The 57,671-nt window shown below is 41.5% G+C and carries 53 protein-coding genes and 2 pseudogenes (1 of these 55 running past the window's edge); 33 read left to right on the top strand and 22 right to left on the bottom strand.

The genetic code is table 11. The features are described from left to right. Window positions 1-401 carry the start of an AtzE family amidohydrolase gene (locus CSQ79_RS19555; RefSeq protein ID WP_099702834.1) on the bottom strand. 970 nt of this gene lie to the left of the window's left edge, so only the first 401 of its 1,371 coding nucleotides appear in the window; the start codon lies at window positions 399-401; its stop codon lies beyond the left edge, outside the window. Further along, window positions 398-577 (bottom strand): DUF4089 domain-containing protein, encoded by a 180-nt coding sequence (locus tag CSQ79_RS19550; protein ID WP_099702833.1) that lies wholly within the window; start codon window positions 575-577, stop codon window positions 398-400. The genes CSQ79_RS19555 and CSQ79_RS19550 overlap by 4 nt, the downstream gene beginning before the upstream one ends. Before the next feature lie 132 nt (window positions 578-709). On the opposite strand from CSQ79_RS19550, the gene CSQ79_RS19545 reads away from it, so the two are divergent. The 3 genes from CSQ79_RS19545 to ada are packed head-to-tail and all read left to right on the top strand — an operon-like array spanning window position 710 to window position 3,171. Continuing rightward, complete coding sequence (locus CSQ79_RS19545) at window positions 710-1,594, top strand: DMT family transporter (RefSeq protein ID WP_099702832.1); 885 nt, start codon at window positions 710-712, stop codon at window positions 1,592-1,594. Next, window positions 1,591-2,079: a GNAT family N-acetyltransferase gene (locus CSQ79_RS19540; protein ID WP_099702831.1), complete on the top strand. Its 489-nt coding sequence runs from the start codon at window positions 1,591-1,593 to the stop codon at window positions 2,077-2,079. The genes CSQ79_RS19545 and CSQ79_RS19540 overlap by 4 nt, the downstream gene beginning before the upstream one ends. Window positions 2,080-2,085: 6 nt before the next feature. After that, on the top strand, window positions 2,086-3,171 hold the full coding sequence (gene ada / locus CSQ79_RS19535; protein ID WP_099702830.1) for a bifunctional DNA-binding transcriptional regulator/O6-methylguanine-DNA methyltransferase Ada: 1,086 nt from the start codon (window positions 2,086-2,088) through the stop codon (window positions 3,169-3,171). A 288-nt stretch (window positions 3,172-3,459) separates the two neighbouring features. Here ada and CSQ79_RS19530 read toward each other — a convergent pair whose 3' ends face one another. Together CSQ79_RS19530 and CSQ79_RS19525 are read right to left on the bottom strand one after the other, a co-directional pair. Then, on the bottom strand, window positions 3,460-3,843 hold the full coding sequence (locus CSQ79_RS19530) for a nuclear transport factor 2 family protein (RefSeq protein WP_099702829.1): 384 nt from the start codon (window positions 3,841-3,843) through the stop codon (window positions 3,460-3,462). A 421-nt stretch (window positions 3,844-4,264) separates the two neighbouring features. Then, a complete protein-coding gene (locus CSQ79_RS19525; RefSeq protein WP_099702828.1) occupies window positions 4,265-5,146 on the bottom strand; it encodes an oxidoreductase in 882 nt (293 codons plus the stop codon). A 115-nt stretch (window positions 5,147-5,261) separates the two neighbouring features. Between CSQ79_RS19525 and CSQ79_RS19520 the strand changes: the two genes are divergently transcribed. Together CSQ79_RS19520 and CSQ79_RS19515 are read left to right on the top strand one after the other, a co-directional pair. Then, complete coding sequence (locus CSQ79_RS19520) at window positions 5,262-6,152, top strand: LysR substrate-binding domain-containing protein (protein ID WP_099702827.1); 891 nt, start codon at window positions 5,262-5,264, stop codon at window positions 6,150-6,152. Between the two features lie 457 nt (window positions 6,153-6,609). Next, window positions 6,610-7,485, top strand: a complete 876-nt coding sequence (locus CSQ79_RS19515; protein WP_099702826.1) for a DUF5895 domain-containing protein — start codon at window positions 6,610-6,612, stop codon at window positions 7,483-7,485. A gap of 227 nt (window positions 7,486-7,712) precedes the next feature. Here CSQ79_RS19515 and mltA read toward each other — a convergent pair whose 3' ends face one another. From mltA to CSQ79_RS19500, 3 genes are all read right to left on the bottom strand, one after another. After that, window positions 7,713-8,906 carry a murein transglycosylase A gene (gene mltA, locus CSQ79_RS19510; RefSeq protein WP_099702825.1) on the bottom strand — a complete coding sequence of 398 codons (1,194 nt, stop codon included), beginning with the start codon at window positions 8,904-8,906 and terminating at the stop codon, window positions 7,713-7,715. A 14-nt stretch (window positions 8,907-8,920) separates the two neighbouring features. Next, on the bottom strand, window positions 8,921-9,172 hold the full coding sequence (locus tag CSQ79_RS19505) for a hypothetical protein (protein WP_099702824.1): 252 nt from the start codon (window positions 9,170-9,172) through the stop codon (window positions 8,921-8,923). Window positions 9,173-9,457: 285 nt separating this feature from the next. Then, window positions 9,458-10,228: a hypothetical protein gene (locus CSQ79_RS19500; protein ID WP_099702823.1), complete on the bottom strand. Its 771-nt coding sequence runs from the start codon at window positions 10,226-10,228 to the stop codon at window positions 9,458-9,460. 662 nt (window positions 10,229-10,890) lie between these two features. Between CSQ79_RS19500 and CSQ79_RS19495 the strand changes: the two genes are divergently transcribed. From CSQ79_RS19495 to CSQ79_RS19465, 7 genes are all read left to right on the top strand, one after another. Continuing rightward, on the top strand, window positions 10,891-11,670 hold the full coding sequence (locus CSQ79_RS19495) for an ABC transporter permease (RefSeq protein ID WP_099702822.1): 780 nt from the start codon (window positions 10,891-10,893) through the stop codon (window positions 11,668-11,670). A gap of 53 nt (window positions 11,671-11,723) precedes the next feature. Continuing rightward, window positions 11,724-11,948, top strand: a complete 225-nt coding sequence (locus CSQ79_RS19490) for a DUF433 domain-containing protein (RefSeq protein WP_099702821.1) — start codon at window positions 11,724-11,726, stop codon at window positions 11,946-11,948. After that, window positions 11,932-12,258 (top strand): DUF5615 family PIN-like protein, encoded by a 327-nt coding sequence (locus CSQ79_RS19485; protein ID WP_099702820.1) that lies wholly within the window; start codon window positions 11,932-11,934, stop codon window positions 12,256-12,258. Before CSQ79_RS19490 ends, CSQ79_RS19485 begins: the two co-directional genes overlap by 17 nt. Before the next feature lie 369 nt (window positions 12,259-12,627). Further along, window positions 12,628-16,674 carry an NACHT domain-containing protein gene (locus CSQ79_RS28990; RefSeq protein ID WP_099702819.1) on the top strand — a complete coding sequence of 1,349 codons (4,047 nt, stop codon included), beginning with the start codon at window positions 12,628-12,630 and terminating at the stop codon, window positions 16,672-16,674. 32 nt (window positions 16,675-16,706) lie between these two features. After that, on the top strand, window positions 16,707-16,949 hold the full coding sequence (locus CSQ79_RS19475) for a hypothetical protein (protein WP_099702818.1): 243 nt from the start codon (window positions 16,707-16,709) through the stop codon (window positions 16,947-16,949). Further along, window positions 16,949-17,362 (top strand): type II toxin-antitoxin system VapC family toxin, encoded by a 414-nt coding sequence (locus CSQ79_RS19470; RefSeq protein ID WP_099702817.1) that lies wholly within the window; start codon window positions 16,949-16,951, stop codon window positions 17,360-17,362. The genes CSQ79_RS19475 and CSQ79_RS19470 overlap by 1 nt, the downstream gene beginning before the upstream one ends. After that, entirely contained in the window at window positions 17,352-17,762 is a 411-nt protein-coding gene (locus CSQ79_RS19465; protein WP_099702816.1) for an ACT domain-containing protein, read from the top strand. The genes CSQ79_RS19470 and CSQ79_RS19465 overlap by 11 nt, the downstream gene beginning before the upstream one ends. A 5-nt stretch (window positions 17,763-17,767) precedes the next feature. On the opposite strand, the gene rfbB is transcribed toward CSQ79_RS19465, so the two are convergent. The 4 genes from rfbB to CSQ79_RS19445 all read right to left on the bottom strand — a co-directional run bounded on the left by rfbB (window position 17,768) and on the right by CSQ79_RS19445 (window position 22,764). Beyond that, the gene (rfbB, locus tag CSQ79_RS19460; RefSeq protein ID WP_099702815.1) at window positions 17,768-18,877 is read right to left on the bottom strand and encodes a dTDP-glucose 4,6-dehydratase; all 1,110 of its coding nucleotides are present in this window, start codon (window positions 18,875-18,877) and stop codon (window positions 17,768-17,770) included. A 42-nt stretch (window positions 18,878-18,919) separates the two neighbouring features. Continuing rightward, entirely contained in the window at window positions 18,920-19,939 is a 1,020-nt protein-coding gene (gene rfaE1 / locus CSQ79_RS19455) for a D-glycero-beta-D-manno-heptose-7-phosphate kinase (RefSeq protein WP_099702814.1), read from the bottom strand. A gap of 257 nt (window positions 19,940-20,196) precedes the next feature. Next, the gene (locus CSQ79_RS19450) at window positions 20,197-21,747 is read right to left on the bottom strand and encodes a hypothetical protein (protein ID WP_143755475.1); all 1,551 of its coding nucleotides are present in this window, start codon (window positions 21,745-21,747) and stop codon (window positions 20,197-20,199) included. A gap of 285 nt (window positions 21,748-22,032) precedes the next feature. Then, window positions 22,033-22,764, bottom strand: a complete 732-nt coding sequence (locus CSQ79_RS19445; protein WP_099702812.1) for a precorrin-2 C(20)-methyltransferase — start codon at window positions 22,762-22,764, stop codon at window positions 22,033-22,035. A gap of 87 nt (window positions 22,765-22,851) precedes the next feature. On the opposite strand from CSQ79_RS19445, the gene CSQ79_RS19440 reads away from it, so the two are divergent. Next, on the top strand, window positions 22,852-23,547 hold the full coding sequence (locus CSQ79_RS19440) for an esterase/lipase family protein (protein WP_099702811.1): 696 nt from the start codon (window positions 22,852-22,854) through the stop codon (window positions 23,545-23,547). 104 nt (window positions 23,548-23,651) lie between these two features. Next, window positions 23,652-24,311 (top strand): cytochrome b N-terminal domain-containing protein, encoded by a 660-nt coding sequence (locus CSQ79_RS19435; protein ID WP_099702810.1) that lies wholly within the window; start codon window positions 23,652-23,654, stop codon window positions 24,309-24,311. A gap of 563 nt (window positions 24,312-24,874) precedes the next feature. Here CSQ79_RS19435 and CSQ79_RS28120 read toward each other — a convergent pair. Continuing rightward, a complete protein-coding gene (locus CSQ79_RS28120) occupies window positions 24,875-25,030 on the bottom strand; it encodes a hypothetical protein (RefSeq protein ID WP_289501335.1) in 156 nt (51 codons plus the stop codon). 310 nt (window positions 25,031-25,340) lie between these two features. Then, on the bottom strand, window positions 25,341-25,538 hold the full coding sequence (locus tag CSQ79_RS19430) for a hypothetical protein (protein WP_099702809.1): 198 nt from the start codon (window positions 25,536-25,538) through the stop codon (window positions 25,341-25,343). Between the two features lie 275 nt (window positions 25,539-25,813). On the opposite strand from CSQ79_RS19430, the gene CSQ79_RS19425 reads away from it, so the two are divergent. From CSQ79_RS19425 to CSQ79_RS19410, 4 genes are all read left to right on the top strand, one after another. After that, the gene (locus CSQ79_RS19425; RefSeq protein ID WP_099702808.1) at window positions 25,814-29,395 is read left to right on the top strand and encodes a two-partner secretion domain-containing protein; all 3,582 of its coding nucleotides are present in this window, start codon (window positions 25,814-25,816) and stop codon (window positions 29,393-29,395) included. 222 nt (window positions 29,396-29,617) lie between these two features. After that, window positions 29,618-29,890 carry a hypothetical protein gene (locus CSQ79_RS19420; protein WP_099702807.1) on the top strand — a complete coding sequence of 91 codons (273 nt, stop codon included), beginning with the start codon at window positions 29,618-29,620 and terminating at the stop codon, window positions 29,888-29,890. Window positions 29,891-30,078: 188 nt separating this feature from the next. Continuing rightward, on the top strand, window positions 30,079-32,229 hold the full coding sequence (locus CSQ79_RS19415) for a peptidase domain-containing ABC transporter (RefSeq protein WP_099702806.1): 2,151 nt from the start codon (window positions 30,079-30,081) through the stop codon (window positions 32,227-32,229). Between the two features lie 74 nt (window positions 32,230-32,303). Next, on the top strand, window positions 32,304-33,599 hold the full coding sequence (locus CSQ79_RS19410; protein ID WP_099702805.1) for an HlyD family secretion protein: 1,296 nt from the start codon (window positions 32,304-32,306) through the stop codon (window positions 33,597-33,599). A gap of 19 nt (window positions 33,600-33,618) precedes the next feature. On the opposite strand, the gene CSQ79_RS19405 is transcribed toward CSQ79_RS19410, so the two are convergent. Next, window positions 33,619-35,511: a cation:proton antiporter gene (locus CSQ79_RS19405; protein ID WP_099702804.1), complete on the bottom strand. Its 1,893-nt coding sequence runs from the start codon at window positions 35,509-35,511 to the stop codon at window positions 33,619-33,621. A 770-nt stretch (window positions 35,512-36,281) separates the two neighbouring features. Between CSQ79_RS19405 and CSQ79_RS19400 the strand changes: the two genes are divergently transcribed. Continuing rightward, window positions 36,282-37,049: an FRG domain-containing protein gene (locus tag CSQ79_RS19400; protein WP_099702803.1), complete on the top strand. Its 768-nt coding sequence runs from the start codon at window positions 36,282-36,284 to the stop codon at window positions 37,047-37,049. A gap of 35 nt (window positions 37,050-37,084) precedes the next feature. On the opposite strand, the gene CSQ79_RS19395 is transcribed toward CSQ79_RS19400, so the two are convergent. From CSQ79_RS19395 to CSQ79_RS19365, 7 genes and pseudogenes are all read right to left on the bottom strand, one after another. Next, window positions 37,085-38,455 (bottom strand): FAD-dependent oxidoreductase, encoded by a 1,371-nt coding sequence (locus tag CSQ79_RS19395; RefSeq protein WP_099702802.1) that lies wholly within the window; start codon window positions 38,453-38,455, stop codon window positions 37,085-37,087. A 144-nt stretch (window positions 38,456-38,599) separates the two neighbouring features. Beyond that, window positions 38,600-39,349, bottom strand: coding sequence for an SDR family NAD(P)-dependent oxidoreductase (locus CSQ79_RS19390; RefSeq protein ID WP_099702801.1), 750 nt, complete (start codon window positions 39,347-39,349; stop codon window positions 38,600-38,602). An 80-nt stretch (window positions 39,350-39,429) separates the two neighbouring features. Further along, window positions 39,430-40,139: pseudogene (locus CSQ79_RS19385) on the bottom strand (SDR family oxidoreductase). A 165-nt stretch (window positions 40,140-40,304) separates the two neighbouring features. Further along, on the bottom strand, window positions 40,305-41,186 hold the full coding sequence (locus tag CSQ79_RS19380) for a hypothetical protein (RefSeq protein WP_099702800.1): 882 nt from the start codon (window positions 41,184-41,186) through the stop codon (window positions 40,305-40,307). A 93-nt stretch (window positions 41,187-41,279) separates the two neighbouring features. Next, the gene (locus CSQ79_RS19375; RefSeq protein ID WP_099702799.1) at window positions 41,280-42,221 is read right to left on the bottom strand and encodes an SMP-30/gluconolactonase/LRE family protein; all 942 of its coding nucleotides are present in this window, start codon (window positions 42,219-42,221) and stop codon (window positions 41,280-41,282) included. 36 nt (window positions 42,222-42,257) lie between these two features. Then, entirely contained in the window at window positions 42,258-43,199 is a 942-nt protein-coding gene (locus CSQ79_RS19370) for an NADP-dependent oxidoreductase (RefSeq protein WP_289501334.1), read from the bottom strand. A gap of 92 nt (window positions 43,200-43,291) precedes the next feature. Then, entirely contained in the window at window positions 43,292-44,335 is a 1,044-nt protein-coding gene (locus CSQ79_RS19365) for a S1C family serine protease (RefSeq protein ID WP_289501333.1), read from the bottom strand. Window positions 44,336-44,484: 149 nt separating this feature from the next. On the opposite strand from CSQ79_RS19365, the gene CSQ79_RS19360 reads away from it, so the two are divergent. After that, entirely contained in the window at window positions 44,485-44,853 is a 369-nt protein-coding gene (locus tag CSQ79_RS19360; RefSeq protein WP_099702798.1) for a winged helix-turn-helix transcriptional regulator, read from the top strand. A gap of 87 nt (window positions 44,854-44,940) precedes the next feature. Here the strand turns inward: CSQ79_RS19360 and CSQ79_RS19355 are convergent, their stop codons facing one another. Then, window positions 44,941-45,783, bottom strand: a complete 843-nt coding sequence (locus CSQ79_RS19355) for a sigma-70 family RNA polymerase sigma factor (RefSeq protein ID WP_143755474.1) — start codon at window positions 45,781-45,783, stop codon at window positions 44,941-44,943. A 258-nt stretch (window positions 45,784-46,041) separates the two neighbouring features. Here CSQ79_RS19355 and CSQ79_RS19350 point away from each other — a divergent pair, with 258 nt between their 5' ends. The 13 genes and pseudogenes from CSQ79_RS19350 (at window position 46,042) to CSQ79_RS28105 (ending at window position 57,451) form a co-directional block, all read left to right on the top strand. Then, on the top strand, window positions 46,042-46,947 hold the full coding sequence (locus CSQ79_RS19350; protein WP_099702796.1) for a helix-turn-helix domain-containing protein: 906 nt from the start codon (window positions 46,042-46,044) through the stop codon (window positions 46,945-46,947). Window positions 46,948-47,043: 96 nt separating this feature from the next. After that, on the top strand, window positions 47,044-47,751 hold the full coding sequence (locus CSQ79_RS19345) for a dienelactone hydrolase family protein (protein WP_099702795.1): 708 nt from the start codon (window positions 47,044-47,046) through the stop codon (window positions 47,749-47,751). A gap of 150 nt (window positions 47,752-47,901) precedes the next feature. Further along, window positions 47,902-48,333 (top strand): annotated as a pseudogene (locus tag CSQ79_RS19340) (DUF29 domain-containing protein). A 370-nt stretch (window positions 48,334-48,703) separates the two neighbouring features. Further along, complete coding sequence (locus CSQ79_RS19335; protein ID WP_099702794.1) at window positions 48,704-49,621, top strand: alpha/beta fold hydrolase; 918 nt, start codon at window positions 48,704-48,706, stop codon at window positions 49,619-49,621. A gap of 186 nt (window positions 49,622-49,807) precedes the next feature. Next, window positions 49,808-51,370 (top strand): alpha/beta hydrolase, encoded by a 1,563-nt coding sequence (locus CSQ79_RS19330; RefSeq protein ID WP_289501332.1) that lies wholly within the window; start codon window positions 49,808-49,810, stop codon window positions 51,368-51,370. Window positions 51,371-51,931: 561 nt separating this feature from the next. Further along, window positions 51,932-52,405 (top strand): tetratricopeptide repeat protein, encoded by a 474-nt coding sequence (locus CSQ79_RS19325; protein ID WP_099702792.1) that lies wholly within the window; start codon window positions 51,932-51,934, stop codon window positions 52,403-52,405. 18 nt (window positions 52,406-52,423) lie between these two features. Beyond that, a complete protein-coding gene (locus CSQ79_RS19320) occupies window positions 52,424-53,476 on the top strand; it encodes an ABC transporter substrate-binding protein (RefSeq protein ID WP_099702791.1) in 1,053 nt (350 codons plus the stop codon). A gap of 137 nt (window positions 53,477-53,613) precedes the next feature. Continuing rightward, the gene (locus CSQ79_RS19315; protein WP_099702790.1) at window positions 53,614-54,399 is read left to right on the top strand and encodes an ABC transporter ATP-binding protein; all 786 of its coding nucleotides are present in this window, start codon (window positions 53,614-53,616) and stop codon (window positions 54,397-54,399) included. 6 nt (window positions 54,400-54,405) lie between these two features. Then, on the top strand, window positions 54,406-55,242 hold the full coding sequence (locus CSQ79_RS19310; protein WP_099702789.1) for an ABC transporter permease: 837 nt from the start codon (window positions 54,406-54,408) through the stop codon (window positions 55,240-55,242). A 36-nt stretch (window positions 55,243-55,278) separates the two neighbouring features. After that, entirely contained in the window at window positions 55,279-56,634 is a 1,356-nt protein-coding gene (locus tag CSQ79_RS19305) for an FAD-binding oxidoreductase (protein ID WP_099702788.1), read from the top strand. Between the two features lie 17 nt (window positions 56,635-56,651). Then, window positions 56,652-56,987 carry a Ycf66 family protein gene (locus CSQ79_RS28985; RefSeq protein ID WP_502693942.1) on the top strand — a complete coding sequence of 112 codons (336 nt, stop codon included), beginning with the start codon at window positions 56,652-56,654 and terminating at the stop codon, window positions 56,985-56,987. A gap of 85 nt (window positions 56,988-57,072) precedes the next feature. Further along, window positions 57,073-57,312: a type II toxin-antitoxin system RelN family antitoxin gene (locus CSQ79_RS19295; RefSeq protein ID WP_099702786.1), complete on the top strand. Its 240-nt coding sequence runs from the start codon at window positions 57,073-57,075 to the stop codon at window positions 57,310-57,312. After that, on the top strand, window positions 57,305-57,451 hold the full coding sequence (locus CSQ79_RS28105) for a hypothetical protein (RefSeq protein ID WP_289501331.1): 147 nt from the start codon (window positions 57,305-57,307) through the stop codon (window positions 57,449-57,451). Before CSQ79_RS19295 ends, CSQ79_RS28105 begins: the two co-directional genes overlap by 8 nt. The last annotated feature ends 220 nt before the right edge of the window (window positions 57,452-57,671 follow it).

The raw sequence follows: 57,671 nt of genomic DNA, 5'->3' as shown, positions 1-57,671 counted from the left end.
TAATGTGCATTTTCGGTGACAAAGCCGTAGGCGTACTCATCCATATTTAAAGTACCCACTAAGACTGCACCTGCTTGTTTTAACTTAGCGACAGCAGTAGCATCTTGAGATGCTGGTGGATTTTCAGCATTAATTTTTGCACCTGCAAGTGTAGTGATTCCAGCAACGTCGTATAAATTTTTGACAGCGAAGGGAACTCCAGCAAGCGAACCTGGGTTATTTCCTAATGCGATCGCATCATCAATTTGTTGGGCATCCTGCAAAGCCGAGTCATCGGTAATCGCAGTAAAACAGTTCAGTTCTTGGCATTGTGCGATACGTTTGAGTGCGGTTTGGGCAACTTCGACTGCACTTAGTCTACCTTCACAGATAGCAGCAGCGATTGCAACAGCATCGTTCATGGTTCAAAGGTGGGTGAAGCTTCTATTTCTGGTAGTGGAAATTCGTTAACGAGTTGGGCGATCGCTTGTATTTTTTCAAAATTTGCAATGACACTTTCTCGGTATTCAGAATTAATTTCTAAGTTGAGAATTAAAGCTGTGCAATCGACATACTCTGCAACATCAAATTTTTCCATACTACACAATCCTAATTGACTAATGGTGACTTTTAATCACAAGCGAATTTAAGCGCAAGTATCGGATAGAAGTTAGCCAAAACAAAATCTTATGCTGCGATCGCACAGAAAAGCAATGAATGATCGCCAAATATGAGTACAAAAGAATGGTTGCTCCTTGTTATCCTTTCTATTTTGTGGGGTAGCTCCTTTTTTTTCATCAAAATAATCCTTCAAGAGTTGCAACCACTATCAATAGTTTTCGCGCGTGTTGGCTTAGCGGCGATCGCATTGACGATTGTTGTTTATATAAAAGGACAACGAATACCAGCATCGCCGCGAATTTGGGGTGCATTTTTAGTGATGGGTGCGCTAAATAACCTTATTCCCTTTACTTTGATTGTTTGGGGACAGACACATATCAACAGCAGTTTAGCAGCTATTCTCAATGCTACGACTCCAGTATTTACTGTAGTGCTAGCGCACTTTACACACGATGAACGTTTAACATTAAATCGCCTGATAGGAGTTTTACTAGGGCTGTGTGGTGCGATCGTGTTAATCGGTTCAGAAGTATTATACGAGCTAAACCCCCAGAGTATAGGACAATTTGCCATTCTCGGTGCTGCCATTTCCTATAGCTTTGCAGGAATCTATGGACGACGATTTAGGAAATTATCACCTGTCGTTACTGCCGCAGGAATGCTTATTGGTACAACAACGATGATGTTACCATTAACACTTGTTTGGGATTGGTCTTTTAAAATCAGCGTTGTTACTTGGAGTGCTTTATTAGGATTAGCGTTACTGAGTACTGCGATCGCCTATTTAATTTATTTTCATCTCTTAGCCGCTGTCGGTGCAACGAATCTTTTGCTAGTTACCTTTTTGATTCCCATCAGTGCACTGCTGCTTGGTGTATTTATCTTAAATGAGCAGCTGACGTGGAATGCGATCGCAGGTATGGCATTAATTTTTGTTGGGCTTGTAGCAATTGATGGCAGACTGTTAACAAAAATCAGCAAGCGTAAGTCATGAACCAATTCAACGTCATTCAAGCCAATTCTACTCATATTGAACTCGTTGCACCTTTGTTTAATAGCTACCGTCAGTTCTATGGACAAACAGCCGACTTAATCCAGGTGCGTAATTTTTTATACGAGCGATTAGTGAAGGAAGATTCTGTAGTTTTCATCGCTGTTACTCAATATAACCCTTCTGAGTGTTTAGGTTTTACCCAACTGTATCCTTCATTTTCATCAGTCGCGATGCAACGCACTTGGATACTCAACGATCTGTTTGTACTGCCAAAATTTAGAAATCAAGGCATAGGTATAGCACTATTAAATGCAGCGAAAGACTTCGCAATACGCACTAAGGCAAAGCGGCTGATGCTTGCAACCGCAATTGACAACTATCCAGCGCAAAAGTTGTACGAAAAAGCAGGTTACATAAAAGATGAGGCATTTTATCACTATCAGTTAGATATCTCAATTCCAGGTAGTAATGAGTTTCACTCGTAGCCAATCATGATGAAATCAGCACAGTTAGATTTTTCAGAAGAAATCTGGCAAGCAATCTTAAGTCGGGACTCGCAGTTTGATGGCAAAATTTTCTACGGCGTACGCTCTACGAAAATTTATTGTCGTCCTAGCTGCCCTAGTCGCAAACCAAACCGCAGCCAAGTGACAATTTTTCAATCTGCGCCAGCAGCAGAAGCACAAGGGTTTCGTCCTTGTAAGCGATGTCAACCGCAAAAAGTACTCGCGCCTACCATTGACAAAATCTTGTCAGCCTGTCGTTATATTGAATCACAAAGCGATTGCATTCCTACATTAACTGAACTGAGTACTCAAGTAGCCATGAGTCCCACTCATTTTCAGAAAGTATTTAAGCAAACTATTGGTGTTACGCCCTTTGAGTACGGAAATGCTCAAAGAAGAGAACGATTGAAACAACATCTCCAGCAAGGTACAGCAATTACTGATGCGCTTTATGAAGTAGGCTATGGTTCAAGTAGTCGCCTTTATGAAAAAGCACTCCAAAAACTCGGAATGACTCCTGCTAGATACAAGCAACATGGGAGAGGTGAAGAAATTCTCTATGCAAGCGCGAACTCGCCTCTAGGTTATTTAACAATTGCAGCTACCAAGCAGGGAATATGTAGTGTAAAACTTGGCGACGATCTCGCAAAATTAGAGAACGAACTTCACAATGAATTTTGCCACGCATTGCTGCAGCGAGCAGACGATGAATTGCAAGAATGGATTCAGGTTTTAGTAAACTATCTCAGTGGTAAATTACCTTTACCAGAACTTCCCTACGATGTCAAAGCTACTGCATTTCAAATTCAAGTTTGGGAAGCACTGAAGCAAATTCCCCTCGGTACAACCGTTAGTTACAGTGATGTTGCGTGTTCAATTGGGCATCCAACCGCAGTTCGTGCAGTAGCGCGTGCGTGTGCAACAAACCCTGTTGCTTTAATTATTCCATGTCATCGGGTATTACCCAAAGCTGGTGGATTAGGAGGGTATCGCTGGGGTGTGTCTCGGAAACAAGCACTTTTGGAAATGGAACGTGTCACTTCACCTGTCATAGATAATCTTGGCAACTGAACTGACCAACCTGCGGCGTTCCGGTGCAGCGACTTGTGAGCGTTCGTCGCTTACACCCTCAAGCTTTTGAAGCATCACGAATACGCTGCTGAAAACAGGCAACAATCTCAGGACTTAGTTCTTCTTCCGGTTGAACCACTTCTCATGGATTTACGACGTTCATCAAAATCTGGAGGTTGCTTCTTAACGTGAGCTAACGGATCAAAGCTGAGCGACGCTTCAGGGTGCCTGTTGGTGTGAAGAACGGAACAGAGGTGACCGCCCTGAAGCGTTCGATCGAGCGCCGTGTTAGGCTGTGTGGCCGGACGATGGAAGCGGACAGACTTCCATGGCTTGAATCAAGCCCTGCGCAATGGTGAAACGATGACCGACGTGTTCATCGGCAAGAACGGCTCCAGCCAGGTCGCGCACGACCTGATGCACTTCGACCAAGATACGCCCAGCCTCCTCTGGGTGAAAAGTCACTGGCTCCACGTGCGGGTTGATCTCGCTCCATTGCTCCGTCCAGTAAGCGCGGACTCCTTCATGGCCAAGGGCAGAACCGCCTTTGAATGCTTTCGGCCAGGTCACATCCGGAGCCATGAGGGCGAGGGCGGTGTCAATGACCCGCGCGTTAAAGGCCGCGTAGGCCGCGCGGAGCAGTTCGATTTCTGGTGCAGGTTGATCTGGCATAAGCGGTGTGGTGAAGGATACGCAGTAGGGCCTAACAATTGATAGACAGAAAGTTTCTGTATAGTACTCCAAAGCTGCTGTTTAAGCCGAATCATTCCCCATAATATGCTCATTTGGGTGGATAGGTCGAAAGTTTCTGCATAACATCTTAAAGGATAGAGGGTGGACTGGCTCTATCTATCTTCCGAACCGTTGGGGAGATCACACCTAGTTGAGTTGAAAGTCTCTTTAGACTTGCATATAACTGTAGGTTGGGTTTCGTTTGACTCAACCCAACAAAATCCAGCACTCGTTGGGTTTCACCCCGTTCAAACGCCAATGCAGCTCAAGTCGGGCCACTGCCTTGCGGGGGTTCCCCCCGTTGTGGCAAGTGGCTCCCCAACCTACGATGCTGCGCGCCTTCAAAGAGAACTGGTATTAGCTACTTAACTATTACCTCACTGTTACTATCTGTATAATCCGTACTTACACTCACCTGCTGCCAAGCATCCAAATCCGTTTTGATCCATTCCAGTTTTTCCTGAATCAGGCTCATGGCATCGGTGCCTAATGCCAGTCGCATCGGTGGATGAGGACTTTCCACAGCTTGAATGATGGCTTGCGCCGCTGATTGTGGATTGCCAAGTTGCTTCCCATCCATATCTTTGAACCACTGCAATGAAGCCCCACTTACCGGAACATAAGCATCAATGGATTGTTTGGCTGCTGCCAGAGAGCGTCCGTTAAAATCTGTGCGAAATGCCCCAGGTTCAATTAAAGTCACTTTAATTCCAAAGGATTTCACCTCTTTAGCCAGGGCTTCAGATGTGCCTTCCAAGGCAAATTTAGTGCCACAGTAGATACTGCTTCCGCCAAACCCCACTAATCCTGCTGTAGATGACATATTCACGATGTGACCGCTGCCTTGCTGACGCATCAAAGGCAAGACAGTTCGGATCAGACGGAGTGCCCCGAAGAAGTTGGTTTCAAACTGTCGGCGAATATCGGTATCATTGACTTCTTCAAGTGCTCCAATTAGTCCATAGCCAGCATTGTTGACCAGCACATCAATGCGACCAAATGTGGCGATCGCGGTATCAACGGCTGCTTGTATGTCTTGGGACAAGGTTACATCTAGGCGTACAGCCTTTGCGGTTTCCCGATAGTGCTCAATCAAAGTGCGAAGTTGCTCTGGTTCGCGAGCAGTCGCCAGCAGGCGATCGCCCTTCTTCAACACCGCTTCTGCTAGGGCACGTCCGAATCCTGTTGAGCATCCTGTAATTAACCAAACTTTAGGAGCGACACGATTTTTGTCTGAGTTCATTTGTTTTCTCCAATACAAAGATGAGACGCGCCTCATATTTCTTACGATAGGAGACAGCCATGCGACTGTCCAATATATATTTGACTAAGATTAATAGGTTAGAGATATAAGTGTGATGGAATTACGGCACCTGCACTACTTCATCGCCGTGGCTGAGGAGTTGCATTTTAGTCGAGCAGCCCAGCGGTTGTGCATTTCCCAACCCCCGCTCAGTCAGCAGATTCGCGATCTGGAAGATGAACTCGGAGTCAAGCTGTTTGAACGAACGAAGCGGCAAGTGCATCTGACTGAAGCAGGCAAAGTGTTTTTAGAGCGCTCCTATGGAGTGTTAGCGCAACTCGAGCAGGCGATCGAAGTGACACAACAGATCGGGCGTGGTGAGGTTGGAAGGTTGGCGATCGGCTTTGTTGACTCTGCAATGTATACGTTACTACCAGAGATTTTAAGGGTCTTTCGAGAACAGTTTCCGGTGGTAGAACTGCGATTGCATGAACTGACGACGCAAGAGCAAATTCAAGCCCTGTATAACAAACAGGTGGATGTCGGCATTGTTCGTTCTGCCATTAGCGAGCCAGGTTTGAGTGTGGAGTGCCTTTTGCCAGAATCATTGGTCTTGGCATTGCCAGAAACTCATCCGTTGTCTGCCCAGACTCAAGTGTCGCTTTCCACATTGGCTTCGGAATTATTTATCCTATTTCCTGCCAAAATGGGACCTGTCTTTTACGAGCAGATTATTAACCTGTGTCAACAAGCTGGATTTCGTCCGAAAGTGGCTCAAGAGGCAGTTCAGATGCAGACGATTATCGGCTTAGTTGCAGCAGGATTGGGCATTGCGATCGTTCCCGCCTCCTTACAAAACTTCCACAGAAGCGGAGTCATTTACAGACCCTTACAAGAGCAGATGCCTCAAACCGGACTTTATCTGACTTGGCGGCAGCATGATTCCTCACCCGTAATCAGAGCATTTCTCAGCTTGGCACGGAAGACGACACAAGGCTTATGTTAGCCCAGTCTTAACAGGCAATTTATAATTAAAGTTCTCTATAAGTACTGGATTGCGAGAAACAGAATGTTTGTAATTGGTCTCAAAAAGCTTAATTTTGCTCAAAAAAATTGATTATTAGAAGATGCTAAAGGCTCAGCAGGATTTAGAGAAAGGATACGGTTCGGTTTGTTTGGGTTTTACATTGGAATATAAAAACGCTAATCGAGGATAGATTTAGTAGTTTGGGTTTTCTTCAAACAGAAGCTTGCAAGCTCTCCGCAATGGAATTATCTGCCGTCATCTTTGGGTATATAAAAGAGTCGAAAACTTCTGCATGTATGTTGCATCGAGTGATTTGCTTGCTGCTAGGCAAGTCACTTGATCCAATAACCGTATTTCTACGGTATTCATTGTTGCTGAACCTGGGAAAACTAAACGACAAGTAACTCCTTGTCAACCTTATTTATAGGAAATTGCAATGGTTTCAGCTGTAATGCATACTCCCAGTTTTGATTTTGATGATGACAAATTTAAAGCACCTGCTTCTGAGATACTGCCTTGGTGTCAAATGATTAACCCGCAGTGGAGTGAAAATGGAATTAAGCCTTATGGTTTGGCTATCACTCAGGAAAACGCAAATGTTGTAGGATTTACACCGGATGAAAATTGGCAGCAGGTAGAATACACCTTTGGTTCAGGTGAAATTGCTCAATTATTTATTACGACTACTCCCCGAATATTAGTCCTTCATCGCGGACCAGTTTGTATCAAAGACCGCACTACAAATACTACTTTAGGTCGTTTAGTCGATCACTACGATGCTTTTGCTGGTGAGAAACTAAAATATAAAACGTTTATGCGTTATCTCGTTTTCTTGGTAGGGAAAAATCAAAAACTTCTGCATCATTCTCCATTACGCTTGACGTTGAGTGGTGCTGCTGGCGCAAGTTTTAGTATAGCGTTTCGTACCTCAAAAAATGGTCAAGCGACAAGTGGTTTTACCTTAGAACTAGAGAAGGCTTATGCTGCTTTTCGTCAGCAACCTTTCACAGCGAAAAGCAAACTGTTTTACGCCCACGGTGTTTTTTGCCCAAATATTACCTCTGAGGAAAGAGGAATAGCACCGAATAAAGCTTTAGTGGCGGTTACAGTAGACTACGAGCATCCTACAGCAGAGAATTTAGCAAATTACCTAATCCCGACAAGTTCAGAAGAATCTACTACAATCTGTCAGACATTTGAAACTTATCAGGATTTTGCTAAGGAACCAAAATTAGAAGTTGCTCTGCCTGAAATTGAGGAAACAACACTTGAGCGCTTTGATGAATATGACTTTGATGCTGCACCTTACTAAGAGGTTAGTAGACCTCCTGCATGAAAAGAATTGCGAATAAATTCGCTGCTATATAAACAAAGTCCACCTCCGTGGACTTGCTGCCAAAAGTCTTATTTTAGTGTACAAAGGTACACTTTGCCTGGGTAGCCCCGGCTTCAGTCGGAGGGCATCTGTGATTCATGCAGGAAGTTTAGTGTAAAAGGCAAGAGGACAGGCAAGATGCTTGTCCCCACTTTCACTTGAATTTACTTCAGTAACAAATAGTACAAGTGCCCGCGATTGCCAGTCACTCCAGCACGATCGCCTGCTAGTTTTCCAGTTCCCATAAAGTAATCTACTCGTCCTGGTCCTTTGATTGCACCACCTGTATCTTGATCTAAGACGTAGCGGCTAACAAGGCGATAATCCATACTACCTGTAAAATTGTTGGGAAACGGTAGTTGAGTATGAATCAGTGCTAATGCACCAGGAGGCATCAGTGATTTATCTGTTGCGATCGAGCGATCAGCGGTGACGGGTAATCCTAAAGAACCAACGGCTGGCGCACCTCCAGTTTCTCGAAAGAACACAAAACCACGATTGCGTGGTAAATAGTTATTAAGTTCTGTCGGGTATTGTGTAAAGTAGTCGATCATGACAGGTAGCGTTAAACCCGCTAAAGGTAATTTGCCGTCTTTGGCTAATTCTTTACCAATACTGGTGTAAGGATAATCAGTTTTGCCAGCAAAACCAATAGAAATTATTTGTCCATCAGCAAGTTGCAGTCGGGCTGAACCTTGAATTTGTGCCAAGAATGCTTCTAGGCGATCGCGCAGCCAAACAATTTCTAAGCCCTTTAGTCTACTTTTGTCTCCCAACAAGCCGTCTTTGCCTTCTAGTTCTTGGCGGGTTGGATGGGGTTTGCGCCAAGATTTAAAATTCGTTGGTAGCCGATACAAAGGATAACGAAATTCGGCAGTAGGAACGCGGCTAGCTTGGTAGATTGGTTCATAGTAGGCAGTGTAGAGAACATCGCCTTTGCCATCTCGCCCTGTAGACTGATAAAACACAAACTCGCGAGATACTGCAGCTTGTAGTTCTGCGGGTGAATTCGATCTCACCACTAATTGACGAAAACGCTCTAAACTACGTTGAACGCGATCGCGTGTGATTCCTGTTCCGCGATATCTTCGATACGCAGTTGTTGCTGCTGGTGTTTTAATATAACGCAAACTATGATCGATTGATGTTAGTAATGCGTGTTTATCTCCTGGTTGACCGCTTTGACCCCAAATTTGCTCATCAAATCCTAGCGATTCAGCTTGACAACAATCAGCATTCTGCTTTTGCAGGCTTTGTGTATCATAAACTGGTCGCAACGGCATCCGAGCAGCAGCTGGTACTGTCGTCAGAATAGCGACTGCTAAACTTAGGGTCATCAAAGCAGTTTTGTTTCTCATCGTTCACTCCATCACTAAAATCTTTCTACACTAGAGCTAAACACCGGTTCCACCCGAATCGCTGAAATTTTAGATGGACGGATAACTAGGTACTCTCCCTGAATATTTTTGATAGGTACGCTAATAAAGTCATTGGAAGCGGCTTTAGGCATCAATTCGCTGCTGTACCACTTCTGAAACTCTTGGATTGTCGGAAATCGTACTTCTTCTTTGTGTCCACCCTCGATTAGGAGATGTACTACATACTCATTGGGAGTTCTAGGCATAGAGATCAATTTATTTACAAAGGCATTGCACTCATTTCTAACTGACTCAACACGAAATTGAGAAGAGGTTAGCTAGAAAACTAGGGGTGAGGGGTGAGCGATCAGTGGCTAGTTACTAGTAGCTAGTGATTAGTTTTAAGTTTTGTTAGCGTAGCGGTGCCTTAGCACATTTTGAGTTTTGAGTTGAGGAATTTTCTAAACTCTCTTAAACTCATAACTCAGCACTCATAACCCATAACTTTTCTACACCTCTGCTCCCTGCTTTTGTACACCCAACAATCCAAGCTAGGAAAACAAGTTGAATCGCTGGAGTTGAGTTTCAATGACTTGAGGCAGTATTTTATCAAGTTCTTTGCTATTTTTGAATTGTAAAAGTTGGTAATTTGGCAAATCGAAAGTAGATTGTCCTGATAAATCTGAACGCTGCATCTGGGCAAGAACGATTTGCTCAGTCCGTTTGCTTTGAATGGCATAGCCAAGTTCAACACAAACATTGGGGCTAGAAATCAGCTGAGGCTTTTCTTTGCTGTCAATACTTGTAATTGGCGTGCTATCAGCAATAAATAGTAAACTTTTACGAATCTTCCGCATTGCCGTAGTGTTTAAGCGCACGGCACTATCACTATGACGTTGTGATTCTATTAAAGATAGTTCAATCCGCGATCGCTTATTTAACGCTGCGATCGCCTGCTGCAGTTTTTCCCTTAAAACTTCACTAGAAGCGGCATATTCTATTTGAGAACAAAAGAAAATTGTTGGCTCTAATGAAGCAATGACTGTTTGCTTTGTGAAATATATTTCATGGCTACTTAAATCAATATTGGCGATTGTATAGCCACCACTGCCTTCAATGTAAAATTCAACGTTATCTCCCTGGAGATAGCGCTGAAACCATTCTGTCTGTTTAACTTCTTCGCGATCTTCTAAAAAGTCTGCCCTTAGCGCAGATTTTAATAAGCTATTTTTACTGAGGCGCAGATCGTGAGGTCGTTTCTCTAATTCTTCTAGTGGCTCATACTTCTGAATATACCAAGCTTTTAAAGCAATAATCGCCATATTGTGCGCTGTCGATACTATGGTATTAATTTATTAACTTTAAAAATTTTACTCTAAAACAAAACAACACCCAAACTTCTACTAACTAAGGCACTTCCTCTTCTTTCTCTATCTTCCCAGGGTTATATCTAGAACTCAATCCATACATGAAAACACTCTAGATATATTGCCCCCATTAACCAGGTTGAGGAAATATTAGTATTCGACTTGGGCGTTGTTTTGTGTTTGACGAGACAGATGAAAGTTTAACAGCGCTTTTACCTCTTAACTAACTTGTGTTTTACCTATGCTGTCGTATCTGCCAGGGAAGCTTTTCAGCTTCAATTACTAAGTTAATTCTTTATTTCTTAAGATGCAAGTGAATGCAATCAAACTTTACTTTTTAGCAAATTGTAGTGTAGAAAATTAGTAGTTTTGTAAAGGGTTTTCAATACACTTACAAAGCAAGTTAGACAGACTAAGAATAAACATTAACTCAGGATTATTAATTGATCATTTTAATCCGATAACTATAGTGGCAATCTAGAAGAGTCATGCTGCCACAACAAGGTTCTTAATTTAGAAGAGAACTTGAGGTGAAGAGTAAGATTTGAGCAACAAGAGGTTATAACAGTAAAAAGAGATCTTTTACCCAAAGATTCATTACACTTAACACCTACAGTATGAGTTTCGGTCGCATCTTAGTGATAGCAACAAATGTATTTCGCGAAGTGGTACGCGATCGCATTCTATATATAGTCGGCTTGTATGCTCTCATATTGGCTGTGGCAATTTGGTTTTTGCCACAACTTGCTGCAACCACAGAAGATAAGATTTTCTTGGATCTTGGCTTAGCAGCGATGAGTTTGCTGGGCTTAATTGTTGCGATCTTTGTTGGCACTGGGCTAATCAATAAAGAAATTGAAAAGCGAACTGTGTTAGTTTTAATTTCCAAACCAATCAGCCGAGGGGAATTCATTGCAGGTAAACACTTGGGATTGTCAGGAGTACTCGGTGTCTTGATTACAGCAATGACAGTTCTTTATCTCGGATTTCTGCAACTAGGGAATATTCCGTATCCGTTAGGAAGTATTGTTCTTGCTGTGCTGTTTTTGTTCTTGCAATTGTCGCTAATTACAGCAGTAGCGATCGCATTTGGAGTATTCACAAGTTCTGTACTGGCAACTCTTTTAAGCTTTGGCGTTTATTTAATGGGTAACTTTACTCAAGATCTAGCCACTTTAGGTCGTCTGAGCGAAAGTGCTAACGTTCAACGCATGACTGAGGCTTTATATCTCTTCTTACCTAACCTATCACGCCTAGATTTAAAGAACCTAGCTGTTTATGGTGCTGATGCCTTACCGAATCCACTCGCACTCATTATGAGTGCAGGTTATGGTTTGTTGTATACAGGGTTGTTGTTAGCGATCGCTGTCTTAATTTTTTCTCGCCGTCAGTTTTAAAACAAGAGGCGCAGGGTTAGGATCAAATAGGTTCTATTGCTTGATATGTTGCCATGACATCTACAGTGCGTGTCGTTCATAGTGATCCCGACATACTGGGAGGAACCCCTGTTTTCGTTGGTACTCGCGTACCAATCAAGACTTTACTTGATTATCTGGAAGCGGGTGATTCTCTAAATGTGTTTCTAGACCATTTTCCTAGCGTTAGCCGCGAACAGGCGATCGCTGCCTTAGAATTAGCAAAAGAAATGTTGACTGCTTGTGCGAATCCTGCTTGATGAGTGTGTTCCAAGACCGCTAAAACGCGAACTTCGCGATCATGATATACGAACAGTTATAGAAATGGGATGGTCCGGCAAAAAGAACGGTGAGCTATTGCAACTCATGGTTCAAGAGGGCTTCACAACTTTACTGACTACAGACCAAAACTTAAGATATCAGCAAAATTTACTGCAAGCCGGAGTTGCAGTTGTTGTTCTCATAGCGCCTAGCAATCGCCTTCCTGATTTGATTCCACTGATCCCAGATGTTTGCAACGTACTAAATACACTTACTCTGGGTGAAGTTATTGAAGTTGGAGGCTCTTGATATTGATAGAAATTCAAGTTAGTGTCCTAGACGTGTTGTTGTCACTTGGGGAAAATGCGATCAAGTATGCCACGACTAGGGTTGTTATTAGCGATCGCTGTTCTGATTTTCTCTCGCCGTCAGTTTTAAGTCGAGCTGAGAGAGCTAAACACTTGAAACTTTGATATTTATCTTTGCCCTTTACTCCTGATTACTATTGTTAGTTTGCTTGAGCTATCAGTTGGGGCTACAACTCGAACGGTATCTGTTGGAATGCAAAATTTAATGGGAGCGATCCGTCAAGCCATCACTTGAGCCAGAAGGTAAGGTAAAAAGTCTTTTGAATGAAGTTATCTTTGAAAAAGAGTTTTGCCTTCATAGCTATTTAATATGTCGAAGCAGATATATAGCTGGAAACGTTTCTGGTGCCCTCAGTCAGGCACTATTAACAACCCAGCTGATGATGGCTATCTGTACGATCCAGATGCAGAAAGGGGTAAGGTAGATAACCCGAATTTAGTAACTTTGGAGGCGATCGCCAATGTTCCATGTCTAGTTTTGTTAGGGGAACCAGGTATCGGGAAGTCTCAGGAACTAAAAAAACTGAGAAGCTATAGACAAGGACTTATTGACGAAGACGATCAAATTCTTCTGCTCGATCTTGAAGACTACAATGAAGAAAAGCTATACACCAACTTATTTAAGTCTAAAACTTTTACCGACTGGATAAACGGCACACATAGACTCTACTTATTTCTAGATAGCCTAGACCAGGGTTGGCTGACAATTAAAAAACTGCCAACATTACTAGTTGATGAATTTAGGAAACTTGACGAGATTCCAAAAAAGAAAGACATCAAGCCTAGCCTTCTTTATCTCCTTGTAGCTCTTCAAACAGGCTTTCTTCAAAAAGTTCCAAAGATCAAAGACCGCCCCAACCTTAGTCGTCTTTATCTCCGCATAGCTTGTAGGGCGGCTGTTTTTTCGCAAGCAGAAAATAGTTTCAACGCTCTGTGGGGCAATAACTTAGGAAGTTACAATCTGACCCCACTTCGCCTGTCTGACATAGAAATTGCACTTAACGCCCATAACCTAAATGCTGATGCATGCTTGAAGGAAATTGAGCATAAAGGTCTTATATCACTGGCAATTAAGCCAATTCCATTGCAATTCCTTATAAAGAAGCTTCAACGTAGTAATGGACAGCTTTCTTCTAACCAAAAGCTAATTGATATATACCTCGATGGATGCAAGGAACTTTGCAGAGAGCCGAAGGATGAAGCTCGCCATCCTTTGCAACCAGTGAGTAACCTTGAGGTGCATCAACGCCTAATGATAGCAACCCGCATTGCCGCTATCACTACTTTTTGTGTACGATCCAGTATTTGGATTGGACAGAGCTTGGGAGATTATGAGCTTAACAAAGATGTTCTAATTAGCGAGCTGTGTGGACAGAGTGAGGACACGAATAAGGAAAGAGGATTACCAATCACCAGCTCTGTGATTCAAGAGCTTTTAGATACTGGTTTGTTCTCGTCCCGTGGGCTGCATCGAATGGGATGGGCACATCAAACCTATGCTGAATTTTTGGCTGCCTGGTACTTGGTGCAACACGAAATACCTCTAGCGCAGATAACAGGATTAATCTTTTCATCTGAAGCTCCAGATCATAAGCTAATCCCTCAACTTCATGAAACTGCTGCATGGCTAGCTAGCATAAGAACAGATGTTCTTCAAGAAATTATCAGAACTGATCCAGATGTTCTTTTGCGAAGTGATGTACCGACTGATGCGAATGTCAGATCATCAATTGTAGATAATTTATTAACACAGTACGAAGAGGAAAAACTATTTGATTGGGATAGAAATAACTATCGCAACTACGCGAAGCTCAAGCACTCCGGATTAGCTGATCAATTACGCCCTTATGTCTGTGATTCCAGCAAGCAGATTGATGCGAGAGATCTAGCGATCGACATTGCCGAAGTTTGCGAAGTCTGCGATCTTCAGGCAGAATTAGTAAATCTTGCTCTTGATTCATCACAATCAGTTTATTTGAGAGTAGGCGCAGCCAAGGCTCTTTGCTCAATTGGCGATACAGTCACACGATTGAAACTGAAACCTTTAGGTACTGAGCAACTTCCAGAAGATGAAGACGATCGGCTTAAGGGATATGCACTTCAGGCACTTTGGTCAGACCATCTAACTGCAGAAGAATTGTTTCAAGCTCTGACTGTGCCTAAGAAGAGGAATTTTTTTGGGGGATATCAGATGTTCCTCAACTATAAGATAGTCCCACAACTTCAGCCACATGATTTGGTAATTGCCCTCAATTGGCTTGAAAAGCAGGGTGTTAGAGGTTTTGGACATCCATTTAAAGAACTTGGAGATGCCATTCTCGTAAAAGCATGGGAAAGTTTTGACTTGCCTAGAGTAGCAGAAAGTTTCACTAAAGTAGCTCTAGTACAGTGGAGAGAGGATCAGACAATCATTACTGATGATAATAAGCTACAAGAGCAATTTGCTTTATCGCTTTTGAACAACAGTAAAAGACGACATACCTTAATCGAGCAAGCAGTTTTAATTATTTTAGAAACAGAAGAAGCTCCAGATCTTCTCTTAAGCGAAAATGTTCTGGTTTTAGAAGATATTTTTTCGATGCTTGAAAGGCTACAGAGTTTTAATTGTGAGAAGACACAGAAAATTTGGGCACAACTAATTCAATTGAGTTTTAATCTTCAAGATACAAAGCATATAGATGCAATTCTCATAGCTACTCAAAGCAATAAAATTTTGCAGGAAGTTTTTGCAGCTTACTTTGCACCAATCGAACTAAATTCAACTCAAGCTGTCAATCTAAGAGCTGATTACCTCAGAAGGCAAGAAATACAAGAACGTAGACAAAATCCTCCTTTACTAGATCCACCGCCTAAAGAACGAGTCCTCCAACTTTTAGAAAAGTTAGAAGCTGGAGATTTATCTGCTTGGTGGCAGCTTAATATGAAAATGACTCTGAAGCCTGAAAGTAAATACTATGACAATGAGTTTGAATTAGATTTAACTAAACTTCCTGGCTGGCAAGAGGCTGAGGAACCCACTCGAAGAAGAATTATTGAAGGTGCTAAGCAATATGTTCAACACCAAGACGATATAAATTATGACTGGATAGGAACAAATACTTTTAATCGACCAGCATTAGCAGGTTGTAGAGCTTTTCAATTACTTTTGAAACAAAACTCAGACTTCTTAGAGCATCTCTCACCTGAAATATGGAAAAAATGGGTACCTATTATTATTGCTGCTCCCAGTAGTAACCAACATGAAGACTCCTATCTAGAATTAGTCAAATGTGCCTATATAAATGCTCCTGAAGAATCTATCAAGACACTGATAACCCTCATTAATCAACAGAATCAGGAACGTGATTATCTATCTGTGATTGATCGCTTTGATAAGTGTTGGGATAAACGGCTAAAATTAGCCTTACTAGAAAAGGCTAAAGACCCTAAACTTAAGCCCAAATGCCTTGGGGAGATACTCGAAAAGCTTCTCAAGCAAGGATTCACTGAAGCTAGAAATTTTGCAAAGTCCTTAATTTCTTTCGCATTACCATCAGATGAGAACGAGCGTGAAAAAGTTCTAATTGCCGCTAGAGTGCTGGTTGAGAATTCAGATCCATGTAGTTGGTCATTTATCTGGTCATTGATTCAGCAAGATTCATCATTTGGGCGTGAAGTCCTCGAATTAGCTGCTTGCCATCATTTACACGAGATTCAGCTAAATCTGACTGAAACACAATTAGCTGACTTATATGTTTGGTTAGTTCGTCAATATCCTCATAATGAAGACCCTGACCACAGCAACGAGGTGCTTGCTCATTGGGCAACGGCTAGAGATGATATGGCTAGGCTGAGAGACAATGTTTTGACACAACTAAAAGAACGAGGAACACTTCAGGCGTGTGCTGAAATTCAACGTCTTATTCAAGAATTACCGAACATCGCTTGGCTTAGAAAAACGTTAATTAATGCCCAAATAAATATGCGCCGTAAAACCTGGCAACCTCCAAAGCCAGAAGAAGTTCTTCAACTTGTAGTCAGTCCAGAACCTTCCAACTTAGAGTTATACAATCAGCTTGGCAAAATAGATCGGAGAACACAGGAAATGGCAGAGGAACCTAAACTTGATCAAAGTATCCATATTGCAGGTTCTGAGATAAGTGGAGTCGTCAGTACAGGTAGCGGCAAGATTGAAAATAAAATTGATCCTACTAGTGCTGCGCAAGGATTTGACTGGAAATTTTGGCTTTCGATAGCTGTAACTGTCACAGTCGCAATAATCTCTGTGACTGCTAGTGGAGTATTTAACGACGAAATCAAGAAATTTTTGTTTAACCGAAATACCCCTCCTCAGGTTGAGCAAAAGCTAGAGAAATAGACGAACTAAAGACCAACTAAAGATTTCATATTATGCAAATTACGATCAACCTACCGCCAGATCTTGAACAAGACTTGATCCGTCAAGCAGCACAATCTAATGTTCCGCTTCAAACCTTGATTTTGCAAGCGTTGCGTCGGATGATTCAAACGCCTCCTAATTCTACCTCCCAATGGTCAGAAGTTATCTTATCCTATGAAGGAATTCCCGATTTTCCTGCTTTCGAGTGCTATCGTGATGAACTCCTTCCGCCGTGTGAACCGGAACTATTCTGATGCAATATCTACTCGATACGTGCGTCATCAGCGACTTCATCAAGGGTGAAACTGGCACTCAATTTAGGCTCAAGCAAACTCCACCGATTGAGATTGCCGTTTCTGCAATTACAGTCATGGAGTTACGTTACGGTTTAGCACTCAATTCGCAACGTGCCCAGAAAGTTGAACCAATCATTGCCAGCTTTCTGTCTTCCGTAACAATTCTCCCTTTCAGTACTATCGAAGCTGAACAAGCCGCTCGAATTCGTGCTACTCTCAAATCTCAAGGACAGCCGATTGGTGCTTACGATGTCTTGATTGCGGCTACAGCACTTCAACATAACCTTCTGATGATTACGGCAAACCAACGAGAATTTGATCGAGTTTCTGGTCTACAGACCGAGAATTGGCGACAGTCCTATGTCAGGTGAAACGAATTTAACGGTTTTACTAAAGTTAATGAATCCTATTCTGCATGATGAAGAATACATTTTTTGCAGTGTGGATCGTCAGGATCATAGTTATTTAAAACTCGATCCTATCTGTATATTTCACGAAGATGAAGGGCTAACACTAATTGTACAGCGCGATCGCGCAGATGCTGCTGAGATTTCCTATTCCTCTGTTTTTCGGATGGTGACATTATCCGTTCATTCCAGCCTAGATGCTGTAGGGTTTCTCGCTACCATTACCAACAAGCTTGCTAAACATGGCATCAGTGTTAACCCAATTTCAGCATATTATCATGACCACTTATTTGTTCCATCTGCACGAGCTGGTGAGGTTATGAAGTTGTTACGTGATTTTTCGACTGATAGATCTAATATGTAAAATTCTTAACCTTCTCCCTGAGAAAGATAAACTTTGTTGTAGTACTCTTGATATTGTTCAGAGAGTAGAGGTTTCCACCAACTGCGGTGCATCAGATACCATTGCACTGTACAACGCAGTCCCTCTGTAACTGTGACAGCAGGCGTCCAGCCGAGTTGAGTAGCAATTTTACTAGCATCAATTGCGTAACGGCGATCGTGTCCTGGTCGATCTTGAACAAAAGTAATGAGTTCTTGTGATGGATGTATTGGTAAATCAACTGCTAGTTCGTCCATAAGTTGACATAGCATTTGTACCAATTCAATATTTTTTACCTCGTTATTGCCACCAATGTTGTAAGTTTCTCCTGGTAAACCTTGATGAATTACAAGATCTAAAGCAGTACAGTGATCGCCTACATAAAGCCAATCTCGAATATTCTGTCCATCACCATAAACAGGTAGTTGCTTACCAAGCAAGCAATTAATGCACATTAGAGGAATTAATTTCTCTGGAAACTGATAAGGACCGTAGTTATTTGAGCAATTTGTAATAATTGTTGGTAATTTATAAGTGTGATAATAGGCACGTACTAAATGATCGCTGCCAGCTTTAGAGGCAGAATAAGGACTATTTGGAGCATAAGGTGTACTTTCTGTAAAGGGCGGGTCGTCAGTGTTGAGACTGCCATAAACTTCATCTGTGGAAACGTGCAGAAAACGGTAGTTATCTGGTTGTCTCTTAGTTCGCCAGTGTTGTAAAAATGCCTCTAGTAAAGTAAAAGACCCTATGACATTTGTTTGGACAAAAGCAGCAGGTCCCAAAATTGAACGATCAACATGAGATTCAGCCGCAAAATGAGCAATAGTGTCAATTGCCTCTGTTTGTAAGATCTGATCTACAAGAGAGCGATCGCAAATATCCCCTTGAACAAACTGAAAATTTTCTTTTCCTTCCCAATGAGCTAAATTGCTGCGATTTCCTGCATAAGTCAATGCGTCTAAAACAATGACTCGATCTTCAGGATAATTTGTACGCCAATGATGTACAAAATTTGCACCGATAAATCCTGCTCCCCCAGTCACTAATAATGTTCGCCTTGGAACTGAAAAGTTTAGCTGATCTACACTACTCACAAAATATTCTTTCCTTGTGTGTTCTCTTGAACCAAATCAGTATCACTCCTCTAGCAGCGCTTGTAAAGCAGTTTTCATCTCTAATGCAGTTGTTGTTGTTGTACCGAATTGTCTGACGACAATACTTGCTGCCAAATTTCCTAATATAGCTGCTTCCCAAAACGAAGCGCCAGAGGCTAAACCAAGAGTGAGTGCTGCTACTACAGTATCTCCCGCACCAGTGACATCAAATACCTCTGTACGGTTAAAAGCAGGAATATGCGTCACCATACCATCACGCCTAAACAAGCTCATACCTTGCTCTCCTCGCGTAATTAAAACATGCGTTGCTTGGGTCAGTGCTAAGAGATCTTTTCCAGCTTGAGCTAGCGTTGTGGAATTGTCAATTTGATATCCTACAGCTTGTTCTGCTTCTGGTAAGTTTGGTGTAAAAATAGTTGCTTTTTGATACTGGGCAATTTGTGTTTGAGAATCGACGATTGTACGCGGATGCGACAAAGCTGCATTAATCACAGGCTGAGTCAAAACACCATCTCCATAATCCGAACAAACGACAGCATCAACAGTATCAATTTGTGAATAAATATATGCTGCTAACTGTTGTTGTAAATCAGTGTCAGGTAGCTGTTCTGATTTGCGATCTACTCGGACAATTTGCTGCGTGACAGATTGCCGCGAATGACCAGAAATTCGAGTTTTTGTGACAGTAGGGCGTTGGGGATCAAAGAAAACCCCTTGAGTATCAATACCAGCTGCAACAAGAAGTTCATGCAGCGATCGCCCTTGATCGTCTTTGCCTAAAAGCCCGACAGCTTTTACCTGTGCTCCCAACTTCGCTAAATTGTAAACTGCGTTTGCTCCACCTCCTGGCACTTGTTTGGTCACTTCATGTCGTAAAATTAGCACTGGTGCTTCCCGCGAAATGCGCTCGACTTGTCCAGTGAGAAATTCATCTAAGGTCAAATCTCCTACAACTAGAACCCGCGTTTGGCTAAAGCGATCGATCAAAGACATTAAGCGCTCAGCACAAGCTTGCAGCTGAACCTTAAAAGCATCAACCATAGTAAAAGCAATTGTCAGACGTGATAAATCTGAGTTTTATTGTCTCCTAGATACAGAACTGATGGCGACTGGTTTCTCGCAAATGGCGATCGCCAATTCTCTCTATGCTAAGAGCACAAATCGGTCTAATGCCTCCTATTTCAATTGTGGAGAAGATAAGAAGATCTGTGCCAAGGCTGCACAAAAGCGAGGTGCAGTCCTGATTTTAAGCATAGAATATCGCTCGCTCCTCGCTCCTCTTGACTATTTAGCAGCTACTACGCATCAGATTGTTCTGGTTGTGATTCGGGTTGCTGTTGCGGATCTGAGTTTTCTGGTGGTTGAGCACAGTTAGCGGTATCGTATTGATACTGCAAATGAAACTGTTGATTAACAGCACTTGCACTCTTAGGAAACTCATATTCTTGAATGTATTCTTTCGCTGCTTGCTCAACACCTGTAGCCCCTTGTCGCGAGAGAAAGTCGGGTCCAGAAACAATTCTTCCCTCAGGATTAACCACAACGCCCAAAACCGCAACTCCTTCTAATCCTCTTTGGCAAGATTTGATGGTTTTGTAGATGGGAGCTTTTGTGACAACATTCGAGTGGTTTTGTTGTACAGTATTTTGGCGTTCAGCCCAGGCTTGCAATTGCGCATCTCTATTGTTAGTAGTTGCTGATTGGTTAGAACCGGAGCCAGCAGTAGTGTTTTGCTCATTACGTAGTGCGCCGACAAGTTGTTGTCGTCTTGCCTGTTCTGCTGTGCTGTCTGACTGGGCTGCTGTATCATTGTTGCGAGCATTTTGCTCATTACGTAATGCGGCAACAATTTGTTGTTGTCTTGTTTGTTCTGCAGTATGAGGTTCTGCCAGTTGTGGTGCTGGGTTAGCAGTGGGAGGAGTTGCTGTAGCACGCTCTTCTCTAATTCTTTGCTGCAGTGCTAATAGTTCTTGCTTACCACGCTCTGGTAACTGTTGTGCTATTGGATCTGATTCTACCGGTTCTGCTGGAGCAGCAGCAACTTGTTCTTGTGCGCTTTGAGGTTGTGGTTGTTGCGGCTGAATCAAGTTTGGAGGTGTTGGAATTGTTTGTGCCACTTGGCTTTGTGGTGCCTCCCCAGGAGAAAACTCCTCAGATGGATTCAAACGCATTGCAGGTAGTCCAGTATTAGTGGGTTGTTGCCACTGCGGTACTGGTGGTAATAATTCGCCTGAATTGTATGGGCGTTGGCTTTGATTTGGTGCAGCAGCTACAGGCGGTTGCAAATTACCCAGCGGAGGTGGCGGCGGTAGGGTATTGAGAACAGGTGGAGGTGGTGGCGCATTGAGTGTTGAACCGATCGCAAAATTCTGCCTATTGTTGTTAGACTCTTTCGGTACTCCCCTTGTAGTCGATGGCTTGCTTTGTTGTGGTGATACAGGAAGAATAAATGTTTGATTTGGGCGGATTGCAGCCTGCAAAGAATTACTACTCGGTGGTGGTAAACCGATTGATGGTGGTAGCGCGATGGGGTCAGGTAGTGGGGGTAATGCACCTACTGGAAATGGTGGTGGCGGCGGTAATGGTGGTAAAACACTCTGCTGTGCTGCAAATGGTGGTAATGCAGCAGGTACTGATGGCGCTCCTGGCAAACGTCCTTGTTCTTCTGGAGTTAACTCCACAAGTCCCACGGTGCGCTGCTGGATATTTGCTGCTAGCTGCGAATCATAAGGCAAAAATGGCAAAACGATTAACAGCAGTCCGTGGATACCAAAGGATGCTACGGTAGCTAAGCCGTTCGTCGAGCGGAAGCTTTCGGGTAAAATTCTCATCAGGGAGGCGTAGGACATGGCAGGTAAGGTACACTCGTCTCCGTATTTACAAGCGAATGACTGTGAGTGGCGCGATACTCATAATGAAGTAACACGCGGTTTCAGTCGAAAGACGTATATCTATAGATCTTGATATTAACCTTTCTACTCTTAACACTAGAACAGCAAAGTTACCAGTGTTTGATCGAGGAATTAGGTATTTAGTGTTAGTTGTGTACGGGCAAACGTCTATTTGCCAAGTTTGATCTAGCAAGGTAATTTTTAATTTTATTTAATATTTTGAGTGATTGGCGAACTTGACAACTATCGTTTCACGACGTTGGGCGATCGCCTAAGTTGCACAATCAACAGAGAAAAATACGATAACTTTAAATTTGGGTGCGATCGCAAGTTGGTATAAATTTTTTGCTGTGGCAATGTTGCGCGTTCTATAATCCAGCTATTTTCTAGAAAATCGCGTTGCTGTAGTACTTTCCATACTTCCTCGTAAACAGAACTGACTTTCATCAAGACAACAACATCTGCCCAGTCGAGTACTGCTTCCAGTTCTCTGACAGTATAAAGCGCTGGTAAGACAACCAGTCGCTCTTGTCGCAGTGTTAATGGCAATCCTAACGCTGCTGTTGCTGCCATTGGCGAACAGACTCCAGGAATAACTTTAATGATTGCTGTGGGCTGTAGTTCTTGTAGTGTTTGTGCTAAGTAGGTAAACGTACTGTAGAAACTGACATCACCTTCACACGCAAAAGCAACGTCTTTACCCTGAGAAAGATATTTCCAGACTTGTTGTGCAGCAGTTTGCCAAGCTGCTGTTAGTACCATCATCTCTTGTACATAAGGAAAAGTTAGTGCTAGTTGTACTTGCTGAGGTTGTAGCCACTGTGTCACAGTTTGCTGCGCATAACCAGGTTTACCTTCAACTCCTGCAGGAAAAGCGACAACAGGCACTTGTTGCAAGCACCGCCAACCTTTCAAGGTAATCAATTCCGGATCGCCTGGACCTACACTAATGCCATAAAGAGTACCAATGTTCACAATTGAGGGGTCACAGATCAAAGAATTGATATGAGTATACTGAAATTTGTTCCCTAGCCCCTAATCCCTCGCTCCTAACCTTTCCTCATGCTGCCGACTGTTATTTTGCCTGGATATCTTGAAGGTGCGATCGCTTATCGCGAACTCGAACAAGCTTTACAACAAAAAGGGTTTCCTACTGTTACTGTCCCACTACGACGTCGCGATTGGTTAGTGACTTTGGGTGGACGACCAGTGACACCAATATTACAGCAGCTTGACCGCACTGTTAAACAAGTCTTACAGCAATATAATGTTTCTTGTGTCAATTTGATTGGACACTCGGCTGGCGGATGGATTTCTCGAATTTACTTAGGAGACAAGCCTTATATTGGTCGTGCTCAAGTTGAGTTGACAACGCCTTGGCAGGCTCACCAGTATATCGCTACGTTAATTACACTAGGAACTCCGCACACTAGTTTAGAACGCTGGACGCGCTGGAGCCTTGATTTTGTCAATCATAACTATCCTGGCGCTTTTTACCCACACGTCCGTTATGTCTGTGTTGCAGGGAAAACAATTTTTGGGCAGCGGCGTCGTGGTAGTTGGTTGGCTTACAGCAGTTATCAGTTAACTTGCGGTCAAGGAAACTGTTGGGGAGATGGCATTACACCTATCGTAGCGGCTCATCTTGTTGGGGCAGAAAACTTAATCATTGAAGGTGTGAATCACTCACCGCGATCGCCTGGATTGTGGTACGGTTCGCCCTCTATACTACCATCTTGGATTACTCACTTAGCATAAGTACAACGAATCAAAATCAGCTTTACAAAAGAACATCTTTATTAAGGATCGCGTTAAGATCTTAATAAAACTATAAACTTTGTAAACGCAGAGAAAAGTTAGTTATGAAAAATCTCTCGTATGAATTTGTCCTGCGGCGGCTCTCAACAGTCCTATCAGTAGCAATTATTTCGTTGAGCGTTATGGCAGCAGTCACAGGAATTTTGCTGTCTTTCTACTACGAACCAGTCGCAGGTAGAGCGTATCAATCATTAAACTGGATTAATACTGAGATTGCTAATGGAGCGCTGATTCATAGTATTCATGACCTTGCTGGTAATGCCCTCATTGTCACAGCACTCATTCAAATCGTTGTCATGTTTCTTGGTAGACAGTTTCGTTCGAGTTGGCTGACTGCATGGGTTAGCGGAATTCTACTGACTTTGACTGCGATTGGCTTAAGTTGGACTGCAATGCTTCTTGATTGGAGTCAAATAGGTTACTGGCGTTTTCGCATTGAGTTAAGCACTATTGAAGCAATTCCGCTGATTGGTGATAGTTTACGTAATATTCTGACAGGTGGTGGAGCGGTCAACACAACAACAGTTGCTCACCTTTATACGATACACAGCTATCTTCTATCTGTAGGGGCGATCGCACTTGCTATTGTTCACTTATGGGGTTTACTACAGCAAGAAAAAGAAATGAAAGGTGCTGCGGTGGAAGCCGCAGCCAAAACCGAACAATTACAACAACAAAGGAACCTCTCGCAAACACTTTCATAGAGATTAGTAAACCTTTTGCACAAATAAGTAAACGCGTGCCAATAGGTTATAGACTTTTTCTCTATAACCTATAATAAATCCATTAATTTGATGTAATAAGAACCAATCATTAGGACAAACAATATTTAGTTAACTCAATCGCTCTACAGTTTCAACAATAAACTTAGATAAAACAAGAAACACTGTTTATATAAATATGAAATTACCGAGTTTAAAAACTGAATTTGCAGAAAAATGTAACTTAAAAGAACTAGCAAAATCTATAAAAAATAGCTAAATTCCCAGAGTGCGATTCCTAAAAACTGAGGGAATGTAAATGAATTGAGCATCTACTACACATTTTTTCAATATATTTGGTCGATTGCGATAATCAGAAGTAATTGTAGAGAGTTGTAGTATCAAGTAGGATAAAATAAATTATTTGAATGTGGATAAAGCGTTCTTTTCGACTAAAAAACACTCATATCATTTATGAGTGTTTCAACATCAAACTATCAAGAAGTTTGAAAAGCTAGAAGTGGCTCAAATAGTCAAGACTGCTAGCCATGTTACAGCCATAGAACTTAACCTACTATGAACAAAGAATTTACATAGCTAGGAAGTGTGTAATTTGTATAAAACCAATACAACAGATTGTAGTCATAATATCCACCGTTAACGTGACTAGCATCTTCATCACTCAGTTCGGTCAGAAAGCGTAAGTTTTTGATGTCCATCATTAGCTCCTAAGTTTTACGTAGTAAGAATTGATAGAGCAATTAATCCTTAATTAATTCAATTGCTCTACAATTTCAAGAATAAAACTAGCTCAAATCAGAAACACTAGTTATTTTTGCGAACTTATTTACCGAGCTAGGTAAACATGATTGTAGAAAAGTACAAAGTAGGAGAACGAAGGAAGTATATAAAAATTGACACGGTTACACTTTGGGAATCGCATTCACCAAGCAAAAGTGCTCATAAGTACTATGAGCGCTTTAATATCGGATTGGATTAATAGAAAATTTGAAAATCTAGAATTAGCCTAAATTACCAAAGATAGTAATTCAAAGCTGCTCCATACATCCAACTACCATCTAAACCTACAGTTTCAAAAAAGTCACCTGTAGAGGCAAACACACTAGCTGTAGAATTTGCAATTGCCCAATAATCAATGTAACCACCATTGACATGACTAGCATCTTCATCAGTAAGTTCGGTCAGAAAGAATAAATTGTCGATATCCATACTTAAGTCCTAAGTTTCACGTAGTAATAATTAGTAGAGTAATGAATATTTAATTAACTCAATTGCTCTACAATTCCAAGAATAAATTTAGATAAAATTAAAATCACTAGCTTTTTGTGCAAACTGATTTATCAACTTTGGCAAGCAAGATTGTAAGAAAGTGCAAATCTATAAGACGCTCGAAATCTAAAAACTTTTGCTCGATCGCCTAGAAAACCCCAGGGTCTGCTTTATTAGTAATAAATACCCGCTCAAGGTTTGTAGAGGAAGTCATAATGACAAAAGCTTGGCTGAAGGGGTTTTGGCAGCTTGGACTATTCACTTTGATAACAGGTAGTGCGATAACATCATCAAAAACATTCGTTCTCGCGCAAATTCAGCCCGACTCTACCTTGGGTAGTGAATCCTCTATTGTTAATTCAGTGGATGCAAATAGCGATCGCATTGATGGTGGAGCAATTCGCAGCACAAATCTGTTTCATAGTTTTCAAGAATTTAATGTTGGTGAAGGAAAAGCAGTTAACTTCGCCAATCCTCAAGGGATCGAGAATATCCTCAGTCGAGTTACGGGTAATAATATTTCTGAAATTAGGGGAGTATTAGGCGTTTTAGGTAATGCTAATCTATTTTTACTCAATCCTAACGGTATTATTTTTGGCGAAGATGCCAGTTTAAATGTTAATGGTTCATTTGTCGCAACTACTGCAAATGCACTGCAGTTTGGCACTCAAGGAATTTTTAGTGCAACAAATCCAGAAACTCTATCGCTTTTAACAGTTGATCCATCAGCATTATTATTTAATCAGATTAATCAAAACGCAGCGATCGTGAATAACTCTCAAGCGCCAGCAGGACAAGATCCTGGGGGTATTAATGTCTTTGGATTGCGCGTTCCTGATGGGAAGAGTTTGTTGTTTGTTGGCGGTAATGTCAACATGGATGGAGGATGGGCAATCGCTTCTGGCGGACACATTGAGTTAGGAGGATTGACAGAAGCAGGAAGTGTGGGAATTCAAGGTGATGGCAGTAATTTCAGTTTAAGTTTTCCTGAAGGCGTACAACGAGGAGACATATCACTCACTAACAACGCCATAGTTTATGTCGTCGCTGATGGTGGCGGTAGTATTGCAGCTCATGCTCGCAATTTAGAGATTTTAGCAGGTAGTGTATTTTTTGCAGGGATAGGGGAAGGTTTAGGAAATACTGATGCTCAAGCGGGAGATATTACAGTTGATGCTACAGAGCAAATCAAGCTTGATAGTGGGTTAATAAGCTCTAGCACTTTCGGTCAAGGCAATTCAGGCAATATTGCGATTACAGCCGATAAGACAATTTTACTAGATGCTAGTTCATATATTGTCAATAATGTCCAAAGTAGTGAAGCAGTTGGCAATGCGGGCAAAATTAACATTTCCACTGGTTCTCTGTCTGTAACAAATGGAAGTCAAATCAATTCCTTTACTCGCGGACAAGGTAATGCAGGCTTTATAACCATTCAAGCAAAGGGTACAGTTACTTTTGATGGTACAGATAGTGATGGATTTCCCAGTGGTTTATTCACTGATGTGGATACTAGTGCGGTAGGACGTGGTGGAGATATCAATATTCAAGCTAAAGATATTTTTGTAACAGATAGTGGGTTAATAAGGTCTAGCACCTTTGGTCAAGGTGATTCAGGCAATATTGCGATTACAGCCGATAAGACAATTTCGCTAAACGGTAGTTCATATATTGTCAATAATGTCCAAAGTAGTGAAGCAGTTGGCAATGCGGGTAAAATTAACATTTCCACTGGTTCTCTGTCTGTAACAAATGGAAGTCAAATCAATTCCTTTACTCGCGGACAAGGTAATGCAGGCTTTATAACCATTCAAGCAAAGGATACAGTTACTTTTGATGGTGTAGATAGTGATAGATTTTCCAGTGGTTTATTCACTGATGTGTATGTTGGTGCTGTAGGACGTGGTGGAGATATCAAAATTGACGCCGGAAATATTTTTATTAGAGATGGTGGAGAAGTAAGTACTAGCACCTTTGGTCAAGGAAATGCTGGAAAAATTGAAATTGAAGCTGATAACACTGTTTCTTTGTCAAGAGGCTACATTTCCAATAATGTTGGTGACGGAGGAGTTGGTGATAGTAACGGTATTAGTATCAAAACAGGTTCGTTGTTCCTCACTGATTTAGCCCAGATTTTCTCAGATGTCGATGGACGGGGAGATGCTGGAGGAGTATTCATTGAAGCACGAGATATTGTCTCTCTAGTAGGTAAAGGGGATGTCAATCTCGGTATAGTTGACTTTATTAATACTACCGATGGCTCGATAATTACCAGCGGTGTTAATTTTGGGGGAGAAGGTAAGGGTGGTGACATAGTTATCAGCACTAGTGCTTTGCGTCTAGACAGTTCCCAAATAAATACAAGCACGGCAGGAAAAGGTGATTCAGGTGATATCATCATCAACGCGCGAGATTCTGTAGAATTACTTCAAGGCTCTGATATGTTCTCTGAAGTAACCTGCGCTTGTGAAGAACAGGGAGGAGGCGTAGGTGGAATTGGAGATGGAGGAGATATTAAAATTACGACGGGTTCACTACTACTAGATATTGGTGCAACTTTGCGTGCTGACACTGAAGCACGTGGTAATGGAGGCAACATAATTATTAATGCGCCAGATAATGTCACCTTTAGGAGCGATATCAGTACACTTCGTGGTGGTGCTTTGACTCAAGTAGAACCTGAAGCAGTAGGAAGAGGCGGTAATATTCAGATTACGACAGGGACATTATCTCTCTCTGGCTATCAAGAAATCAACACCAGAACTCAAGGACAAGGAGATGCTGGAAATATTGATATCAACGCTAACTCTATTGTTTTAACTGGTGCTGATGTTGGTATTTTTAGTGGTGCTACTCAAGAAGACAGACTACCAGGAACTTTAGGTAATGGTGGAGAGATAAATATTACTGCAGATTCGCTATCTATTTATGAGGGAGCGAGGATATCAGCAAATACAGAAATTTTAGGAAGTGCGGGAAATATTACTGTCGATGCTAACCAAATTACCCTCAACAATGGAAGTTCTATCACTTCAGAATCTATAGCAGATGATGAACTGATTACTAGCAATGATAGATTAGGAAAAGCAGGAAATATTAGTCTTACTGTTCGAGAACTAGAAGCTAATAATAGTGATATTTCTACTAGTTCTAGTCAGTCTTCAGGTGGTGCGATCGCGATTAATGCTAGAAACATTCGCTTGCACGGTGACAGTGATATCCGAACTAATGTTGCTAGTGGTGCAGGTAGTGGTGGTGATATTACTTTAGCTGCTGATTCAATTATTGCCTTCGATGACAGCGATATCTTTGCTTTTGCTCAAGACGGACAAGGCGGAAATATTACGCTCAATACTCCTGCTTACTTTGGGAATAGTTTTACTGCCAATTCTTTTAACACCAATCCCGATATCCTAGATAACAACGATCGCGCTGATATTAACGCTACTGGTGCAGTATCTGGAGTCGTCACAATCCCAGATGTCAGTTTTCTGCAAAATAGTCTGACAGAATTACCCGAAAATATAATCGATACAAATGCTTTGGTTGCCAATAGTTGCATTGCTCGCAGTAGCGATCGCGGTGGAACATTTACCATCACAGGTAGAGGTAATTTACCCAGTCGTCCTGGGGATGCTGCTGTATCACCTTATCCGACAGGAGATGTGCGTGGTGTAGAAAGCGATCGTACTTCTACACGTCGTCCTTGGAAAATAGGCGATCCGATTGTCGAGCCACAAGCTGCTTATCGTCTTGCAAATGGGCAGCTAGTTTTAAGTCGGGAATGTGAAAGGTAATCAGCGGTTAGAGCTTTGCGAAGGTTTCTGCAACGGTAATTGCATAATTGTGCAATTTATCTTTCTTAGCTTAACATTCAACTTTGCACAAAGTGTTAGTGCACCAGTTCATTGTTTTCTTTACTGTATAAATCAAAGCAACAGTTACTCACAACAAAACTCAAATCCAGTAATAGTTATGAGTAATTTAAAGTGATTTTGATTTGAACAGAGGAGATCAATATGGAGAACAACAAACAAGCACTTTTCACTAATCTTACAACTGAAGAAGCTGCTGACATTAACGGTGGTAATTTAGGTGGTTATGATTGGCAGAGCAATTGGTATGCACCTATAGTTGCAACCTTAGATCCATCAATAATTGCAGCTCACCAATATGACTATATATCTTACTATAACTATCTCAACACAGCTTTTCTACAAGGTGGTTCTATGTATGATGGGCTAAACGCAATTCAATCTTTAGTTAATTGGGCAGGCAGCCCAATCGTCTAAAAGGTATCAAGTATATCTTGGATTGTGCATGGGCAGATTAAATCAAAGGTTGATTGAATTTAAAGGTGTTTGATGAACCTTACCCTACCAATACATTAGTTATATCTTTTGAACTTTGAGAAGCATCTACAAAGCTATAGGTGCTTTTTTTTAATACTTTAAACATTAAAAAAGCTAATTTCTGACCTATGAAATACGCCTACGTTTCTCAACACAGTGAAGAAGATTGCGGAGCAGCTTGTCTTGCTTCAATTGCTAAACACTACGGTCGTAATTTTACCTTAAGTCGCATTCGTGAAGTTGTAGGCACTGGACAACAAGGAACAACTTTATTAGGAATAAAGCGAGGTGCAGAAACGCTTGGTTTTAATGCACGTCCAGTCAAAACTTCAGCAGAAATATTAAACCAAATCAATAAAGCACCGTTACCAGCAATTATTCATTGGAAAGGAAATCACTGGGTTGTTTTACATGGCAAGAAAGGTAAAAAATGTGTCATTGCAGATCCAGCAGTAGGCTTGCGTTATCTCTCTAAACAAGAGTTAGCAGCAGGATGGACAGATTGGTTGATGCTGTTACTAGAACCAGATCCCATTCGCTTTGTCGCCCAAGAAAACGATCGCATAGGTGGATTTGGACGTTTTTTTCAGCGTGTCTGGACTTATCGCGGAATCCTAGCGCAAGCTTTACCAATTAATCTCGTTTTAGGGCTACTTTCTTTAGCCTCCCCATTTTTACTACAAATTCTTACTGATGACGTACTCGTTCGAGGCGATACAGAGTTGCTGACAACAGTTGCGATCGCTGTAGTTGTGATGAATGTAGTTTCCAGCAGTCTTTCGTTTGTGCAATCTAACTTAATTGCTCACTTTGCACAACGCTTAGAATTAGGATTAGTTCTAGAATTTGGGCAGCAAATTTTACGATTACCGCTGAGTTATTACGAAGCACGTCGTAGTGGAGAAATTGTTAGCAGACTTCGCGATATCACCCAAATTAATCAGCTAGTTTCTCAAGTTGTTGTCAGTTTACCTAGTAAATTTTTTATTGCTCTCATCTCTTTAGGATTGATGATTTTCTACAGTTGGAAATTGACTTTGGTAGCTGTATGTGCTGCCTTAGCCATGACACTGTCTACAGTAATTTTTCAACCAACCTTGCAACAAAAAACCCGTAACCTTTTAGTAGTAGAAGCAGAGACTCAAGGTGTTTTAGTCGAAACCTTTAAAGGCGCACTTACGGTAAAAAGTACCACATCCGCACCACAATTTTGGGAAGAACTACAAAGTCGGTTTAGCCGCCTTGCTAACCTTACTTTTCGGACAACTCAAATTAGTATTATTAATCATACTTCTTCTAGTTTAGTTTCTGCTATCAGTGGTGTTGTTTTACTGTGGTTTGGTGGCAATTTAGTCATTAATCCTGCAGAAAATCTCAGCATTGGTAAGTTATTAGCTTTTAACTCAATGAACGGTAATTTTCTTGCCTTAATTAGTACACTTATTAATTTTGTTGATGAATTCACAAGAGTGAAAACGGCAACACAACGACTTACCGAAGTGATAGACACAACTCCAGAAGATCGGGGTGATGAAAAAAAATCGCTTGCTAACATTTCTCCAAATGCTGATATTACCTGTACAAAAGTTAATTTTCACTATCCTGGTAGAGTTGATTTAATTAAAGACTTTTCTTTGACAATTCCTGGTGGTAAAGCTATTGCCATTATTGGTAAATCTGGCTGTGGTAAAAGTACTTTAGCTAAGTTAATTGCTGGTTTATATCCGTTGCAATCTGGTAATATTCGGATTGGCATTTATAATTTAGAAGATCTTTCCCTCGATTGTCTCCGCCAGCAAGTTGTTCTCGTTCCTCAAGAAGCCCACTTTTGGAACCGCTCTATTATTGAAAACTTCCGCTTAGGCGCACCACACGCTACATTTGAACAGATTGTGAGAGCTTGTCAAATCGCTGAAGCTGACGAATTTATCAGTAAACTCCCTGACAAATATCAAACAATTTTGGGAGAATTTGGTGCTAATATTTCTGGCGGACAGCGCCAACGTTTAGCGATAGCAAGAGCGATCGTTACAGAGCCACCAGTACTTATTTTAGATGAATCTACTGCTGGACTTGACCCCGTAAGTGAAGCGCAAGTTTTAGATCGATTGTTACGTTATCGTCGTGGTAAAACTACCATTTTAATCAGCCATCGTCCTAAAGTCATTAATCGAGCTGATTGGATTGTATTACTAGACCAGGGAGAGTTAAAACTGCAAGGAACTGTAGAAGAATTACACTCCAAAGTTGGAGAACATATAGATTTTTTAATTCCTTGAAATGATAGTGACTAGTGATTAAAAACTAGTAGAACAGCTAACTATCAACTATCAACTGATATTAAGTAATAATTATGCTTTATAATCCAGAAAGAAAAAGCTTCCACTCAGTTAACAGTGATGAATTTCTTCCTCCTATTAGTCGTTGGACATCTTTAACAGGAATATTTCTAGTTGGAAGTGTGGCTGCGGCGATCGCCCTTTCTTCATTTATTAAATATAATGTTAAGGTAAAAGCTGCTGCAACTGTGCGCCCTGTAGGAGAAGTGCGTTTAGTTCATACAGAAATGGAGGGAACAGTTAAAAGTCTTCTTGTCAAAGAGAATCAATTAGTTAAACAAGGAGATGCGATCGCTCATCTCGATCAAGAGCAACTGCAGATTCAAAAAAAGCAGTTGCTTAACAACATTCAGCAGCGTAAATTACAACAATCTCAAGTTGCTGCTCAAATTAGTGCTTTAGATACTCAAATTTTAGCTGAATCTGAATCAATTAATCGAGCGATCGCAGCTGCTCAAGCAGATTTAGAACGCCAACAACAAGAACGCCAACAACAATTATTGACAACTCAAGCAGACTTGCAAGTAGCCAAAATAGCTTTAGAATTAGCTAAGGATGAAATGGCTAGATATCAACAACTCGTCCAAGCAGGAGTGATCTCACAACTACAATTTAAAGAAAAAGAATCAGATGTTAAATCTGCATCAGCTAGATTAGAAAAAGCAAAAGCAGTAGTTAATCCAAGTTTAGCAACAGTAACAATTGCGCAAGAAAGAGTTGCTCAAGAAAACGCTAGAGGTGAAGCAAATATTGCTACTTTAAAAAAAGAAAAGCAAACTCTTATTCAGCAGGAAATTGAAATTCAAAATCAAATTAGTCAAGCTCAAACAGAAATCAAACAAATTGAAATTCAACTGCAAAAAAGTACTCTTGTTGCTACCAGTGATGGCATTATTCTCAAACTCAATTTGCGTAACCCTGGTCAAGTTGTGCGTTCGAGTGAACCCATAGCTGAGATTGCTCCAGTGAATGCACCATTAGTGATTAAAGCAGCGATCGCAACTCAGGATATTGAAAAAGTAGCAGTTGGTCAAACAGTTCAATTGCGTGTTGATGCCTGTCCCTACCCTGATTATGGTACTCTTTCAGGTATTGTCAGTGGTATTTCTCCTGATGCGATCGCACCACAAAACAATAGCGCTGCTACTTACTTTGATGTGACAATTCAACCACAAAGTGTTTCCCTAGGAAGTGGTAATAGACAGTGCCGCATTCAATCAGGAATGGACGCTACAGCTGATATTATCTCTAAAAAAGAAACAGCTTGGCAATTTGTGCTGAGAAAAGCAAGATTAATCGTAGATTTATAAGTTGTTATTAAAACTTCTGCTAAAGTGGTGGAATCGGGACTTCTTCAACTTTAGAAAGCTTTTCCATATTCAAACGTGTGGCATTGCGATCGCCCGATAAGCGTTTTAAGAGATTTGGTCTGGGATCGTGCAAGATGTAAATAATGCGATCGCTTGGTTGCCAGTCTTCTGTTGTTGCTGGTGCAATTAAAAACCGATCTTCTCGCTCCAGAAACAAAGGAACAATCTCTTCAGCACGCATTAAGGCTTGTAGATGAGCTTGTTGAAAAGAAAACTCTTGTTCAGTTAAGGTTGTTGTGCCTAACTTAACTCGTCCGTCTTTGAGATATTCATTCCAGGTTTTCAATGGTAAGTCGGAGACAAAAGCTTGCTGCACCTTTGGGTTGCCAGTAGCATTATTAGCTTCAGGGTTGCGTGGAAACACTGCCAAAACTCGTGGGGGGGAAAATTCTTCAGCAGCCCGCTGTGCCAAAACAAAATTGACTTCACCATTATTCGTCATTGCCAAAAAAGTTCCCAATGAGGTAAGTTCTGCTTCTTCTAACACGCCCCTATCTAAAGCACTACGGACTATCACGCGAATATTTTCAGCTTCAGCTTGTTGTGCTGCTACGGGATCAGTATCAATCATGACGACAGGCTCACCGCGTTCTTTAAATAAACGAGCAATTAAAACACTCAAAGGATTACAGCCAACAATTACGGCTCCTGTGGCTTCTGTAGACGTAATCTGTAACCAACTGGCAACCCAAGCGGCAGTTAATCCTTGACAAACGACAGTTAATATAATTGTCAAAAAAACGAGTGCTTTAATTGAATCTCCACCGTTGATTCCTCGTTCTGTTAAGAAAATTGAAAACAAAGAAGCAACTGATGCTGAAACAATTCCTCGTGGTGCTATCCAGCATAAAAACAGCTTTTGCCGCCAGTTGAGGTCACTATTCCAAGTACATATCCCTACATTTAGGGGACGAATCACAAACATGAGTACCAAAACTGTCAATAAGCTGCCCCAGCCTAACGCCAAGATACTAGCTAGCGATAAATCTGCTGAGAGTAGGATAAACAGCACTGACACGCCTAGAATGGTTAGCTGTCCTTTAAATCGCCGCAATAACCTTTCTTCTGGTACAGATGAGGCTCGCAGCACAATACCTGCTACTACTGTTGCCATCAATCCTGATTCACTACGAACGAGTTGGGCTAAGGTAAATAATCCCCAGACTCCAGCTAAAACGACGAGATTTTTTAGTTCGTCTGACAGAAAATTGCCACGTTTAAACATTAAGCCGAATAGCCAGCCACCGATCGCACCAATCCCTCCGCCAATGCCTAGACGTAGAATTAAGCCACTAATAGCGCGAACTGGGTCAGTTTCACCATTCAGAATCGTGTCGAGAATCACAACGGCGAGAATCGCCCCTACAGGGTCAATTAAAACTCCTTCTCCCTCTAAAAGCGTGGCAACTTGACGTTCGACTTTGACAAGTTTGAGAAGAGGGCTGATAACAGTAGGTCCCGTCACAACGACCAAGGAAGCATAGAGAAAGGCGATCGTCCACGGAAACTCACTCAACCAGTGAGCCGCCATTCCCGCCCCCACAAGCGTAATTGCGGTTCCTAGCGTTACAAGATTACGTAAACTCCCAGAAACTTTGCCTAATTCTCGCAGTTCTAAGTTAAAGCCACCCTCAAACAAGATGACTGCTGTTGAGAGGGCAACAATGACTTCTAAACCAGGACCTAACGAATGAGGATGAAGTAATCCAATTCCATCAGCACCTAGCACAATGCCGAATAGCAACAAAAATACGATGCTCGGTACTTTGAGGTATTCTGCCACTACCTGAGCGCCGATGCCTGCGACTACGGCAATAACCATTTGCAAGGTAAGTTCAAACGATGCTTCCATGTTGGAGATTTGGCAAAATTCCTGTCAAAATCTTTTGTCAAGGATAGTCGATATTTGTACTGCTATGTGTAGCACTACACGATCTATCTGTTGTCAAAGCGAAATTTGTCAAAGTTAATCGTATTGTAGAATACAAATTATCCAAGACTATTAAGTAGATAGCACAAGAATATGTTTGTTACTCAATTAAAGATCCTCGCAACTGTTCAAACTACCTTCTACAGCTAGAGTTGTAGAAGTGACTCTAGTCTAATAATTAAAATTTGCTTAGTATTTGTATTTGGCAAGCGATCGCTTAAACCAAAATAATTTCTGCTATAGTAAGTGTCTACGTTGTAAAGTTCAGCCTAGTTCAGTATTACTCATTTATTACCCTTGATTTACGTAAAACCACACAAGTAGTCTTTAGAAAAGCTTATTGTTACTTTCAAGTAGTGACAAAGTGTTGGGTTGAAATCAATAACTATACTACAGCGTGTCAATGGCAATCGAAAGTAGTAAAAATTGAGTATCCAAAAGATATTGCCATCAGATGTCAGTTTTCTTTTGGCAAATTGGAGAAAGCCACAATCGTGGAAATAATGACATGAAAAAGATTTGAGTTTAGTGAAAGTGCCTGGCAATGACAAAAAATCAAAAGATTATTTCGCTTCAGCAAGGATTCTAAATTTTGCTCGCGGTTTAGGTCACGTTTAGAAGCATTTATTTAAACAAGCTTATTATGTTGCAAGAATATATCAATCTTTAAAACATTAGGCGTTCAGTGACCAATGCAGGAAATTATTGTTAACTCAGTTCCGGAATTTGTAGAATGTCTTGGTGATGTCAACCGTGGCAAACGTGCACTTTATCGCGGACAAAGAAGAGACTTGCACCTACTACCTAAAATAGCTCGTTTGTCAACTACGTTGCCTGTTTTGGAAGCTGAACAGGCAATGTTAAATAATTTTAAACTGCTAAGTGTTCCCTATCTTAAGGAAAAACCAGCTAATGATTGGGAATGGTTAGCAATCATGCAACATCATGGATTAGCAACACGACTACTTGACTGGAGTGTCATTCCGCTAGCTGCGCTTTGGTTTACAGTTTGCAAACCACCTGCTGAAAATCAACATGGTGTGATTTGGCTATTCCAGCCAAATTCTGAAGATTATATATCTACCTTTAAACATGAAGTTCCATTCCAAATTAATAAAATTTCCTTGCTTCAACCGAGACTCATTACAGAGAGAATTAAAGCACAGTGGGGCTGGTTTACAGCGCACTATTTTGATGTAGATACAGAAAAGTTTGCAGCATTAGATACAGAAGCAGCGTATATTTCTCGATTAACAAAGTTAATCATCCCACCAGAGAAGTTTGCACTTTTTCGTTTTCAATTAGATCGTTTAGGTGTTAATTCAGCAGAACTATTTCCTGATTTGGAAGGACTCTGCGCGCATCTTGAATGGCTTTATACAAATCTTGCTGATGAAACACACGGAAGTGAAAAATATGATTTACAAAAAGTGTTTATGCCGCTTCCTAAAATGAATTAACTCTCTCAAAAAGAGCGATCGCTTACTACCAATCATCACATATTCGGGCAAAACGGTAAGTTCTCTCCTAAAAGTAGCCGTGCTAAGCTCGGCAATGCTTCACCATAAGTCGGATGAATGTGAACTGATTGTTCGAGTAATTGCCAAGTTGCTTTGGCTTCCATTAACGATAAAAACACATGAACTAACTCAGCAGTCTCGTAACCTACTAACGTTGCGCCTAAAATTTGGTCAGTATCTCGATCGATAACCATACGATAAAAGCCGCGATCGTGTCCCCATTCAATCGCCCGCGCAATTTGGCTCATGGGTAAAGTCACAGCCTGTGCATTAATTCCTTGTTTCTGGGCTTGTTCTAGCGTTATTCCCACTCTGCCAACTTGTGGTTCGGTATAGATAGCGTAACCGAGTACGCGATCGCTGCGAGTACGACTTTCACCGCATAAAATTGCTTTCAACCGACGGTAGTCTTCCCAAGAGACGTGAGTAAATGCAGGTTGTTTGGCAACATCTCCGATCGCATAAATTCCCGCACAAGTCGTCTGAAAATGGTCATCAATTTTGACGTAACCTTTGTCTAACTCAATCCCACTTGCTGTAGTATTGAGATCTGTATTAGGTTTGCGTCCCGTAGCAACTAATAAAGCTTCTCCTTGAAGTTGTTCGCCATTACTCAGTGTCACCGTAAACACATCGTCGTTATAGACAACTTGTTCGACATTTACTTGAAAATGTAGGTGAATACCTTCTTCTTGCAATGCTTCAGCAAGCGTTTGACTGACATCTACTTCTTCACGATCTAAGATGCGATCGCCCCGCACGATGATATGTGTTTCACTGCCTAAGCGCAATAATCCTTGTCCTAGTTCTAATCCAATGTAGCCACCGCCAATAACTAATAGCCGTGGTGGAAGTTGCTGTAAGTCAAAAAAGTTGTGATTGGTAAGATAGGGGGTTTTTGCTAAACCAGGAATATTGGGAACTAGCGAAGATGTCCCTGTATTGATAATGATCAATGGGGCTTGGACAGTGATATCTTGGCTTGTAACGATGCGATCGCCACTAAATGATGCCTCTGCACATATTACTTGAACTCCAGCATCGCGCAACCGCTTATTAGTTCCTTGGTTGAAACTATGACGAATATTGCGTACTCGTTCCATCACAGCAGAAAAATCAACACTAACTTGAGTGTGAATGCCTAATTTATCAGCTTTACGGGCACGTCCTGCGGCATGGGCTGCGGCTAAAAATGCCTTAGAAGGAGTGCAACCATAATTAATGCAACTTCCTCCCAACGCATCGCGCTCAAATAAAATAACCTTACGCCCTTCCTTTGCCAAGTCAACAGCTAGAGGAACTCCACCTTGTCCGCTACCAATCACAATCGCATCTGCGGTTTCCATTAGTTTTCCTCAGAGTGATAAGTATTAGCTTGTACGTTGGTAATTAGTAATTGGTAGCAATTAGCATTTAGCTTGTGTTGAAGTATTAAATGCTCACTGCGAGAATGCTAAATGCTTTCTTATTACCGTTTTACATAAGTAGCTCTACAATACCTGATCTGTTGGCATGATCAGAATTTCATTCACGTTCACCCGTGCAGGCTGTGTCACTGCATAAAGAATAGCATTGGCAATATCTTCACTTTCTAGAGGTGTTACTGATTGATACATTCCTTCGACTTGCTGCTTAGATTCTTGATCGGTGATGTGGTTTGTTAATTCGGTAGCAACTGCACCAGGTTCAATGACAGTTACGCGAACTTTATTTTGGTACACTTCCTTACGCAGCGCATCACTAAAAGCAACAACGCCAAACTTGACCGCATTGTAAACTGCAAAATTGGCAAAAGTCAGCCGACCTGCTACTGAAGCAATATTAATAATATGTCCGCTACCTTGCTCTTTCATAATTGGTAAAGCTGCGTGCGTTGCGTACATTAATCCGAGAAGATCGATATCGACCATTCGCCGCCAGTCTAAGGTATCTGCACCATCAACTAGTCCTGTAAGCATGACACCTGCGTTATTAATCAAGATGTCTACACTACCAAAATTAGCATTGGCTTTTTGCAGCATCTCGGTTGTTTGGGCTTGGTCGGTGATATCAGTTTGAATTGCGATCGCTTCTTTTCCACTATCTTTAACTTGGCTGACTAATTTCTCTAAGCGGTCGAGACGACGTGCGGCTAAAACGACTTTCGCACCCTCAGCAGCTAATGCTAATGCAGACGCTTCACCAATACCAGAAGACGCACCTGTAATTAACGCAACTTTTCCATCTAATTTATTTGCCATTATTCTTTCCTTTAAAAATTTCAAGTAACTCTACTACAGTGTTGTCAGTTTATTAGACCTAAGTTGCAGATTTGAGATGCTCAAACGAGTAAACTACCGCCGTCAACATCAATTACAGTTTCTGTTGTGTAACTATTTTCTAGCAAGTATAAAACTGTAGCTGCAATGTCTTCTGGTTGACCAATACCTTTTACTGGCAGTTTATCAGCTGTACTCTGCCAAAATGCTTCGCGCTGCTGTTGTGGCATTCCGGCATATACGGGAGTATCAACTAAGCCAGGAGAAACTACATTGACTCGCACAGGTGCAAGTTCTAGCGCTAATGCACGACCGAAAGCTTCCACTGCTGCATTAATTGCAGCTAAGACACCATAACCAGGAGATGGTCGGCGGCTGAATATACCAGAAAACAATACAATTGAGCCGCGATCGGCGATCTGAGCATATTTGGTTAGAAGATACGATCCCCAAAATTTACTCGCCATTGATTTTTGTGCATCTGCGGTATCAAGTTCGCGCAATAGTCCGGTTTTAACTGAACTACCAGGAATGACGAGATGGTCTATTAGACCAATATCAGTGCAAAATTGTTTAATTGCCCTTCTTGAAGTAGATCCAAGCTGTAGATTTCTACTTCACCGCCTATTTCCTGTTGGGCTTGTTGCAATTTTTCTAGAGAACGTCCCGCGATTAGGACTTTGCCCTGTGCTGCAAGTGTGGCTTTGGCTGTTGCTAAACCAATACCAGAACTTCCACCAATGATGACGACTTTTTTATTCGCTAATGACATTTTGAGTTAAGACTAAGGTTCAATGTTTGCACAGTGCAATGGTAGTTATACATCTTTGGTTGAATAACTAAACCATGCTGGGAGGTAATCGGTAATGGGTAATTGTTTTGCCTAGCCACTAGCCACTAGTAACTCTACGTTGCAGGTAATTCACTGAAATTGAGATTATTTAGGTGCAAGCCATGCAGCAATATTGCGCACATAAGTTTTGACATCTTCTAAGGCGCGTGGTTCAGTTTTCATACCTTCTCCTGGTGGTTCGTCAACAAAGCTAGGACAGCCCATATCAATATCCCAGTTGTAATCGCAGAAGTGATGAAAAGTTGATTCTGTGACAGCACGTCCAAGACTACTATTATTGTCCTGGGAACGATCAAACACTACAGCAAGGTTAAAAGAACGACCTGTAACTTTACTTGTACCTGTAGCGATAACTCTGACATTTTCTACATCAGAAGCAAGTCCAACACCGCCTTCATGGGGATGTGCTGGAAAAAACTCAACAACCCCAGATGGGGAAGTGGGGTTGTGTAGCAGTTCGTGAACTGGTTCAGTTGGTGTAATTTTTTGATAGTCGCCGTTGCTACCAGAATGATAGTTTGGCCATGAAATATATGTGGTATAAGGATCGTCGTTACAGCGTCGCGATTCATCCGGATCTTGGTTTCGCGTATGAAAATAGTTTGCAGTGCCAACACCATCAAGATTGCAAATGGACGAACCTAAATCTTGGTGATCTCGTGCGATTAACAGCCCTTTACCTTGTCTGCGAAATCGAGCGATCGCCTGACATTCTTTTTCAGTGAGTCCACCCCCAATATCAACGGCAAACAACCACAGTTCATCAAAATCGGAGTTATCAATATTACTCAGAATCGGATCGTCAGAATTTGATTCGCGGTTACGTGCAGTGACTTCATAAAGTGGATTTCCAGTTTCGTCTGTTAATGATGCCAGGTAGTCGCGCAATAACGAAAAGCGATCAATTGTCCAGTCATCCTCACTAGGAGGAATCGTTGTCTGCATTAAAATGCGAATTGGTGTCATAAACCCACTACTGAAAGTTATTACAGAATGTAAGTCTTCTAGGTTAAGGAAAAGCGATCGCTTTGGGCACTGCGCGTAGCGCAATCGCTTACTTTATTCTTTGCTTGGTGCTACACCAGCAACATTAAGTGGAATTTGGTAGAGACTCGTATAAGTTGTAATGTAGAGTGTTTTATAATCTTTACCGCCCCAAGCAATATTTGTTGTACCTTCGGGTACAGAAATTTTTCCTAGTAGTTTACCTTGCGGTGAAAAAATCCAAATACCTTTGGGTCCTGTTGAATACACATTTCCTTGCAAGTCTACTTTCATTCCATCAGCTAATCGTTCTCCTGGAACATTTAAATCTGCAAAGACTCGACTATTCGTTAAAGTTCCATCTGCTTTTACATCAAATACGCGAATGTTACCTTCTTGGGAATCATTAATATACAAATGTTTCTCATCAGGTGAAAAAGCAAGTCCATTTGGTAACTCCATATCCTTGACAAGCAGCGTTAATTGACCATCTTCTGTCAAACGATAAACCCCAGAAAAACCAAGTTCTTCAGGTTGTTCTTGCACTGCATAAGGTTTCCGAATCCCAAAGGGCGGATCGGTAAAATAAATACTGTTATCGGATTTGACAACAATATCATTAGGACTATTTAGCTTTTTCCCTGAATAGTGAGTTGCTAAAGTAACAACTTTGCCATCTTTTTCGGTACGTGTCACACTGCGATCGTGTTGTGCAGTGACGAGCCTACCCTCGCGGTCTAGAGCATTACCATTAAGATATCCTGCAGGTCTGCGGAAAACTTCTACTTTGCCATTAGAAGACAGTTTGTAAATTGTATTAGCTGGGGTATCACTAAATAACAGAAAACCATCTGGATGCCAAAGTGGTCCTTCAAGAAACTTATAGCCGCCAACTATTTTTTCTACTTGAGCATTATCACTCTTAATTGCACGTAATTCATTTTGGTTACTGCTACTAGGTTTTGTGCTGAATAAGAGTAACAAACTACAGACAATGAGCAAAGATTGAAATTTCATAAGATCTCTGGTAATTGACAGTTTAACCAAGAGATGTCACCCGATGACTTGTAGAACGATCTTGCCACGCATATGACCACTCTGACTTAATTCGTGTGCTTGCCGTGCTTCTGATAGTGGGAGAACAGTGTCAACAATGGGTTTGAGTATTCCAGCATCAACTAACGCGGCAATTTCCGCGAGTTGTGCTTTATTCGGCTGAACTGCAACAAAAGCTGCACGAACCTTGTGTTGAGTGGCAGTTGACTGGGAAGGTGGTGAGACAATTGATACCAATATACCACCAGTTTTAAGAACTTTCCAGGAGCGTTCCTGAACTTCATCCCCGATTGTGTCGAAAACCACATCAACATCATAAACCACGTCCTCGAAGCGAACTTGGTTGTAATCAATTGCTTCATCAACTCCGAGTTCTTGTAAAAAATTGTGATTTCGGGCTGATGCTGTACCAATCACATGCGCACCTTTATTCTTTGCTAACTGTACTGCAAAACTGCCGACACCTCCTGCTGCGGCATGAATTAACACAGTTTGTCCTGCGGATAATTTTGCTGCATCAAACAAAGCTTGATATGCGGTTAATGCGACTACTGGTACAGATGCTGCGGCGATGTAATCGAGAGATTTAGGCTTATGGGCAACTTCATTGGCACGAACTGCAATATACTCAGCATAAGCACCGTCTCGGCTCAAACTCGTGTAAGCATAAATATCATCACCTACTTGAATCTCACTTACATTTGAGCCGACTTTGACAACAACTCCAGAAACATCCCAACCTAAAATCAGTGGCATTTTGTGCTTGAGGCTTTGCTGCATATAGCCTTCACGAATTTTCCAATCAACTGGATTGACACTAGCCGCATGAACTTGAACAAGGATTTCGTCGTCGGTAATATTTGGTTGTGGTGCATCTTCGTATCTGAGAACCTCTGATCCACCATACGAGTGAATCTGTATAGCTTTCATCGTTGCCATGATTGTCTCCTAGAGTAATTGAAAGTACGCTCTTATAGGTAAGCAATAACATTTGGCGCTGCTTTACTCAATTACCAATAGCCAGTTAGCAATTACCCACCTGGTGACTCCTCAGGAACAATATCTACAAGTAGCTTTTGATAACGACGGAGAACTATAAGCTGCGATCGCACTCCAACTTGATCGTGAGTTAATAGTTTATGCAAGTCATCGATATTTGCAATTGGTTGTTGATTGATACCCACGATGACATCACCTTCTTGTAAACCTGCTTTTTGGGCTGGGCTATTTTCTTCGGTGGAAATTACCAAAACACCGCTTTCTAAGGATAATTCATGAAATAGCACGACCCGACGCGGTAGCGGTACATTTTGCCCACCGATACCAATGTAACCGCGCCGGACTTTTCCATCGCGAATTAGCGATCCAATAATCATCTTGGCAGTATTAATCGGTACAGCAAAGCAAATACCCTGTGCTGACATAATCACGGCTGTATTGACACCAATCACTTCACCATGAGATGTTACGAGTGGTCCACCAGAGTTACCAGGATTCAAAGCGGCATCAGTTTGAATGATATTATCTATCAATCGACCAGAACGCGAACGAAATGAACGCCCTAAAGCACTGACGACACCTGTTGTTACCGTAGTTTGGAAACCATAAGGATTGCCAATTGCGATCGCAAGTTGTCCTGCACGTAACGATTGCGAATCTCCTAATTTGGCAGCCACAAGATTAGGTGCATCAATTCTAATGACTGCTAAATCGGTATCAGGATCGTCACCAATTAATTCTGCGATAAAATTGCGACCATCTGAGAGTATCACCTCGATTTTGGTTGCATCGTGGACAACATGACTATTCGTGAGAATATAACCATCTTTAGTGAAAATAAAGCCAGAACCGTTACCGCGTACTTCTTGCATGAAGGCTTGATTGTTCCTGCGCCGTGATTGCAATTGTCGATGCACATCAATATTGACAACTGCGGGGCTAACTTTTTCAACTACACTAATGACAGCTTGCGAATAGGCGTCAAGTAACTGTTCATCTGCTGTAGTATTTGTTGTTGGCGAGGTTTGTATCCCCTCATTCTCGAAATCGTTGGATACCAGTTGCAGATTTTTCATAGCGGCTGCTCCTGTACATTTGTAGGGGTGAGGGGTGAGGGACGAGGTTTCCTATTTCTCAGTTCCTCAAATTTTGTAGTAGTTTTATGATTGTGTCAATTACTCACTCTTTTTGACAAGAAGGCACTGAAAAGTGCTATACATACTTTATGGTGCGCAATCAAGAAAATAGTGTTTGTGATGCTAATTGTCCCTCACGGCAAGTTTTAGATCTTATTGCCGACAAATGGACTGCAATTATTATTTACCGCCTTGCTAAAGGAACGAAGCGATACAGCGAGTTACAAAGAGAAATTGGTGGAATTTCGCAAAAAATGCTAACGCAGACATTACGCAATTTAGAACGCGATGGAATTGTCAGTCGCAAAGTTTATCCTGTTGTCCCACCAATGGTGGAATATTCTTTAACTACTTTAGGGACAACGCTAACTGGACCCTTGTCTACGCTGTGTCGTTGGGCAGAGAATTACCTTCCTGAAGTCGAAGCAGCACGAAGTCAATATGATGGCGATCGCTAGTACTTTATTTAGAAGTTGAGCGATCGCATCTTCAATCTTTTGTAAACGTAATAAATAAATCAAACATTCTATTAACTTTTTGTCAATCTATTCACTCAACTTACCTGAATCTATTAATTGCTCAATTTGCTCTTGCGTTAATGGAGACGGAAGAATTTGCCCGCTGATAATTTGATTACAGATATCTACACACGCATCGCAGATAAATACGCCTGGACCTGCAATGAGTATCTCAACTTGTTCCTGGCTCTTGTGACAAAATGAACAGCTAAATTCGATTTTGTTTTGACTAGAAGTGTTGATAGTCACTGTTTGAATTTCCTGGGGTGAATTGAGTTGAATTTGATCTTGAAGCCGTGATAACTGGTTTCTGAGCTGATGACGAGATTTGTGTAAACGCCCTTTGACTGCACTCACTGAAATATTTAAGCGATTAGCCACTTCTTGTAGGCTAAATTGCTCGTGATAAAACAGTAAAATTGCTGAGCGATTTTTGGGAGATAGAGTATTGATTGCTTCAAGTAATACAGTGTAGAGTTCTTCTTGTTCTGCTACTTGCTGAGGATCGGGTGAATTCCCAGCGATTGGCGGCGGTTCATCCACGAAATTCCCTATCATTGCCTCAAGGGAAAAACAGATTACCCGCCGACGGCGCAAAGTGTTCTGGCAAACGTTGAGGACAATGCCGTATAGCCAACTTTTAAAGCGTGTTGGGTCTTTAAGTTTATCGAGTGAAAGATAAGCTTGCAACATGGTATCTTGCACAACTTCTTGAGCCAAATCTTCATTGCCGATCGCTCGCATAGCAAGGCGCTGTACCATCGATTGATAACGCAACATCAGCTGACCAAATGCTGCTTTATTTCCCCGCCGTGACAGAAAAACTAGCTCTAGATCGCTTGGTTCAAACACGCCTTCCTCGCTGAACAACGCTACTAATTAATAGTGGTAAGGTAGAAAGAAAAGGTTACTCTTGTCAAAAAGAGATTAAATTCAGAATTGCGAACAAGTTGCTGCCAGCACAACAAAAGCCGACTTGTAGATGTCGAGATCAAGTTAGCGTAACTTTGCTCAGGGATGATATTTTAAATTTGGTGGGTACGATCGCGTTTTTCTCAGCACTTCTAGGCGATCGCATTTTTACTATCGCCAAGTCAAAATAGAACTTCTCATTCATTTGAGCACAAGATGAAATTGCCACAACCCGTCAGCATTATTGACTATCGCCAAGTCAATGCGGCAAATGCACTGTTACCCCAACCATCGATTCTCTCTAGCAGCGGTTGGAGCGATATTCACTTAGAGCTTTATCAGCAGCCAAAATTTGAGATTGCTGAGCATAAACACACGATGCACGTTATTGCTTGCGGACTTTCCTCTCCATATATAGAAGACTCATCGGGCGAGCGATGGTTAGATGGAAAGCTGAGCAAAGAGACGCGAAGTACTGGAGACATTGCGATTATTCCTGCTAATGTTTCCCACCGCTGTAATTGGAACACCTCAGTTCAGTTTATGGTTTTAGCTCTTGAGCCTATACTGCTCAAAAACATCGGTCAAGATTGGGTAAACCCCGACGGTATTGAATTGATACCGCAGTTTATGAGTAAGCCAGACGCACTGATACAAAGCATCTTTCTAACTCTAAAAGACGAATTAGAATCTGACAGAATTGGCAGACAGTTGCTGGTTGATAGTTTGAAAACAGTGTTGGCAATTCACCTATTACGAAACTATTGCGCGACATCTCCTAGGCTTTCTAGCTATTCAGATGGATTATCGTCAGCCAAGCTAGCTCTCATAATAGACTATATCGACGAACATCTACATCAAGATTTGACACTGACAGAAATTGCGGCGATTTCTCAAATCAGTCCGTATCACTTTTTGCGGTTGTTCAAGCAAAGTATGGGCATAACACCCCACCAATATATCTTGCAGCGCCGAATCAATAAAGCAAAATATCTATTGCAACACAGCAAGTTGAGTATTGCAGAGATTGCTGTTAAGGTGGGCTTTTGCGATCAAAGTCATCTGACTCGATATTTTAAGCGTATGCTTGGCGTGACACCGAAACAATTTTGGCAAGCTTGAACGCAAGAATATTCTAAAACTCCGCAACATTTTTCTAGAGTCTTGACTCGCTAGCTTTTTAAGCTATCAGCAGTAGGTTCTTCTGGATAAATAATCATGCAAATTGAACAATCAGAAGTAGCGATCCTTACGCCTGATGGACAGATGTCCGCCTTCTTGTGTACACCTATTGAGCCTGAGTGTATGTCTGCTGTTCTTCTTCTCATGGAAGCTTTTGGCTTAACACAGCATATTCGAGATGTAGCAATCCGCATTGCAAAAGAAGGATATGTCGTTCTTGTACCGGACTTATACTATCGCAAACCCAACAGCAGATTTAATTACGATGAGGTGGAGCAGGCTATGGCGATGATGTGGCGGCTCGACTTTGGTAAACCTATGGAAGAGGATCTTCAAGCAGCATTAGGTTACTTAAGATCGCGAAGGAACGTGAATCCAAATAAGATTGGTGTCACTGGTTTTTGTTTAGGTGGTGGGTTGACTTTTTTGACTGCTTGTAAGTTTTCGGCTGAAATTGCCGCAGCAGCGCCCTTCTACGGGATGGTTTTAGATGAGTGGATCGAGGCAGTAAAAAATATTACAATACCTGTTTATTTGTTCTTTGGAGGTCGCGATCCTTTTATTCCACGCGATCGCATTCACCAGATCGAGTCGCGGTTTCAAGAACTTGGTAAAGAATACACGTTGAAAGTTTATCCTGATGCCGAGCATGGATTTTTCTGCCACGAACGTTCTTCATACAATCAATTAGCATCTGAAGATTCTTGGAACGAACTTAAGCAATTCTTGCACAAACATCTGTAGGAAACGGTTTAATAGAAGTGACTAGCTGTAGGTGATGGGATATTTCCCTAGATTATAAATTACTAAGACGTATGCTAGATGATTTCTATTCTTACTTAGTGCAGCCGAAAGTTTTGGAGTGACGCTGCATTCTCAATAATCAGGAGATCTATGAAGGCGACATACTCAACAGATTTCAATTTGTGGAGTAATCAAACAGCGCAGCTATTGCGAGAATAACGTTGGCAGGAAGTTGATCTAGAGCATTTAATTGAGGAGATCGAAGATTTGGGCAAGAGTGAACGGCGAGGAATTGCCAGTCAACTCACCCGTCTTTTACTACACTTGCTCAAGTGGCAATATCAGCCACAGCGACGCTCAGATAGTTGGCTTGATTCGATCGCTGATGCTCGTACCCAAATTGAATTAGCATTGGAAGATAGTCCTAGTTTAAAAGATTATTCTGCAGAAGCACTGGCAGCAAGCTATCAACGTGCGCGTCGTCAAGCAGCGAAACAAAAAGGAATGCACGTATCAACGTTTCCAGAAGGATGCCCATATAGTTTGGAGTTAGTCTTAGATGAAAACTGGCTGCCGCTATAAGACAGGCGAGATGCCACATCTTAATATTGAATTTAACCTATTTAGTATAGTCTGAACAATGCGATCGCCTATACTTACCTGGAGATTGACCTATCTCAGAAACCACACTAACTACTTTTGCTAAGTTTGCGAATGCTGCACTAAAACCACTGCTTAAGAACTCGAAAGGTGAATGACATTATTAGAAGATTGCACTATTGTTATCAGCAAGGATGAGAACAGTGTATCCGTCGGACAAAGATAATACAGTAAAGCGATCGCCCCAAACACTAAAATTAATTGCAAAATTGACAACTCCTTAGCCAGAGTGCTTTTTCCCTACAAAAATGTTATGTAATAAAAAGTGATTTACAAATTTTAATAAAGACCTGTGACTACCCAGCAAATACCATACACCAGCAGTATTGAAAAGCACGTTTGGAATTGGCAAGGATACACCATTCAATACACAGTCAAAGGAGAAGGACGTCCTTTAGTCTTAGTTCATGGATTTGGTGCTTGTATCGGACATTGGCGGAAAAATATCCCTGTCTTAGCCGATGCGGGTTATCGAGTGTTCGCTTTAGACTTACTCGGTTTTGGTGGATCGAGTAAACCGCCGCTGAACTATACCTTGGATGTATGGGAACTCCTGCTGAAAGATTTTTGGGAAGAACATATCCAAGAACCAGCAATATTTATCGGTAACTCAATTGGAGCGTTACTGAGTTTAATGGTAGTCGCAAATCATCCAGAAATTGCCACAGGTGGAATTTTGATTAACAGCGCAGGCGGTTTGAGTCATCGTCCTAATGAACTTAATCCACCCTTACGAATCTTCATGGCGGGGTTTAATCGTCTTGTGCGATCGCGAATTACAGGAAGAACTATTTTTAACCGAATTCGCCAAAAATCACAAATTCGGCGGACGTTATTGCAAGTTTATCGTAATCCTGAAGCTGTTACAGATGAATTAGTAGATATGCTGTATGAGCCAGCGTGCGATCCTGGCGCACAGCAAGTTTTCGCGTCAATTATCACTGCACCTCCAGGTCCAAGTCCAGCCGAGTTATTACCGAAAGTGAAACATCCTTTGCTGGTAGTATGGGGCGCAGACGACCCTTGGACACCCATTAGTGGGGCGAAATTGTACGAACAGATGCGCGATCGCGGCGAACCTGTTGAAGTTGTTCCTATTCCTAACGCAGGACATTGTCCTCATGATGAAGTCCCCGATCAAGTTAATTCTGCGATCGTTCAGTGGTTAGATAAATTACCGCTTCGCGGAATTATGAGTTATGAATTATGAGTTTTGAGATAAAGACGAAATTCAAAGTTGTTAGCTTATTTATAGGTAGCTAAAAATGTTCTGGAATGAGTAGCTTTGATTTCTAAACCTCGCAGACAAAATTCATATGCGTACAAGCGCTTGTCGTGGCGAATTGGGTTAGTCGCAACTTCCTTGGGGTGTTGTTTTATCCCTACTATAGGAATAATGCGTCAAGCCTTGACAGCGGAACGAATTTATGCATCTTATTCAGTTGTTGAGCGCTCGATTTCGGTAGCGGCGCTAGAAAAGTATGCGCGAGAAGGTATTCTGGATGAAGAACTGGCAGTTTATGCTCAATACATCAGTCCACAACAGTTAGAACAATTACGACGAGTACTGCTGACGCAAATTGATTTAACTCCGGTAGCAGTTGCACAGTTTCTCTACACACCGCAGGGAATTATTTTATTAGAACGCTTGGGACGAATTATTCAAACCGAAGCACGTCAGCCTGGGTTTTATGCAATTCGCTCTGCATTGATTTTAGCCGCAGCAACTCCGGATGGTTTAACTCCACTTAATGTATTACGTCAGTTTCCGACACGCAGTATTCGCATTGATTTAGCACGTAGTTTACGCATTGCAGAACAATTAGATAGATTAGTCAGTCAAACCGCGCAAGCGATCGCTCTTGTGCAACAGGATGCAGTCAATGCTGCGACTACGCAACCACCAATTGATTTTGATGTACCTGATTTGCGCGAACGAGGTTCATTTAGTTGGAATCAGCAAACACTGACGTTATTCGATCCGAGACGCGATCGCCAATTTTTAGCAGATATCTATCTTCCGCTGAATTTAGAAAAACCAGCACCAGTTATTGTCATTTCTCACGGCTTAGGATCGGATCGGACAAGTTTTATTTATTTAGCGACTCAACTAGCATCCTACGGCTTTGCGGTTGCAGTTCCCGAACATCCTGGAAGCAATGCGGAACAGTTGCGATCGCTTTTATCAGGAGTCGCTGCGGAAGTAGCACAACCAAATGAATTTATCAACCGTCCACTAGATGTCAGGTATCTACTCAATGAGTTAGAACGTTTGCGCATTTCTGACACTCGTTTTAGAAACATTAATGTTCAGCAAGTGGGAGTTATTGGTCAATCTTTTGGCGGTTATACCGCATTAGCCCTCGCAGGTGCACAATTAAACTTTGAACAACTGCAACAAGACTGTAATAGATTGCAAGATTCTACTTTGTGGAATGTCTCATTGTTACTGCAATGTCGCGCGTTGGAGTTGCCAGTGACTGACTATGCCTTACGCGATCCACGCATAAAAGCAGCGATCGCAGTTAACCCAATTACTAGTAGTGTTTTTGGCGAAGCTAGTATTAGGCAAATCGCTGTACCGGTGATGATTGTCAGCGGTAGTGCTGATACTATTGCTCCTACGTTAGCTGAACAAATTCGTCCATTTAGTTGGCTGACGACTCCAGATAAGTATCTAGCTGTGATTGTAGGTGCTACGCACTTCTCGACAATTGGTGAAGCTGCGCCTGGTTCTGAACCTATAGCCGTACCACCACAAGTTATTGGTCCTACTCCAGAAGTTGCACGCTCGTATATAAGTGCTTTGAGCGTACCATTTTTTCAGACATACATTAATAATTCACCGCAATATCGCCCTTACCTCAGTTCGGCATATACTCAAGCAGTGAGTGAAACTTCATTACCATTGAGTTTAGTGCGATCGTCAAGTAATGAGCTAGAGCAATTTCTTCGCTAATATTGCTGCGGCTAGACGTCAAAAACAATAATGGCTATTAACCTGATAATTAGTTGTCACGCGATCGCGCAATTCTATATGATATGAATAATATATTAGTAGCTATTCTTGTCTTGGCTTTGCTGCTTATCACTATATTTTCGCCATTTTCTGCCTTGGCTTTGTTAATGATTTTTCTTTTAGTTTCAGCTTTTGTGGGCATTATCTGGACTATGTTAAGAACGCTTATTTTTGGTGAGTCTAGTAAAAGAAGTTAATGTATTTTTTTAGAAAAAATTAATAAACTTAACTCAATATAGAAGTTGCAGAGAATACCTACGTTAAGTTATCCTTTGCCTAAAAAATGGTATATTGAAATACAACAAAATTATAGTTATTTGCTTAAGTTTTATATGGTTAGTTATAAAATCATAGGCAAAATTGAATTATTTTTTTAAGATTTATTGCAACAGTAATAAGAAATAAATCAACTTGGTTTTAAGATAACTGTGGTTGCTAATACAGCTACAGAATACAGTAGCGTAGCATACTTAGACAACTCAATAACTTAGATCGGGAATCATGAATGAAGCATCTATTATTAATCCACTGCTGGAAGCTTTGAAAAGTCCTGATGAGAAGATACGAAATTGGGCAACTCAAGAGTTATGGAAGCATTGGTTTGGGCAAAAGGGCGTTTATGGACTGCAGTTATTACAGCAAAGTCAAGCGTTAGTTGAAGCAGGTAAAACAGAACAAGCCGAAGCGCTATTAACAGAAGTGATTGAAGCTCAACCTGATTTTGCTGAAGCGTGGAACCGACGTGCTGTTTTGTATTACATGAATGGTCAATACCAAAGAGCGTTAGCAGATTGTGAAATGGTCGTTAAGCTTAGTCCGATTCATTTTGGTGCGCTTCATGGTATGGGCTTATGTTATGTCGCTTTAGGAAATTATAGTGCTGCTATTCAAGCTTTGCGTCGTGCTTTAGAAATTCAGCCGTACGCAGTAGAAAATCAAAGGTTAATTCTAGAATGTACTGCACAGTTAAGCTAAAAAGGAGATAATTTATTAATGAATCATGCTGTTCATAGTGTAAATCGTCGTAGATTTATTCAATATGGTTCATTGTTTATCGGTAGTAGTGTAGTTGCAGCTTGTACGAACAATCAGCCACCAGCAAATTCTCAATCAACAAGTAATCTCGATCAAGTCACTTTTGGAACGAACTGGGTAGCCCAAGCAGAACATGGAGGATTTTATCAAGCGATCGCTACAGGCATCTACAAAGAACACGGCTTAGATGTCACAATTCAAATGGGTGGACCGCAAGTACCGACTGGTACTCAGTTATTAATGGGAAATGCGGTAGATTTTTTTATGGGGTACGGCGTCGATGCAGTTAATGCCGTTGCTGAAGGAATACCTAAAATTACTGTAGCGGCAATTTTTCAAAAAGATCCCCAGTGTTTGATCGCTCATCCTAACACAGGCGTCGAATCAATAGAAGATCTTAGAGGTAGACCAATTTATATATCTTCTTCTGCTAATGTGACATACTGGCCTTTATTAGCAGCAAAATTTGGTTTTACAGACGATCAAAAGCGCCCTTACAACTTTAATCCTGGTCCATTTCTTGCAGATAAACAATCAGCACAACAAGGATATATTACATCTGAACCTTTTGCGATAGAAAGACAGGGTGGATTTACACCTGTGATATTTTTATTAGCAGATTATGGTTACATACCTTATTCAACAACAATTGAAACTAAGCGTGAATTAGTAGAAAATAATCCAGATTTAGTCCAGCGATTTGTTGATGCATCAATTAAAGGTTGGTATAGCTATTTAGAAAATCCAGCACCTGGAAATGAATTGATTAAACAAGCAAACCCAGAAATGACAGATGAACAAATTGCTTATGGACTTGAAAAACTCCAAGAATACGGCATTATTGCTTCAGGTGAAGTTGAACAACTCGGAATTGGTGCCATGACCGAGGAACGATGGCAATCTTTTTTTGAGATTATGACACAAGCAGGAATTTTTAAACCTAATACAGATTACAAACAAGCATTTACCTTACAATTTGTCAATAAAGGCGCGCAGGCGTATCGCAGTTAGAGGAGTGAGGGAGTTTAAGAAAATTCCGTTAGCAACGATAATCGGGTTATTTAACTAAAGATGATTTTGTATTTTTGCTTACGGTAGAGTTACGCTAGATAGAATATCTTTGGTAATTATTCATCAGTCTATAGCAAATGATTCCCGCAATTGAGCTGAATCATGTCAGTAAGGTCTACAGTAACGGTACTGTGGCTTTGCACAACATGAACTTGGCAATTCAGGATGCAGAATTTGTGAGTTTAGTCGGTCCTTCCGGTTGTGGTAAAAGTACAGTATTGCGGATTATTGCCGGATTAGGACAAATGAATTCTGGCAGTATTGATTGGGGGGTCTGCGATCGCAAACTGGCTTTTGTTTTTCAAGAACCCGCATTAATGCCTTGGGCAACTGTTCAAGACAATGTGCATTTGCCACTAAAATTAGCTGGAACATCTAAAAAGTATGCAGACGTCTTAGTACAACAAGCGATTCAACGTGTAGGTTTGAGTGGCTTTGAACGCAGCTATCCTCGCGAGTTATCTGGTGGAATGAAAATGCGAGTATCGATTGCTCGTGCTTTAGTGACAAAACCAAATATACTACTGATGGACGAACCCTTTGGGGCGTTAGATGAAATTACCCGTAGCAAACTAAATCGCGATGTCCTCGATCTGTGGAATCAGCACCGTTGGACAGTAGTTTTTGTCACGCATAATATTTATGAAGCAGTTTATTTATCCAATCGTGTCATTGTTATGGCAGCACGTCCAGGGCGTGTAGTTGCAGATATTGCAATTGATGCACCGTATCCCCGTAGTGAAGAATTTCGCACCTCTTTGGTTTACAACCAATACTGTCGTGAAGTCTCGCAATGTTTGATGGAAACAATGAACGAACAACTATTACCTAACGATCGCACGGCGATCGCGCAACCTATATAGTATGCAATGACTATTCTCCGTCGTCGCAAATCTAGTCAAGTAACTAATGACGCTACTCAGTGTGTATCTGTTGACGTTATTGCACCAATCGTTGTAGGAATTCTAGTCTTAGTGGCGTGGGAAGTGTTTGTACGCATGACCAACTTACCACCGTATTTGCTTCCTGGTCCTCTATTAGTATTGCAAACATTAATCACAGATTGGAATGAACTATTTGCTTCGTTGTTAGTTACCTTACAAATTACTGTCGTTGCTTTTGTTGCAGCAGCAGTTTCAGGATTGCTGATTTCAATTTTGTTTACGCAGAGTAAGTGGATTGAAAAAAGCTTATTTCCCTACGCGGTGATTTTGCAAACAACTCCAATAGTTGCGATCGCACCTTTAATTATTATTTGGTTAAAAAACAACACATTTGCAGCGTTGGTTGTCTGTGCTTGGATTGTGGCGTTTTTCCCGATTGTTGCTAATACAACACTGGGGTTGAATAGTGTCGATCGCAATTTAGTAAATTTATTTCAACTGTATAAAGCTTCAAAGTGGCAAACTCTAGTGCATTTACGTTTGCCGAGTGCTATGCCATATTTTTTAGGTGGATTGCGAATTAGTGGTGGTTTGGCGCTGATTGGTGCGGTTGTGGCGGAGTTTGTTGCGGGAACAGGTGGGGCGCGATCGGGGATTGCATATCGCATTTTGATATCGAGTTACAACTTGCAAATTCCACGGATGTTTGCAGCGTTGTTGTTGACGACGGGGTTAGGGGTGGCGATTTTTGTGGGGCTAACGGTGTTGTCAGATTGGGTATTGGGAAAATGGCATGAAAGTGCAGTGAAGCATGAAAATTAGGAGACGAACTACTAGAACATAAAGAGGTAATTGAGGATGACGGGGACAGCGATTAAATCAGTTGATTGGGAGGTTTTTATTGCTGCGTTGGCGGAGATTGAGGTGATTGTAGATGCAGCACAGGTGGCGAAGTTATCGCAGGATTATTATACTTTTAGCCCGATTTTGCACCGTCAGCTGGCAGGGAAGGTTGGAGATATTGTGGTGCGCCCTGCTACGGAGGCGGAAGTTCTGCGAGTAGCGGCGGTGTGTGCAAAGTATCGCGTACCAGTAACGGTGAGAGGTGCAGGAACGGGAAATTATGGGCAATGCGTACCATTACATGGTGGTGTCATTTTGGATATGTCGCGGATGCAAAGAATTCCGTGGATTGAGGCTGGTATAGCACGCTTAGAAGCTGGGGTGAAGTTGGCGGCGTTGGATAAAAAGGCGCGGGAAAGTGGTTGGGAAATTCGCATGGCTCCTTCAACATATCGTACTGCAACCATTGGGGGATTTATTGCAGGTGGTAGTGGGGGTATTGGTTCGATTACTTATGGACAATTGCGCGATCGCGGTAATCTTTTGGCATTGAAAGTTGTGACAATAGAAGACGAACCTCGTGCGATCGAGTTGCGAGGTGATGATGTGCAAAAGGTCAATCATGCTTGGGGCGTGAATGGTATTATCACTGAATTAGAAATCCCGCTTGCACCTGCTTATCCTTGGGTTGAAATGATTGTCACGTTTGATGATTTCATGACAGCCGCCCGTTTTGGGCAAGCATTAGGCAATGCGGATGGTATGGTTAAGAAATTAATTACAGTTTTTGCATCGCCAATTCCCAGTTACTTTACAGCATTGCGTCAATACATTCCTGATAAAACTCATGCAGCTTTTCTAATAGTGGCAGAATCTTGTTTGGAATTACTGCCAGGATTGATTCAAGAGTATAACGGGAAGCTAACTTATCAAAAGTCTGCGCAGGATGTTGGTAAAAGTATAAATTTAGGGGAATTTACTTGGAATCACACAACTCTACACGCCCGTACTGTTGATTCATCGATGACCTACTTACAAAGTTTATTTCCCGCAGATAAATCATTGCAAATTGTCGAGCATATGTTTCATCATTTTGGAGATGAAGTCATGATGCATTTAGAATTTATTCGAGTCAATGGTGCAGTCATTCCTGCAGCGTTGCAACTTGTACGCTATACAACAGAAGAACGTTTGAATGAGATTATGCGCTATCACGAAGCTAACGGCGTGTTTATTGCTAATCCGCACACATACATCATTGAAGATGGCGGACGTAAACAAATGGACCCCGAACAGCTAAAGTTTAAACAAATGGTCGATCCTTATGGATTGATGAATCCTGGTAAGATCAAGGCGTTGATGACTCAATAAGTCAGATTATGGTTACGTTGAGTTCTATTCCGCTAGCAGCAGTTATAGGAATTGCATATATTCTGTTCGGTTTTCTTTATGTTCCCATATTAATAGCTCAACTTATTACTGTTATCCGTAACTCGCAAACCACCGCAATAGAAATTGCTTTTCGCTTAACTCAGTTTTTTGTAGCTCCTGTTATTTTATTACTTTCAGGAGGAATTTTAATTTTTCAAGGATGGAGACTAGATCCTATGCTTGTATTTCAACAAATTTTGCTTTTATACTTAATGGCATTTCTAGTTGTTAGAGATATACAAAGGCTCCAGACTAAATCTAAAGTTAGAACAATTAGATTGAAGACTAAATAGCTGTCTATAGCGTTGCTATTTGATTTGCAAACAGTTTTTCAAAGCTGTCAAGAGATAATTGTTAATTTTCAATAAAGGAGCAAAAATGAAAGCACTCAAAATTATGGCAACTATTGATGAACAAGGACAACTGACTTTAGATCATCCCCTAATGAGTGATAGAAATAGTCGCGTAGAAGTAATTGTCCTGATTCCAGAACCATCAGAAATTGAGGAGGAGCAATCTAAAGCAGAATTACAAGACTTTCAACAAGCTTGGCACGAAGCGATGACAGGACAAACTATTCCTGTTGCCCAACTTTGGGAAGGGATGGAAAATGTGTGAGCAGCCTTTGATTCAAGTTGAAGCCTCGCCCACATTCAATCGAAATCTACGCACTCTTATTAAGAAATACCGTAGTATTCGCAGTGATATCCAACCTGTCATTGAACAACTTGAGCAAGGAGAATTACTAGGAGATTAAATTCCTGGGGTTGGTTATGCAGTCTTCAAATTGAGAGTCCGAAACAGAGACACTCAAAAAGGTAAAAGTGTAGCTATCGTTTAATTTACTATGTTAACCTGAGTTCGGGATAAGAAAAGGGACAGGTAGTAAGCTGAAAATAACGTTAAATTCAGCACCTGTCCTATGTTTAGTTTAGAATCTTTGTTCTGCCATGTAGATGATTTCTGTAAAGCGTTTG

The organism is Gloeocapsopsis sp. IPPAS B-1203 (assembly GCF_002749975.1).
GTDB lineage: Bacteria > Cyanobacteriota > Cyanobacteriia > Cyanobacteriales > Chroococcidiopsidaceae > Gloeocapsopsis.
This window is presented reverse-complemented; position numbering and strand designations above follow the sequence as displayed.

Excerpts from the sequence above, each read along its gene's own strand:
- CSQ79_RS19550 (WP_099702833.1), bottom strand. The coding sequence starts at position 577 with ATGGAAAAATTTGATGTTGCAGAGTATGTCGATTGCACAGCTTTAATT.
- CSQ79_RS19545 (WP_099702832.1), top strand. The coding sequence starts at position 710 with ATGAGTACAAAAGAATGGTTGCTCCTTGTTATCCTTTCTATTTTGTGG.
- CSQ79_RS19540 (WP_099702831.1), top strand. The coding sequence starts at position 1,591 with ATGAACCAATTCAACGTCATTCAAGCCAATTCTACTCATATTGAACTC.
- ada (WP_099702830.1), top strand. The coding sequence starts at position 2,086 with ATGATGAAATCAGCACAGTTAGATTTTTCAGAAGAAATCTGGCAAGCA.
- CSQ79_RS19530 (WP_099702829.1), bottom strand. The coding sequence starts at position 3,843 with ATGCCAGATCAACCTGCACCAGAAATCGAACTGCTCCGCGCGGCCTAC.
- CSQ79_RS19525 (WP_099702828.1), bottom strand. The coding sequence starts at position 5,146 with ATGAACTCAGACAAAAATCGTGTCGCTCCTAAAGTTTGGTTAATTACA.
- CSQ79_RS19520 (WP_099702827.1), top strand. The coding sequence starts at position 5,262 with ATGGAATTACGGCACCTGCACTACTTCATCGCCGTGGCTGAGGAGTTG.
- CSQ79_RS19515 (WP_099702826.1), top strand. The coding sequence starts at position 6,610 with ATGGTTTCAGCTGTAATGCATACTCCCAGTTTTGATTTTGATGATGAC.
- mltA (WP_099702825.1), bottom strand. The coding sequence starts at position 8,906 with ATGAGAAACAAAACTGCTTTGATGACCCTAAGTTTAGCAGTCGCTATT.
- CSQ79_RS19505 (WP_099702824.1), bottom strand. The coding sequence starts at position 9,172 with ATGCCTAGAACTCCCAATGAGTATGTAGTACATCTCCTAATCGAGGGT.
- CSQ79_RS19500 (WP_099702823.1), bottom strand. The coding sequence starts at position 10,228 with ATGGCGATTATTGCTTTAAAAGCTTGGTATATTCAGAAGTATGAGCCA.
- CSQ79_RS19495 (WP_099702822.1), top strand. The coding sequence starts at position 10,891 with ATGAGTTTCGGTCGCATCTTAGTGATAGCAACAAATGTATTTCGCGAA.
- CSQ79_RS19490 (WP_099702821.1), top strand. The coding sequence starts at position 11,724 with ATGACATCTACAGTGCGTGTCGTTCATAGTGATCCCGACATACTGGGA.
- CSQ79_RS28990 (WP_099702819.1), top strand. The coding sequence starts at position 12,628 with ATGTCGAAGCAGATATATAGCTGGAAACGTTTCTGGTGCCCTCAGTCA.
- CSQ79_RS19475 (WP_099702818.1), top strand. The coding sequence starts at position 16,707 with ATGCAAATTACGATCAACCTACCGCCAGATCTTGAACAAGACTTGATC.
- CSQ79_RS19470 (WP_099702817.1), top strand. The coding sequence starts at position 16,949 with ATGCAATATCTACTCGATACGTGCGTCATCAGCGACTTCATCAAGGGT.
- CSQ79_RS19465 (WP_099702816.1), top strand. The coding sequence starts at position 17,352 with ATGTCAGGTGAAACGAATTTAACGGTTTTACTAAAGTTAATGAATCCT.
- rfaE1 (WP_099702814.1), bottom strand. The coding sequence starts at position 19,939 with ATGGTTGATGCTTTTAAGGTTCAGCTGCAAGCTTGTGCTGAGCGCTTA.
- CSQ79_RS19450 (WP_143755475.1), bottom strand. The coding sequence starts at position 21,747 with ATGTCCTACGCCTCCCTGATGAGAATTTTACCCGAAAGCTTCCGCTCG.
- CSQ79_RS19440 (WP_099702811.1), top strand. The coding sequence starts at position 22,852 with ATGCTGCCGACTGTTATTTTGCCTGGATATCTTGAAGGTGCGATCGCT.
- CSQ79_RS19435 (WP_099702810.1), top strand. The coding sequence starts at position 23,652 with ATGAAAAATCTCTCGTATGAATTTGTCCTGCGGCGGCTCTCAACAGTC.
- CSQ79_RS28120 (WP_289501335.1), bottom strand. The coding sequence starts at position 25,030 with ATGATGGACATCAAAAACTTACGCTTTCTGACCGAACTGAGTGATGAA.
- CSQ79_RS19430 (WP_099702809.1), bottom strand. The coding sequence starts at position 25,538 with ATGGATATCGACAATTTATTCTTTCTGACCGAACTTACTGATGAAGAT.
- CSQ79_RS19425 (WP_099702808.1), top strand. The coding sequence starts at position 25,814 with ATGACAAAAGCTTGGCTGAAGGGGTTTTGGCAGCTTGGACTATTCACT.
- CSQ79_RS19420 (WP_099702807.1), top strand. The coding sequence starts at position 29,618 with ATGGAGAACAACAAACAAGCACTTTTCACTAATCTTACAACTGAAGAA.
- CSQ79_RS19415 (WP_099702806.1), top strand. The coding sequence starts at position 30,079 with ATGAAATACGCCTACGTTTCTCAACACAGTGAAGAAGATTGCGGAGCA.
- CSQ79_RS19410 (WP_099702805.1), top strand. The coding sequence starts at position 32,304 with ATGCTTTATAATCCAGAAAGAAAAAGCTTCCACTCAGTTAACAGTGAT.
- CSQ79_RS19405 (WP_099702804.1), bottom strand. The coding sequence starts at position 35,511 with ATGGAAGCATCGTTTGAACTTACCTTGCAAATGGTTATTGCCGTAGTC.
- CSQ79_RS19400 (WP_099702803.1), top strand. The coding sequence starts at position 36,282 with ATGCAGGAAATTATTGTTAACTCAGTTCCGGAATTTGTAGAATGTCTT.
- CSQ79_RS19395 (WP_099702802.1), bottom strand. The coding sequence starts at position 38,455 with ATGGAAACCGCAGATGCGATTGTGATTGGTAGCGGACAAGGTGGAGTT.
- CSQ79_RS19390 (WP_099702801.1), bottom strand. The coding sequence starts at position 39,349 with ATGGCAAATAAATTAGATGGAAAAGTTGCGTTAATTACAGGTGCGTCT.
- CSQ79_RS19380 (WP_099702800.1), bottom strand. The coding sequence starts at position 41,186 with ATGACACCAATTCGCATTTTAATGCAGACAACGATTCCTCCTAGTGAG.
- CSQ79_RS19375 (WP_099702799.1), bottom strand. The coding sequence starts at position 42,221 with ATGAAATTTCAATCTTTGCTCATTGTCTGTAGTTTGTTACTCTTATTC.
- CSQ79_RS19370 (WP_289501334.1), bottom strand. The coding sequence starts at position 43,199 with ATGGCAACGATGAAAGCTATACAGATTCACTCGTATGGTGGATCAGAG.
- CSQ79_RS19365 (WP_289501333.1), bottom strand. The coding sequence starts at position 44,335 with ATGAAAAATCTGCAACTGGTATCCAACGATTTCGAGAATGAGGGGATA.
- CSQ79_RS19360 (WP_099702798.1), top strand. The coding sequence starts at position 44,485 with ATGGTGCGCAATCAAGAAAATAGTGTTTGTGATGCTAATTGTCCCTCA.
- CSQ79_RS19350 (WP_099702796.1), top strand. The coding sequence starts at position 46,042 with ATGAAATTGCCACAACCCGTCAGCATTATTGACTATCGCCAAGTCAAT.
- CSQ79_RS19345 (WP_099702795.1), top strand. The coding sequence starts at position 47,044 with ATGCAAATTGAACAATCAGAAGTAGCGATCCTTACGCCTGATGGACAG.
- CSQ79_RS19330 (WP_289501332.1), top strand. The coding sequence starts at position 49,808 with ATGCGTCAAGCCTTGACAGCGGAACGAATTTATGCATCTTATTCAGTT.
- CSQ79_RS19325 (WP_099702792.1), top strand. The coding sequence starts at position 51,932 with ATGAATGAAGCATCTATTATTAATCCACTGCTGGAAGCTTTGAAAAGT.
- CSQ79_RS19320 (WP_099702791.1), top strand. The coding sequence starts at position 52,424 with ATGAATCATGCTGTTCATAGTGTAAATCGTCGTAGATTTATTCAATAT.
- CSQ79_RS19315 (WP_099702790.1), top strand. The coding sequence starts at position 53,614 with ATGATTCCCGCAATTGAGCTGAATCATGTCAGTAAGGTCTACAGTAAC.
- CSQ79_RS19310 (WP_099702789.1), top strand. The coding sequence starts at position 54,406 with ATGACTATTCTCCGTCGTCGCAAATCTAGTCAAGTAACTAATGACGCT.
- CSQ79_RS19305 (WP_099702788.1), top strand. The coding sequence starts at position 55,279 with ATGACGGGGACAGCGATTAAATCAGTTGATTGGGAGGTTTTTATTGCT.
- CSQ79_RS19295 (WP_099702786.1), top strand. The coding sequence starts at position 57,073 with ATGAAAGCACTCAAAATTATGGCAACTATTGATGAACAAGGACAACTG.
- CSQ79_RS28105 (WP_289501331.1), top strand. The coding sequence starts at position 57,305 with ATGTGTGAGCAGCCTTTGATTCAAGTTGAAGCCTCGCCCACATTCAAT.